Genomic DNA, 57,671 nt, shown 5'->3' with positions numbered 1-57,671 from the left:
AGTCGTCTCAGACAATTTCACTCATCGCCTCTGTCAACTCTTCCACCGTCCATCGCGAGTCTCTGGCGATGGTCTTTCCGTACTGCCACCCGAGAAACTGGCGGACTTCGCCGCCTTTGGCGTAAAACACCTGACCAGTGGCGGGGCACTTCTCGGTGAGCAGATAGGCCACAACTGGCGAGACGTTGCCTGGATGATAGGTGTCGAATGTACTCGGATCGTCAGGTGCTGCAACAAGTTCCTTGATACCGGGAACGTTCTCGGTCATCCGTGTCCTGGCCACAGGCGTAATTGCGTTGACTCGCACACCGTATCGGGCGACCTCCTGTGCGAGGATCGTTGTCAACGCTGCGATCCCGGCCTTCGCGGCGCCGTAGTTGCTCTGACCGACGGCACCGAGCAGCCCGGAGGTGCTCGATACGTTCACGATCGACGCCGCGACGGTTTCGCCCGACTTCGAACGCTCGCGCCAGTAGTTGCCGAATACAGTGCAGGGCGCGAATGTAGCGCGTAGTTGTCCCGAGATCACGTCGTCCCAATCGGCCTCGGGCATGTTCAGAAACATTCGATCACGCAGGATGCCGGCATTGTTGACCAGGCCGTCGACCGAGCCGAATGCCTCGAGGGCCAGGTCCAGGAGTTCGCTCGCGCCGTCGATCGTCGTGACGTCCGCGACACTGGCAACTGCGATTCCTCCGGCCGCGACGATTTCGTCGACGACCGATGCCGCAATACTGATGTCGTTTCCGTGCCCGTCCGGTCCGGCGCCGGTGTCGTCGACAACCACTCTTGCGCCTTCGGCCGCAAGTAGCAGGGCGTGCTCCCGGCCCAAACCACGACCGGCGCCGGTTACTATGATTACTCGATCTTTCAGCTGATTCATTTCAGTTCGTTGTTCCTTTCACGTTTTCAGTTGACAAGACTCGACTGTCCAATTCGGGTGCGGGTGTGAGTCGAGCAAGGACGGCCTCCGCGTCCTGCATGATGCGTTCGACGAGTTCTGCGCTACTGGGGATGTCGTCGATCAGTCCGACGACCTGCCCGGTCGCCATGACTCCGATATCCGTGCGGCCGTCGAGGAGTGCGGATCGGTACAGCATCGGTGCGTTGGCGGCCATCACAACTTGCCGCCAGCCGAGTTCGTGGCTCTTCCGCATTTCCAGGCCTTCACGTATCAACTTCGACCAGGGTGTTCCCGAGAGACGTTGGAAAGCAACAGCATTGCGGGCAGCACGTAACATGCGCGTCGGTCCGTGGCTTGATTCGAGTTGATCGATCGTTCCTGCGCGCAGCACACGCTGAGGAACCCCGTCGATCTCGAGTGTGACCACGGTGTCGTTGACCGACTTCGAGAGATAGACATCTTTGACTGCCTGAGACACCGGTGAATCGCTGGTGAGCATGAAGCGAGTCCCCATCGCGATTCCGTCTGCACCGTAGGCGAGTGCTGAGACGAGACCTCGGCCGTCGAAATATCCGCCTGCCGCGATAACGGGGATGTCGACGGCGTCGACAACCTGTGGCAGAAGCAAACTCGTGGGGACTGCGCCTGTGTGTCCGCCGCCCTCGCCGCCTTGAACGACAACTGCGTCAACTCCCCACGCTGCAACTTTCTCGGCATGTCTGCGAGCTCCGATCGACGGCACGACAACAAGGCCTGCATCTTTGAGTCGGCCGATCAGCGCCTGGTTCGGTGCGAGCGCAAAGGAGGCGATCTTGACCCCCGATCGAATGAGAAGTTTGATTCTGCGATCGATGTCGTCCTGGTTGGCTCGCAAGTTCACGCCGAATGGTTGGTCGGTGCGGTCTTTGACGTAATCGATGGCGCTGACGAGTTCGTCGTAGGTCAGCATCGCCCCGGCGATGATTCCCAAACCGCCGGCTTTGGTTGTGGCCGCCGTAAGTCGGGCGTCCGAGACGTACCCCATGCCGGTCTGCACAATCGGATACTTCACACCGAAGAGTTCGCAGATACGGGTGTGCAGTGGCCCGGTACCTGAGTTCAGCACGGTCATGCCGGTACTTCCATGTCACGTAGGTTCCGTGGATCGATGACGTTGCGAATCAGGTCGAGTTCCTCGCTTGTGGGGGTTCGAGTAGTGGGTACGGCTTTGGGCAGGTGGAGTTCGAACCCGGTTGCGGCTACTACTTCCTCGACGGTTACGCCGGGGTGAGTCGACACCAGACGCAACTGTCCGCTATCCGGCTCGAAGTCCAGAACTGCGAGATTTGTGACAACTCGTCGTAACTCGTGGTATCGGCTGGCCGACGGTCCGGCCTTGCGTGCATTGTCGTTTCCGACACCGGAAACCATGTCGACCTGTGAAGTGAGAACGCGTGCACTGTGTTTCGGCACCCAGTAACTTGTCGGGTGATGCACGGTATTGCTCGGCGCTCCGCGGACTCCCAAGAGTTGCACTGTCGGCCGCGAATGATCACCTATCGCGGAGATGTTGCAGTTCCCATAGGAATCGAGCTGCGTGGGAATCATCATGATGTGCCGTTTGCCATTCCAGACGAGATTGAAGATCTGGTTGAAGGGCAACCACGATTCGACCTCGCCTGCCGGAGTTCGGTCGACGGCCCACGTGCCGCGCACGGCTGACGCTTCTCCGTCGGACAACACGAGATCGGGTTCGAAAGTGTGACGCGCCAATCGCACACCGATTGCAGGTATCACGCCGAATGCGCTCGCGATCACTTCACCGTTGCCTCGGTACGCCTCGGCGCACGCGATCGCGCAGACCTCTGCCCGAGTGGCGTCGCTCATACCGGCACTCCTTCGAATTCCGCAGCGACGAGTCTCTGGTAGTCGGCCTCGGAGCCGGACAGATATCGGTCGACGAAGCGTTGCCAAGCTTCTGGATCTTTTGCTGCAGTGGCATATTCGAGTTGGAAAGCCTCGTCACGATCGTAGTCGGGTACGCAGGATGTGAAATGCGCACCACCTGGAGCGTGAACGACTCCCGATACAAGCAACCGGGGAATTCGAATCGTCGACGGATGTGCATCCGCGGTCAACTCCGCAGTGGGAACCACTTGTTCGCAAGAGACATAGACCGATTCGGCAGCTAGGCAGAACAGGTCGTCGAAGTACAGGTCCGGCCCGAGGTATTGGGCATTGCCATGCATGTCCGCGCGGTTCATATGTACCAGCGCGGCATCGAGGGGGAGCGCCGGCATCGCAACCAATGATTCGCCCGCATAAGGATCGACGATCGTCTGCAGTTCCGGATTCACCCGGAGGACGTCGGAACCGAGTCCCGCGCGAGTCGGCAGGTAGGGCATACGAATCCCGGCCGCGTACAGGCCCCATTGGAGCATGCCCTCGTCGTATTCGCTGACCTCGATACGACCAGCCTGTCGGGCTGCTCTGAAGTGAGGGTCCAGGGGTATCGAGTCCAGCGAGACGAAACCGAACACAACCTTTCGAACCTTTTCGGCTGCGCACAACAACCCCACATCAGCTCCGCCGTACGACACAACGGTCAGATCGGTCAGTTCTGACTTGAGGATCTCTCGGATGAGTGACATCGGCTTCCGGCGCGAACCCCACCCGCCGATTCCGATTGTCATTCCCGATCTCAGTCGACTTACGACATCTGCTTCCGACATTGTCTTGTCCGACACGCGTCCGTCCTCTCCTGGTATTTCACGAGCGCTCAAAGTCTCGTATCAAACGTTTGCTACGCGGTACGGAGCGACTGTAGCAAACGTTTGATTCGCGGTATAGAGTCAAAATTGCAACCTCGTCAGAGGTGACACGTGAAGACTCGTCAGGAGGACTTGAATGGAATGGTCGGATCGTCACGACTTGATACTCGAACAGGCTGCAGAACTGTTCGCCACCAAGGGGATCGCGGGCACCAAAGTTCGCGATATCGCTGATGCGGTGGGAATTCTGTCCGGAAGCCTTTATCACTACTTCCCATCGAAGGATGCAATCGCGAATACGATTGTCACACAATATCTTCAGGCGCTCACGAGTGCATACGGGTCGATCCTGGAATCTGCCGGTGACCCACGTACTCGCCTCGGTTCGCTGGTTCGAGCTTCGTTTCAGGTCAGTCAGGCGCACCCACACGCCTCCGAGATCTATCAGAACAACAGCACCTATCTCCGGAAACTTGACTCCTATCACGACATCCGTGAGGCCGCCCGTAGCACCAAGGACGCCTGGATCGCTGTTATCGAATCCGGAATGAGCGCAGGCGAGTTTCGATCGGACCTGCCGGCGGAGATTCTCTACGGACTGATTCGCGACGCTGTGTGGTTGTCGCTCCGATGGTTCAGCCCCACAGAGGAGTTCGGTCTTTCAGAGCTCGCCGATGCCGTCGTTTCGGTGTTTCTCGACGGCATCGATGCGCCGCTGAAATCAGCATCTGTCGGAAGTGGTCCCGCGCGAGAGGGTGTGAGGTCGTGAACCCGGCACCGCAGGGCGACAACGGTTTGTGTGAGCCCCTGGTGGCGGCGTGGTTCCGTGAGTATCTGCCCGATGCCACGCAAGGATTGCTCGAATTCGAACGGATCGCCGGTGGACGCTCGAACCTGACTTACTCGGTGAGCGACGAGGCAGGTTCTCGATGGGTGCTACGTCGACCCCCGCTCGGAATCAGGCATGCATCCGCCCATGATGTAATTCGCGAAGCTGACATTCTCGAGCGACTGCAGAACGTGCCGGTTCCGTCACCGATCGTTGTAGGCAAGTGCATTGACGAATCTGTGACTGGTGCTCCGTTCTTTGTCATGGACTTCATCGACGGCGCAGTCCTGCGTGATCCGGAGGTAGTACGCGCGAAAATCCCGTACGAAACGCGAGCCGGATTGGCCGCGGAACTGGTTCGCAATCTTGCCGCCCTGCACTCGGTCGACCCTCGTGAGATCGGATGGAATGCTCTGGCCGATCGGACGGACTACATCGATCGTCAGTTGAATCGGTGGTTGCGGAACTGGAAGGGTGATCGTGTGCGAGATAGCCTCGACCTCGAACGCACACATGCCAAGTTGTCTCGAAATATTCCCCCTCAGTGCAGTAGCAGCGTCGTGCACGGTGACTTTCGCCTTGACAACTGCATTGTCGGCGCCGACGGCGTGATCGCCGGAATACTGGATTGGGAACTGGCCACGGTGGGTGACCCCTTGGCAGACCTGGGCCAACTGTTGGTCTATTGGGCCGAACCCGATGACGATGTTTGTGCATTGGAGAATGCTCCGACTCGAATCGAAGGTTTCCCGTCGCGCGATGAGCTGTTGGACGTCTATATCTCTGCGGCCCAACCAAATTCGGACTTCAGTATCGACTTCTACATCGCGTTCAACTGGTGGAAGATCGCTTGCATTGTCGAGGGCGTGTACAGCCGTACACTGCGCGGCGCGATGGGCGAAATCGAGCGGTCGGCGGAATCGTTCGGCGCCCAGGCGGACAGGCTTGCGGCACAAGCGTGGCGAATGGCCCAACGGATTTGACGGATATCTTCCGTTCGGCTTTCTGGACTAGTGGAAGGTGCTTCCGGGGCAACGTTTTTCGGTCTTCTTTGTTCATATTGTGGCGTTAGCGTCCACCGTGATCCTTCTGTGAATGCTCCTGAAGTTTTTCTATCTACACACTATGCCAACATGGCACAATGTGTCACACTGAGGTTGCTCGAACACTCGACAGTGACGGACGGCCTGGCGCCGCGGTGCTGTTGCAGCGGGCGGTAACCAGTAAGCCTGGGTAGCGCTTTTCGGCCCCATGTGCCCCACATGCACCATCGGTTGTGGGAATAACTCCAAGGAACTCGCATGCAAGCTTTCGCTCTGGCAGACGCTACGACCCCGGTGGGGGTCCTGGATCGACTGGCGTCGATCATGGATGCTTTCGAGGTGTCCGGACAGCTCACCCTCCGTCAAGTTTCGCGAATTACCGGCTTGCCTCGTTCGTCGGCGCATCGCATGCTCGAGCAGCTCGTCGCCAAGAAGTGGTTGCGGCGGGATGGTAGCGATTACACGCTTGGAATCAGGTTGATGGAGCTGGGAAGCCTTGCAATACATCAGGATCGATTGCACTCGGTTGCCTTGCCGTTTCTCCGCGAACTGCATCGAGTGACCGGCCTGGTAGTGCAGTTCGGAGTGCTGGACGCATCGGATGTCGTCTACCTCGACAAGATCGGCGGAATGCTGGCCGGCATAGTTCCCACTCGGGTCGGCGAACGTTCTTCGGCTGACAGGTCGGCTCTTGGACGTGCGCTCCTTGCGTTCGGAGGCTTCCCTGTCGGCGCTGAAGCGCCGATGAGTCTAAGGCAGGAGCTCAGTCGAATACGTGATTCCGGCGTAGCGTACGGTGCTGGATCGTTGAGTCCCGGCCTCAATTGCGTTGCTGCGCCGGTTGGGCCGCAAGGACACGCGATTGCCGGCGTTTCTGTTTCCGGCCCGTCGGCGATGCTCAAACTCGACTACCGAAGTACGGTACCTGTCCGCCTTGTGGCTTCATCGATTTGGAGAGTAGTCGGCCAATCTGCGACCCGGTTCGATATTCAACGCAGCATGCGGGAACTCCGTGCGTTGCCGTCGGCAGGTGCGCAGGCGTTTGCATTCGAGAACGTCAATGACCGCAACCTCTGTCCTGCGCTGCCTGCTCGAATCGCGTCAAATGGCGACGGGGGTGAGACGAGGCTGGCCTGACGTCTCGATGTCCGGTCGGTCCCGGAACAGATCGAAGGCGAAGTGGACGGTTTGGGGCTTCCGCAGCCTACGTCGGGGCTCTTCCTGTTCGACTCCGAAGCGCGGTGGCGCACCGTGCCATACTGGCATGATGAATGGTTCAGCGTCTAACTCCCCGTCGCTCACCCAACGGCGGAAGGACCAGACAAAGCTGGAGATATCACGTTGTGCTGCAGAGCTTTTTGTTCTTCGCGGCGAGAATCCGGTGACTGCCGACGACATTGCACGCGAGGCTGGAATCGGACTTCGCACGTTCTATCGATACTTCCGGACGAAGGAAGATGCAGTGAGGCCGATACTCGCCAACGGGATCGACGAATGGCTCAGGTATATCGCGTCCAGTTCGCCGGGTACGCCTGTTGTTCAGGTGCTGGAATCCGCCGCCCGCGTTGCACTGAATTCACCTGCTGCGACACCCGACGCGATTGCGTTGATTCGCCAACTTCAAAGGATAATTCCTGGCGATCCGGCGCTTCAGAACGTGTGGCTGAGCTTGGTCAACGACACCGAGACTGCATTGGTGCTCGTACTGCGTGAATTGATGGGGCCCGGCGCAGACCCTCTGGAAGTGCGTTTGCTTGCAATTGCAGCGAACACGGCCCAGCGGATGGCCGTTGCCGCGTGGGTTGACGGGGAGTCCCCGGCGTATGGCGACGGCTCGCCTGCGGAAGTTGCGGTGAGGTGTATTCGCATTCTCACTGCGGGACTGGGGCACGTGTCGACCTGAACACCACTGGCCTTGTCGCATTCGTATTGATCGGTGCTGTAAGAACGGGCCGTTCTACTTCCGCATTTTTCTAGAACGTGTTCTACTTTATTGAAGGTTGGCGGGCTATCAATGGAGGCGGAAGATCATGGGTCAGGTTCTGGACAACATCTCACAGTTCGCCGACGAGATCCGCGCTGACGGGGTCGAGGGTGACAAGCTGATGCGCTTGACGGACGGCAGCGCGAAGCGCTTGCGCGACTCCGGCGTCATCCGGATGTTCCAGCCGAAGGAGTTCGGTGGCCTCGAGGCGCATCCGCGTGAATTCGCCGAGACGGCAATGGCTATCGGCGCGATGGACGGTGCCACGGGCTGGGTCAGCGGCATCGTCGGTGTGCATCCGTGGGAGCTTGCGTTCTTCGACCGCAAGGCTCAGGAAGAGGTGTGGGGAACCGATCCTGATACGTGGATGGCGTCGCCGTATGCGCCGATGGGTGTGGCGAGGCCGGTCGAGGGTGGGTACATCCTCAACGGTCGTTGGTCGTTCTCCTCGGGTACCGATCATTGTGACTGGATCATGATCGGTGCGATGGTCGGTGACGAGTCCGGTAAGCCGTTGATGCCGCCGAAGATTCTGCACGTGTTGTTGCCGCGTTCGGATTACGACATCGACCAGGACAGCTGGAATGTCGTGGGTCTGCGCGGTACGGGGTCGAAGGATCTGATCGTCAAGGATGCGTTCTTGCCGACGTACCGCACGATCGACGCCGGAAAGGTTTTCGACGGGACGGCGTGGAAGGAAGCGGGTCGTACGGAGACGTTGTACAAGTTCCCGTTCTCGTGCATTTTCCCGTTGGGGATCACTTCGTCGTTGATCGGTATCGCCGAGGGTGCGTTGGCGTGCAACATGGCGGCGCAGCGTGAGCGTGTGACGGTCAGTGGTGTTCCGATCAAGGAAGATCCGTACGTGCTGTTCGCGATCGGTGAGGCGGCGGCCGAGATCGCTGCTTCTCGGGCTGCGATCTTGGAGACGGTGGATCGTTTTTGGGACATGACGGAGAAGGGGCAGGAAGTTTCGTTCGAGCTTCGTGCGATCGGTCGCCGTACGCAGACTGCTGCTGCGTGGCGGGCGGTGCGTGCGGTGGACGAGATCTTTGCTCGTTCCGGTGGTGGGGCTTTGCAGTTGAACACGCCGATGCAGCGGTTCTGGCGTGATGCTCATGCCGGTTTGGCACATGCGATCCACGTACCTGGCTCCATTTTCCATGCGTCGACGCTCTCGCAGCTCGGTGGCGAACCGCAGGGTATCCACCGGGCAATGATCTGAATCTGCTCGGTCGGACCAGCGCGGCCGGGTCATTTCGTGGCACGGCCGCACTGGTCTTGTGTCAGTTGGTGGCTACGACCTCGGATCGATTCGGATTCGATTCAGTCGGCTTGCGCAATCGTTCAATCGACCTTGGAAGCATGAACGCGACAACGACGCCGAGAGTGGTGGCCGCGGCACCTATCATGAATGCCATCTGGAATCCGGTATCAGTATAGAAGACAACGCCTTTCGTTACTTCGGGGGAGAGTGGCGCAATGTACGCGACATTCATGACGCTGAACGCGACGACGGGAAGCACTGCCGGAAATACGCTCTGAAACACTCCCACGATGCTTGCTGTAGTCGCCTGGAGTTCCGCTGGCACAGCTTCTATCAAGAGATTTGGAATAGACGCATAGGCGAGGCCCATTCCGCACCCGAACAGTGCGGCGAAAAGAATGAGCAGAATTCTGTTGTCGTGTACGAGTGACGTCAGGACAAATCCGAGTGTCATTGCCGACAATCCTGCGATGAGAAGTCCTCGAGGGCGTATCCCTCTGCTGACGAGTAGTCCGACGACAATGCCCCCGATTACCACCATGCCGCCGATAGGCGCCTGAAACACAGCGAAACCCTCTGCGGTAACCCCGAATCCGTAGCCCAGCCCCAAGGTCGCGGGTGTCATGGCCAGCATTGGGAGCAGGATCGAGTACAAGCCGGCAGCGGCATAGGTGAAACCGGCGCCGACGGCGGTGAGAAGTACCGGTCGATTGCCGAGAACATGCAGGTCGATCAGCGGATCCTGGACAAGTCGTGCGGAGATGAGCCACGCTCCCAACAGAATGATTCCACCGGCCAAGTAGCCGACGGTTGAGATATGTGTCCATCCGTTCGAGGGGCCGATGCTCACCGCAATCAAGACACCGGCAATTCCGGCGCCGAGAAGGGCGGCGCCGAGCAGGTCGAGCGTGGAACGCAACCGAACCGACGATTCGGAAGTAGTTGCAGCGATCATGCCGAGCAGAAGGACCAGAACGATCACGAAGAACCAGAAGATGCTTCGGAAGCCGTAATGATCGATCAACCATCCGGTGAGAAATGGCGCAGGTATGGCGATCAATCCCATTCCGCTCGTAGCAATACTGACCGCTAGCGCCACTTTCTTCGGTGGGAATACATCTCGTATGAGTGAGTAACTAAGGAAGAGGCAGGGAATGAGCAACCCCGATACAGATCGTCCGACGAGCATCACCGCGTAACTGTCGGCGACGGCGCAGATGAATGCACCCACCGCTGCGATCGTCACGCACGCCAAGAGGAGTCTGCGCTTGCCGTACATGTCGGCGAGCTTTCCGACGAGAGGTGCCGTGATGGCTCCGACGAGGAGGAACGCGGTCAGGAGCCAGGCCCCTTGAGTGGTTCGGTAGTGCGCTGCAATCGAAGGAATCGCCATCGAAATCATCAGGTAGCTGATGGTGAGCGTCTCGAGAAGGAGCACCAGAGCCGCAAGGGAGAGGGCGAGGCGAGGCGTCCACCGTTGAGGGGTCGGAGGGCTGTCAGTGGATGAGTCCGGTGGATCGGTTGGGCACGGCATAGAGGTCATTGGGGCGGTCCTTTCGGAGTGCGCGGACACAGTTCTCGGAGTGCGAGGTCGACTTCGGTCCGGCGAGCAATGAGCTGAGGTGCGGACGACGCGATCCCTGCCGTCCGTGTAAGTCACATCACAGTTCGCCTAGGGTCTTGTTCGCCATGGCGTTTTCCATCTGTTGGGAGAAAGCTTTTGTGTACGTGCCCAATTCGACAGTTACAGGGAGATATCGGATCTCTGTCGAAGCGCAACTTGGGGCTCGAGCGCACCTGGGAGAGACCCTGATCGGAAAGTGCGTACCTCGGATGGTGCGGATCCCTGGGACAGCGCTCCCATCGCAGAATTCGTGGGTCTCGAGAAGCCTGTCGACGAATCTGGTCGATGACCTCGGACTGTCCGCAGAACCCGCATCGGTGTGAGCGCCAACGCGCAATGTGGGTTATAGGACAAACACCGATAGGCTGGCGGTCATGGCTGAGTTCATTTACACGATGAAGAAGGTGCGCAAGGCGCACGGTGACAAGGTCATCCTCGATGACGTCACGATGAGCTTTTACCCCGGCGCGAAGATCGGTGTCGTCGGACCGAACGGCGCTGGTAAATCCAGCATCCTCAAGATCATGGCCGGACTGGACCAGCCGGGCAACGGCGAGGCATTCCTGGCTCCGGGCGCGACCGTCGGCATCCTCATGCAGGAGCCGGAGCTCGACGAGACCAAGACTGTTCGCGAGAACGTCGAGGACGGTCTCGGAGAGACGATGGTCCAGCTCAAGCGGTACAACGAGATCGCCGAGCTGATGGCTACGGATTACTCCGACGAGCTCATGGAAGAGATGGGCGAGCTGCAGGAGAAGCTCGATCACGCAGATGCGTGGGAGATCGACTCGCAGCTCGAGCAGGCTATGGACGCCCTGCGCTGCCCCCCGCCGGAAGAGATGGTCACCCACCTCTCCGGTGGTGAGAAGCGACGCGTTGCGCTCTGCAAGCTGCTGCTGAGCAAGCCCGACCTCCTGCTCCTCGATGAGCCCACCAACCACCTCGACGCCGAATCTGTCCTGTGGCTCGAGCAGCATCTCGCTGCTTACCCCGGCGCAATCCTCGCCGTGACTCACGATCGCTACTTCCTCGATCACGTCGCGCAGTGGATCTGTGAAGTCGACCGCGGACGCCTGTACCCGTACGAGGGCAACTACTCCACCTACCTGGAGCAGAAGGCTGCACGCCTCGAAGTTGCCGGCAAGAAGGATCAGAAGCTGCAGAAGCGCCTCAAGGACGAGCTCGCATGGGTTCGTTCCGGCGCCAAGGCCCGCCAGGCCAAGAACAAGGCTCGTCTCGATCGCTACGAGGAAATGGCGAACGAAGCAGAGAAGACGCGCAAGCTCGACTTCGACGAGATCCAGATCCCGGCACCGCCGCGCCTGGGTGACGTGGTCGTGGAGGTCTCGAACCTCGACAAGGGCTTCGACGGTCGCGTTCTGATCAAGGATCTCTCGTTCACGTTGCCGCGCAACGGAATTGTCGGCGTCATCGGCCCCAACGGCGTCGGTAAGACGACGCTGTTCAAGACCATCGTCGGTCTCGAGGAGCCTGACGCCGGTGAGGTCAAGATCGGTCAGACGGTCAAGCTGAGCTACGTCGACCAGAACCGTTCCGGAATCGACCCCAAGAAGACGGTCTGGGAGACCGTGTCCGACGGGCTCGATTTCATCGTCGTCGGCCAGACCGAGTTCCCCTCGCGCGCGTACATCAGCTCGTTCGGTTTCAAGGGCCACGATCAGCAGAAGCCGGCCGGCGTCCTCTCCGGTGGTGAGCGCAACCGCCTGAACCTGGCGATGACGCTCAAGCAGGGCGGCAACCTGATCCTGCTCGATGAGCCCACCAACGACCTCGACGTCGAAACCCTCGGCTCGCTGGAGAACGCTCTCGAAGAGTTCCCCGGCTGCGCCGTCGTGATCTCGCACGATCGCTGGTTCCTGGACCGGACCTGTACCCACATCCTCGCGTGGGAAGGTGGCTTCGGCGACAACGAGGCAGCTTGGTACTGGTACGAGGGCAACTTCGAGGGCTACGAGGCGAACAAGGTCGAGCGACTCGGCCCCGACGCCGCACGCCCGCACCGCGTGACTCACCGCAAGCTCACCAGGGACTGATCCGGTGTCCGACGTATACACAGCGCAGATCCAGGTCCGGTGGGGCGATTCCGACCGGTTGGGTCACGTCAACAACACGCGTTACGTCGAGTACATGCAGGAAGCGCGCATCCAGTTTCTGGAAGCGAAACTGGCGCCGCTCGGCGGCCGGCCGGGATACCTCGTGGTTCGAAAGATGACCGTCGAGTTCCTCAAGCCGGTCACCGATCGGTCCGGTCCCTTGAACGTAGAGATCTTCACGACTCACGTCGGGACTTCCTCGTTCACGGTTCGGCACGTCATCCGTGACAACGCGGGTGTCGAATGCGCTTTCGGCGACGCGTTGATGGTCGGATTCGACACGGTGTCCGAAAAGTCCAGACCGCTGGCGGACAGCGAACGCGCGGTGCTCGAAGCATCGCTTGTTCAGATGACGACATCGTAGATTTCGTTTCTCAGTTCACCCTAGGTACTGGTTGCCGCGGCTAGTCTCGAGTCAGAGATTGGTCGCGGCGATCAGAACCCACAAGGATGTGAGCCAGGAATGACAGACCGTGTACGGCAGCAGGGCACAGGCCTCGACGAAGCGACGTTGTTGACGCGTCTTCGCGAGGCCTTTTTCACGCATATCGACGAGGGTGACAGCGACGACGTCATCAACGGTCGATCGGATCGAGTCCTGCTCGCGCATCTTGCGCTCGGGAGGCAGCGGACCCCGGGCACGGCCGTATGGCGTGTGTACCGCCCGTCAGGATCCGAGGGTCTCGGCGCTGCCGTCCAGATCGTCACCGACGACATGTCGTTGCTCGTCGAGTCCGTTACCGCGATGCTCAACCGACAAGGTGTGGGAATCAGTCAATTCGCCCATCCGATCCTGACGGTTGAACGCGATGACTCGGGCAATCTGATGTCCTTGGGCGACAGCGGTATCCAAGAATCCTGGATGCACGTCCAGTTGGACTCCGAAGTCGAGGATTCCGCTCTCGACGCGATCGAAGCACACCTCGGCAAGGTGCTCGCGGACGTCCGCCAGGTGGTTGGTGACACACCGGACATGAAGGCATTGCAACTGCGCGTTGCCGACGAGTTGGAGAGTGCCGCAGAAACTGCCTCCGGGAGGATCACCCCCGAAGAATTCTCCGACACCGCCCGGCTGCTGCGGTGGATGGCGGACGGAAACTATGCCGTGCTCGGATACCGGCGATTCGAGGGAACGAAGGACGGTTCACGCACGGTCGCCGGCAGTGGACTCGGCGTGCTGCGCTCCGACGCGGTCACCGAAGGCCCGATGAGTTTGCCTCCCGTCGCAGATCTCCCGGATCGACCGCTTCTGGTCCTGACGCAGGGATCGTTCCCCGCCACGGTGCACCGCGCTGTCTACCCGTACTTCGTGGGTGTCTCGATCCTCGACGACGAGGGAAACATCGTGGGGGAGCACAGATTCCTGGGTGTGTTCACCGTGGTCGCACTCCACGAGAACGTCCTCGCGATTCCTCTGATCGAGCGCCGCGTTCGCGAAGTCATCGCGCGTGCCGGTGTCGACCTGCATTCGTACTCCGGTCAGGCGATGCTCGAGGTCATCCAGTCGTTCCCACGCACCGAGTTGTTCTCGAGCGACGCCGAGACCTTGTTCGAGACCGTCCACGCCGTGCACAGCATCGGGCTGCGTCGACAGGTGCGACTCTTTGTCCGCGAGGACACGTTCGGACGCTTCGTGTCCTGCTTGGTGTACCTACCCCGCGACCGGTACACGACGCGGGTGCGACTGGCGATGCAAAACCTGCTGTGGCGCGAATTCGGACCAGGCACAGTCGATTACACCGCCCGGGTTACCGAGAACGATCTTGCGCTGTTGCACGTGACGATCCGGCGCGATCCGGACAGTGAGCCGGTTCATCTGGATGTCTCCGAGGCCAACCGCGAGCGAGTTCAGGCTCTGTTGACCGAAGTCAGTCGTAGCTGGGACGACCGCATCAACGACCTTGTTCGTGAAAGTCCGGGTGTGGATCCGGAACTGGTGCAGCGGTATTCGCGGGTGCTTCCCGATGGATACAAGGAGGACTTCGAACCGTCACGCGCGTTGGCCGACATCGCCCGACTCGAGGCGTTGGCGCCAGGCGCGATCGACGTACTGCTCTATCGTGCTGTGGACTCCGCGCCCGGTGCCTGGCGCTTCACGCTCTTCGTCGGCGGCGACGGTATCTCGTTGAGCCAGGTGCTACCGGTGCTGCAGTCACTCGGCGTCGAAGTTCTCGACGAGCGGCCGCACGTCGTGCAGCGACTCGACGGCGTTCAGTGCTGGATCTACGATTTCGGATTGTCGGTACCGGCGGATCTTCGGGCGTCGGTCGAGATCGACCTCGATGCGCAGGTGCCGCTCGAGACCAGTACCGCCCCGCTGACCGAGGTCCAGAAGCGATTCACGGCTGCATTCGGTGCAGTCTGGTTCGGCCGGGCCGAAGCTGACCGATTCAACGAGTTGGTGCTGCGGGCCGGAATGTCCTGGCGGCAAGCCGTGGTGCTGCGTGCTTACGCAAAGTATCTGCGCCAGGCCACATTTCCATACAGTCAGTTCCACATCGAAGGAATCGCGCTTACACACCCGCAGACCGCGTTTGCATTGGTGCAGTTGTTCGAGGCGATGTTCGACCCCGAGAAGCAGGACGACATTCGCGTCGCCGAATTGGACGAGCAGTTGCGTGCGTCCATCGACGAGGTACTCAGCTTGGATGCCGATCGCATTCTGCGTGGAATGTTCTCCTTGGTGAAGGCGACCTTGCGTACCAATTTCTACGTCGTCGACGCCGATGGCCGCTCTCGCGACTACCTGTCGGTCAAGCTCGATCCCTCACGGATCAGCGAGTTGCCCAAGCCGCGGCCGGCTTTCGAGATCTACGTGTACTCACCCGAGGTCGAAGGCGTCCACCTGCGATTCGGCGCAGTCGCGCGCGGCGGGCTCCGCTGGTCCGACCGGCGCGAGGATTTCCGCACCGAGGTGCTCGGCTTGGTGAAGGCTCAGGCCGTCAAGAACGCGGTGATCGTGCCGGTCGGCGCCAAGGGCGGCTTCGTCGTGAAGAATCCGCCTCTGCCGACGGGTGATCCGGCCGTTGATCGAATGGCGACGCTGGAAACCGGCAAGGCCTGCTACACCACGTTCATCTCCGGATTGCTCGACATCACCGACAACGTGCACGCGGCTACCGGCGAAGTTGTGACGCCGGATCGAGTGGTGCGCAAGGACGATCAGGATCGCTACCTGGTGGTCGCCGCGGACAAGGGCACGGCGACGTTCTCGGATCTCGCCAATTCGGTTGCCGCCAAGTACGACTTCTGGCTCGGCGACGCGTTTGCCTCCGGTGGCTCCGTGGGATACGACCACAAGGGCATGGGTATCACCGCTCGCGGCGCCTGGGAAAGCGTCAAGCGGCACTTCCGCGAACTCGGGGTCGACACGCAGACGCAGGATTTCACGACGGTAGGCGTCGGCGACATGAGCGGAGACGTGTTCGGCAACGGAATGCTCCTCAGTCGGCACATCCGTCTGGTGGGCGCGTTCGACCATCGACACATCTTCCTCGATCCGAACCCGGATGCAGCGAGCTCGTTCGTCGAACGTCAACGACTTTTCGAGTTGCCACGGTCGTCATGGGCCGACTACGACAAGAGCCTGATCAGTGAAGGTGGCGGCGTCTGGGACCGCACGGTCAAGTCGGTTCCGATCGCCGAAAGCGTCCGGATCGCACTGGGTCTGGCCGAGGGGGTCACGAAGCTCTCGCCGCCGGAATTGATGCAGGCGATTCTGTCGGCACCGGTGGATCTGCTGTGGAACGGCGGAATCGGTACATACGTCAAAGCGTCGACCGAGACCAATGCGCAGGTCGGCGACAAGAGCAACGACGCCGTGCGTGTCGACGGTCAAGATCTGCGGGTCAAGGTGATCGGGGAGGGCGGCAACCTCGGCGTCACTGCTCTGGGAAGAATCGAGTTCAGCGCCAGCGGCGGTCACATCAACACCGACGCCATCGACAACTCGGCCGGCGTCGACTGCTCCGATCACGAAGTGAACATCAAGATTCTTCTCGATTCGCTCGTGCGTTCGCAGTTACTGCCCACGCAGGAACGGAATCCGTTGCTGGCGTCGATGACCGACGACGTGGCGGCGCTGGTGTTGGCGGACAACATTGCTCAGAACGCGCTGCTCGGAATCTCCCGCGTGACCGCTTCTCAGATGCTCGGTGTTCACCGCCGTCAGTTGACGGATCTGACCAAGGCACGTGGCCTTGACCGCAAGCTCGAGGCGTTGCCGACCGACAAGGAGATCGAGCGTCGACTCGAGGCCGGAGTGGGTCTGACGTCGCCGGAATTGGCGACGCTGACGGCGCACGTCAAGCTTTCACTCAAGGACGATCTGCTCGCAACCGAGTTGCCGGACAACGATTTCTTCGCCCAGCAGATCCCGCAGTACTTCCCGACCGCTGTTCGCGATCGGTTCGAAACGGAGATCAAGGCACACCCGTTGCGGCGGCAGATCGTCGCGACGATGCTCGTGAACGAAGTGATCGACAACGGCGGAATCACGTACGCCTACCGCTTGGCCGAGGAGACCGGAGCGAGCAGTACCGACTCGATCCGTGCCTACGCCGCTGTGCGAGAGGTGTTTGCGCTCGACGAGGTGTGGTCGCGAATCCGCTCGGCGGGCGTCAGTGCAGAGATCGAAAACGAGCTGATCGTGGAGTCGTGCCGCTTGCTCGACCGCGCGTCGCGGTGGTTCCTGGCCAATCGGCCCCAGCCGATCGCCGTCGGCGCCGAGGTAGCGCGTTACTCGGCGGCGTATCGGGCGACGGCACCTCTGGTTCCGGGGCTGCTTGCGGGCCATCAACTCGACGATCTGCTGGTGCGGGCTCAATCGGTGATCGATCGCGGGGCTCCGGAAGCGTTGGCGCTGGACGTGTTCCGACTGCTCGACGTCTACTGCCTGCTCGACATCGCGGATATCGCCGACATCGCAGATCACGACATCACCGAAGTCGCGGAGCTGTACTACGCCTTGGACGCGCATCTGGGAATCGACTGGTTGCTGAGCGCGGTCTCGGGACTCGAGCGCGGCGATCGATGGCACTCGCTCGCGAGGCTCGCGTTGCGAGACGACCTCTACAGTTCGCTTCGGCAGCTGACGATGGAGGTTCTGGCCGGCGGCGAGCCGGGGGAGTCGCCGCAGGAGAAGATCGACGAATGGGAGTCGACCAACGCCTCGCGTCTGAGCCGGGCGAGGGCAGCTCTCGTCGAGATCTTCGAGTCTGGGACGCTTGACCTCGCGACGCTCTCGGTGGCGGCGCGTCAGGTTCGTAGCATGGTGCGCAGCATGGGCACCCGATCGGAGGTAGGACGTTGAGCGAAGGATTCCACGCCGAAGTTGTGGTTCGGTGGTCCGACATGGATGCCTTCCAGCACATCAACCACGCACGGATGGTGACGTTGCTCGAAGAGGCGCGGATTCCTTGGTTGTTCGAAGACTCGCGCCCGACGGTCACCCTGCGTGACGGGGCCGTGATTGCCGATCTCCATGTGCGGTACCGCGGCCAACTGCGGCACGACGATTCGCCGCTCGACGTCTTCATGTGGGTGGAAAAGGTGCGCGCGGTGGACTTCACCATCGCGTACGAGGTTCGCCCCCGCGGTGCGGATCTCAGTGTCCCGCCGTCCATCGTGGCGTCGACTCAGATCGCGGCCTTCGATATCGACACTCAACGTTTGCGTCGCCTCAGCGGGCCCGAGCGCGAGTACTTGGAGAGCTGGCAACGTGCATGAACGTGTACTGACCGTGCCCGAGGAGGCCGAGCGAAAGAACTTGGCCGGCTTCATCGGTCATGCCTTGCGTTTGGACGAGTCCACGGTCATCCGGATGCGTCGACGCGGAGATGCTCACCTGAGCGTTTGGGCGTCAACGGGTTTCGACGCTCTCGCTACGCGAACCGTGGCGGGCACCATCAACCCTGACGACACCTCGGCTGCCGGCGATCAGTTGCTCTCGGCGGTGGAGCAGGCGACAAGTGAGCTGATCGATCCGGGGTTCGCCATGGATTCGGCGTGGCGTGGGGCGTTGCCGCCGATGGACGGCTTCGAGCACCTGGACGACGTACCCGCCCGGGTGCTGATCGAACTGGCGCAGCGGGGCAACGCCTTGGCGCTCGAGCATGGAAGTAGTCACGGTCCGCCGGCGTCGTTGCTCGATCAGGACGTGCTCGAGGTCAGTGGTCCATCCGGCACGGTCGGGATCTCGATGCGGGTTATTTTTGCCTTGACCGCAATGGGATTCGTTCCGCACGCCGGGTCCGAGGCGATGACCGCCGACATCGACCTCGAGCAGATCGACGCCTCGGAACTGGTTCGGGTGCGGGCGAGCAAATCCTGGGTGCGGCTCGATGCACGGTTCGGTTCGATCTACCGTCACCGCGGTGGTTCGATACCGCTGATGGTCGCACGATAGGAGTTCAGGTGGCGGGTGCGTGTTCTCTCAGATCAGCCACGCCGCAGCGTTGACGGGTAGTTGACCGTCGACGAGTGGTGCGCTGCTCAACAGCAGCTGCCCGTTCGGCAGTGCGATCGGCACCTCCGTGGTGTTGAGAGCACAGATCAGACCACCGCGTCGACGGAAAGCGAGGCAGCCGGGGGGACTGCCGTACCAATCGATGTCCGCGCCGGAGAACTCCGGCCTGGCGCTACGAAGTTCGAGTGCGGCGCGATACAGCGAGAGCATCGAGTCGACGTCCTCGATCTGCGCCTCCACCGTGAGCGTCGACCACTCGCGTGGCATCGGCAACCAGGTGCTCGCGCCGGTGGTGAATCCGAACGGGGGTTCGCTTCCTTCCCACGGAAGGGGCACTCGGCAGCCGTCGCGTCCTCGCTCGGCATGTCCGGATCGTTCCCAGACCGGGTCCTGTAGTGCCTCGTCGGGCAGGTCGACGTTCGGCAGGCCGAGTTCGGCTCCGTTGTAGATGAAGCTCGCGCCCGGAAGCGCCAGTTCGACGAGGATCATCGCCCGTGCGCGTTGCGTTCCGATCTCACCCCCGCCGTAGCGCGTGACTTCACGTTCGACGTCGTGATTCGACAGCGTCCACGTGGGCACACCCCCGACCTCGGCGACGGCCGCAAGAGAGTTCTCCACGGCCTCCCGGACGGACTCGGCGGAGAATTCGGTTTCTGCAAGTCGGAAGTTGAATCCGAGATGCAGTTCGTCTGGCCGGATGTATTCGCCGAACTTCTGGTTGTCCTTCACCCAGATCTCGCCGACGGTCATCGCCTCCGGGAACTCGTCCATGACCTTGCGGATGCCGCGGTGGATTTCGTGAACTGCCGGGTTGTTGAACCGCGGGTCGTCGTCGGAATTGCGCATGAGCTCGTTGAGCTCCCAGTCGTGGTCCGGCAAACCGTCGGGCTTGGCCATTCCGTGGGCCACGTCGATGCGGAATCCGTCGATTCCGCGCTCGAGCCAGAAGCGCAGAGTCTTGGCGAGGTCGTCGAAGACCTCGGGGTTGTCCCAGTTCAGGTCGGGCTGTTCCTTGGCGAAGATGTGCAGGTACCACTGGCCGGGTGTTCCGTCGGCTTCGGTGACGCGGGTCCATGCCGGGCCGCCGAAGATGCTCGGCCAGTTGTTCGGCGGTTCGTTGCCGTTCTCACCTTTGCCGTCTCGGAAGATGTAGCGGGATCGCTCCGCAGAACCGGGCGCTGACGCCAGGGCTGCCTTGAACCACTCGTGCTGATCACTCGTGTGGTTCGGGACCAGGTCCATCGTGACCTTGATTCCGCGCTCGTGGGCTGACGTGATCAGCGAATCCATCGTCGCCAGATCGCCGAACAGGGGATCGATGTCGCGAGGATCCGAGACGTCGTAGCCGTGGTCTGCCATCGGTGACTTCATCACCGGGCTCAACCAGATTGCATCGATGCCGAGCAGTTCGAGGTAGCCGAGTTTCTCCTCGACTCCGCCGAGGTCGCCGATACCGTCGCTGCCCGAATCGGCAAAAGAACGCGGATAGATCTGATAGAAGACCGCCTCGTTCCACCACGGGGCTTCGGGCCGGCTTACAGAGGACGAATCCGCGGGGGTGCTCACAGCAGTTCATAGTGCCAAACGTCTGGCACTCTCACGACTTGGACACGGCAAAAGCGTGACTCTTTACCTAGCCTTGGTGTACTTTGCATTCACGCCGTGACACCATGTGGCAACTTTGGTGTTACTGCCGGGGGAGAAGTATTCGGGAATTCAACCAAGGGGGCTTGGCCTTGACTTTGTCGGCAATCGAAGCGGTCAGTTTGGATCATGTACTGCTCGAAGATGATCCGATCAACCGCGACTGGATAATCTTCGGCACACCGGTTGCACGGTCGGCGCAATGGTCGGCGAGTAAAGACGGGACCACGACTACACACGTCTGGGATTGCACGAAGGGGCGCTTCCGTTGGTACTTCCACGCGGACGAAATCGTGCACATCATCGAAGGGTCGGTCACCGTTCAGGCCGACGGAATCGCCGAGCGAACCCTGAGTGTCGGCGATGCCGCACTCTTCCGTGCGGGCAGTTGGTCGGAGTGGGAGGTCGAAGAGTACGTGCGCAAGCATGCAATCTTGAGTTCGCCCCTGCATCCCACGGTGTCGTTCGGGGTACGCGCTGCCCGCCGGGTCGCGCGCGTGTTCAGGCCGAAGGCTAAGTAGACGGTCAGATAGCGGAGTTCACCATGGACGCGGCAGCCATCTCCATGTAGTCGATCAACTGCTTGCGGTGCACCGGGCTCAGAGTCTTCTCGTCGATGGACGCGATGGCGACGTGCATGCACCGCAGCCACGCATCACGCTCGATCGGGCCGATCACGAATGGATTGTGGCGCATCCGCAGACGCGGGTGTCCACGCTCCTCCGAGTACGTGTGCGGTCCGCCCCAGTACTGCTCGAGGAACATCCGCATCCGCCGCTCGGCCGGGCCGAGATCGGCCTCGGGGTAGAGCGGGCGCACAACCTCGTCCTTCGCGACTTCTTCGTAAAATCGCGCGGTGAGCTTGTGAAACGTCTCGGCTCCGCCGACGGCGTCGTAGAAGGTCTGCTGCACGTCGTGCTGTACGTCATTCATGGCAAGTTCCATTGTGCCTGACGGCCGTAGTGGTCGGTTTCCGGGTCGACGACGGTTGTATCGAGTCGGAGTGCGTACCCATTCACCGGAAATTCACCGGCCGTCCTGGCAATTTTGTTCGAAATGGGAGTGCGTAACGCGATCATCCGTGGTCAACTTGGGGGCAGTCTCCCGGAGGTCGTATGAAGAACCGACATGCTGCACGCAATCACCGACAACTCCAGCCCACTAGCGCGCGGAACGACCACGCGTTAGGGGCTGTTCTGGAAGTTGTTCCTGACGGGTTCGCGCACACTGCCGACCCACTCTTTTCCGACGAGCATTCTCACCTCGAGATGTTCCCTCCCGATCGCGTAGTCCCCGAGTGGGTGAAACGTCGGGTGCTACTGCTCAACGTCACGTACGAACCGCTGACCGCCCTTCCTGCCAGGCGCGCGGTCGTACTGATGGCCTGCGGCAAGGCCGATACCGTCCACGAGGACGAACAGGGCCCGGTAGTCCATTCCGCGGACTGGTCGGTGCAGGTTCCCTCGGTCATTCGATTGCGCACCTACGTGCGCGTTCCATATCGCGCCCGCATCCCCATGACCCGTGCCGCACTGATGCATCGTGACCACTTCCGATGTGCGTACTGCGGAGCCAAAGCCGAAACCATCGACCACGTCGTTCCTCGCAGCAGAGGTGGCGGGCATTCGTGGGAGAACTGCGTCGCGTGCTGTGCCCCCTGCAATCACCGCAAGGCCGACAAGATGCTCAGCGAACTCGGATGGACCCTCCGTGCGGAACTGGTCCCGCCGTCCGGACCTCACTGGCGTCTGCTCGCGGCGACCAAGGAATTGCATCCGGCGTGGATGCCTTATCTCGGCGTGGGCGCAGCCTGAGCTATGTGTCGGCGTGGGCGCAGCCTGAGCAATGTGTCGGCGTGGGCGCAGCCTGAATTGAGTTCTAGCGTCACCGAAACGAAATTGCCCGAGAATTTGTGGCCCTGACGCTTTCCTTCCTGGCGTTCTGGGCTACGTTATCTGGTGTGAGCATTCTCGAGGTAGTACTGATATACGTTGGGATTCCGGCCTTGATCACCGCGTTCTTCGCGGCTGCGTCCTTCCTCGGGAAGAAGACGCCGGGACCGGTTCCGCCGGCGTTCCATCTCGGTGAGTCGTGGGATCACGCTCCCGTGCTGTGGAGTGCTGTCGACGAGGTCACCGTTCGCGGTGGCCATCACGGCAGTGCACACGCAATCGAAGCCGGTTCGGCTGATCTGATCGGAGGGTCCGCAAGTGGCAAGTGGTGATCATTCGACCGCGCTCGCAGTAGCGCCCGAGGACCTGCCCGTCGGCAGCGTCGTCACGTCCAGTGGACGCGTATCCGGTGTGCATCGCATCGGCGAGCCGTTCACCGACGATCTTCCGTTCGAGACCATGGATCTGGTCGCGCTCGACGTCGCGATGACTGAAGCGACGCGGGCCACCAAGGTGCGGTTCAACGCGTACGTCGGTGATCTCGGTTCTGATCCGGCAGCGGGTGCCGACGCATTGTTCCCGACCACGCCCGAAGCCGAGCGTTCCGTCCTGATCGCCGTTTCGCCCAACCAGCGCACCGTCGAGGTTCGCAGCGGTCGGGCAATCGCCGATCGGGTCACCGATCGTGTTACCCAGCTCGGAGCAACGGCAGCTGTTGCATCCTTCAGTGAAGGCAACCTGATCGACGGACTGATCAGTGCCATCCGCGTTATGGCAGCCGCAATTTCAGCGCCGTAACTGTTTGTCAGACACAGGCCGGTGCCCGCGTCGATTCGTGAGAATCGACGCGGGCACCGGCCTTTCGCATGTCACCTCGCGTCGAACTTTCGTGCTGCGAGTGAACGAACCACGCCGGCCTGGCCTTCGACGACCAGGCGACGCAACGCGGGAGGGATGTCGCCTTCGAGGAACCGGTCTGCTGCCGCTACGGATTCGTCCGAGATCGACCACGACGGGTACAGCCCGATGACGACCGTCTGTGCCACTTCGCTCGAGCGTCGTTCCCACACCGCCGCGATATCGGCGAAGTAGCGGGAGACGAAGGGCTCGAGCAATTCGTCCTGGCCTTCGCGAGCGAACCCGCCGATGATCGATCGCGCGGTGATGTTGGGCACGGAGTCGTCGCCGACGACCTTCGCCCAAACCTCTTCCTTGACAGCGGCCTGCGGACGTCCGGCCGCGGCCGCCGCGGCTTGACGAGCGCCCGCAGCGGTCGGGTCACGCTGAGCTTCGGCGTCGATGAATGGAGTTGCGGTTCCTTCGGCGTCGATCTCACCGGCGGCCGCGAGTGCCCCGACGATGCGCCAGCGCAGGTCCGTGTCGACGATCAGGCCGTCGAGCCCAACGGTGGAGGGATCGGCGTCGAGCAATTCGCGCAGTACCTCGGTGTGCCACGGGGAGAGTGCTGCGCCGGTGAGTGCGTTGACGAATGCCAGCTGGTGGTCGGACCCGGCCTCTGCCTCACGTGCGAGTTCGAGCAACCGATTGGCGAAGCTCGCCGCGCCTTCGGCCTCGGCCCAGGCCGGATCTGCGTAGGAGCCGATGGCGGTTTGGGCTTGGAGCAAGAGACGTTGCACCACACCGACTTCGGTCTCCGAACTGATGCCGCGCTCGACCAGCGCGACGAAGTCGCGTGCCTTCAGTTCGGCTTGACGGGTCATTTCCCACGCCGCCGACCAGACCAGGGTGCGGGGGAGTGAGTCGGTAATGTCGCCGACCCGCTCGATCGCCGTCGCCAACGATTCGGGATCGAGTCGCACGGAGCCGTAGGTGAGATCGTCGTCGTTGACCAACACGAGTGCACCGCGGGCGACGCCGACAAGTTCGGGGACATCCGTGCTTTCCACAGCATCGAGGTCGAGTTCGACGCGATGGCTTCGTACCAACTTGCCGTCGACGTCGTCGTAGATGCCGATGGCGATCCGGTGGATTCGCCGCTCGCCGGCGCCTGGTGCAGCACCGTCCTGCAGGACGGCGAAGCGGGTGAACTTTCCGTCTGCGTCGACATCGAAGTCGGGGCGCAGGATGTTCAAACCGGTGGTCTTGAGCCACTGCCGACCCCAGTCGGAAAGGTCACGGCCCGAGGACTTTTCGAGTGAGCCCAGCAGATCGTCGAAGGTTGCGTTTCCGAATGCGTGCTCACGGAAGTACTCACGCAGTCCGGCGAGGAACGGCTCGAGTCCGACGTATGCCACCAACTGCTTGAGGACGCTGGCGCCCTTCGCGTACGTGATGCCGTCGAAGTTCACCTCGACGGCGGCCAGGTCCGGAATGTCCGCGGCAATCGGGTGCGTCGACGGCAACTGGTCCTGGCGGTACGCCCACGACTTCTCGACGTTGGCGAACGTCGTCCAGGCGTTCGTGTACTCCGTGGCCTCGGTCTGGCACAGGACCGAAGCGAAGGTCGCGAACGACTCGTTGAGCCACAGGTCGTCCCACCACGCCATCGTGACGAGGTCGCCGAACCACATGTGCGCCATTTCGTGCAGGACCGTTTCGGCACGACGCTCGTACGAGTAGCGGGTCACCTTGGAGCGGAAGACGTAGTCCTCGAGGAATGTCACGGCGCCGGCATTCTCCATCGCGCCGGCATTGAATTCGGGGACGAAGAGCTGGTCGTACTTGCCGAAAGCATAGGGAACACCGAAGTTGCGGTGATAGAAGTCGAATCCCTGCTTGGTCTCGGTGAACAGTCGCTCCTCGTCCATGAACTCGGCCAGCGAAGCGCGGCAGAAGATTCCGAGCGGGATGTCGCCGTGCTCGTCGGAGTAGTTGTCGGTCCATTGCGCGTAGGGACCGGCGATGAGCGCCACCAGGTACGTGCTCATCTTCGGGGTGGTCCGGAAGACGTGCTTGCCGGGATCGGCGGCGAGGGTCTCGACGACCGCGGAGTTGGAGATGACCTTCCACGACGTGGGAGCGGTGACGCGGACGTCGAACGTGGCCTTGAGATCAGGCTGATCGAAGCACGCGAACATGCGCTTGGCGTCGGCCGTCTCGAACTGTGAATAGAGGTAGACGGAGTCATCGGTCGGGTCGACGAATCGGTGCAGTCCCTCGCCGGTGTGGGAGTAGATGCAATCGGCCTCGATGACCAACTCGTTGTCGGCAGCGAGATCAGGCAGGCTGATGCCCGTCGACTCGTCGTAGCCGGAGACGTCGAGCGCGGTGCCGTTGAGGACCGCGGAATGGACTCTGGCCGCGACGATGTCGATGAAGCTGCTTGCTCCGGCCGTGGCGGTGAACGTGACGGTGGTCTTCGAGGAGAACGTCTCCTCGCCGGGTGCGTCTTTGCCGTCGGTGAGATCGAGTTCGATCAGGTAGTTCTCGACGGTCAGGATTGCTGACCGTTGCGCTGCGGTTTCGCGTGTCAGGTTCGGTGCGACCACAAAGATCTCCTCGTAGATGGTGCGGATCTATTACGTCCATCCCATCACGAAGAGAACGACTTCACTCAAGCGGACACTTCTGCCAGCGGAATCTCCGGATCGGCCAACCGCTCCGGATCGACGGGACGCGAAGACGCGACCAATTCCTTGATGGCGTCACCGGCATCCCAGATGTTCACGTTCATGCCGGCGAGCACCTTGTTCGCGGAATCGAGCCAGAATGCCAGGAACTCGCGCTTGTCGACGTCGCCGCGAGTGACGACACGGGAGTAGCCGCCGTGCGGTGCGTGACCTACGTATTCCATTCCGAGGTCGTACTGATCGGTGAAGAAATACGGCATGCGGACGTACTCGGCAGGCCGTCCCAACATGGTCTCTGCGGCCGTCTCGGGTTGGTTGAGTGCGTTTGCCCAGTGCTCCACCCGAATTCGTGCATTCAGAATCGGATGCTGTGCGGCCGCGATGTCACCCACTGCGACCACGTCGGGGTCGCTGCTCTGCAGACCGGCGTCGACGAGAACCCCGTTCTCGACGTCGATACCCGCCTCCGATGCCAACTCGGTGTTCGGCAATGCGCCGACAGCGATCAACACGGCGTCGGCCGGAATCACGGTTCCATCACTCAAAGTGACACCCGAGGCGTGACCGCCGTCGACAGAGATTGCGGTGACGTCCGTGCCGGTGCGTAAGTCCACCCCGTTCTGGCGGTGCAGCGCGGCGAAGACCTCACCCATTTCCGGGCCGAGGGTCGATTCGAGCGGAAGGCCGGCATGTTCGAGCACGGTGACCTCGACGTCGAAACCGCGAGCCGACGCGGCAATTTCGAGGCCGATCCAGCCGGCACCGACCACGACGAGCTTCTTGTCGGCGGCCAGGGTGCGCAGCAGCGCGGCGGCCTGATCGACTGTTCGCACGTAGTGAACACCCTCGGCGTCGGACCCCGGGATGTCGAGGCGCCGCGACCGCGAACCGGTGGCCAAGGCGAGCTTGTCGTAGCTGATCGTGGAACCGTCCGGAAGTGACACGGTGTGCGCAGCGGGGTCGATGGCCGTTGCCGTCGTTCCCGGGCGAAGATCGACGCGATGGTCGCGAAACCACTCGCCGTCGTGGACGGTGAATTCGGGGAGTGTCTTCTTGCCGGCGAAGAACTCTTTCGACAGCGGCGGACGCTCGTACGGGAGGTGGTCTTCTTCACTCAATACGGTGATCTCACCGTCGAAATCTCTGTCACGCAGGGCTTCTGCGATCTTTGCGCCCGCGAGCCCGCCGCCGACGATCACGAATCTCCGGTTGGTGCTCATTACTGAACCACTCCTTCGTACTCGTTTCTTTTCGACACTACTGCGATCGGGAGGTGGTTCGGGGGAAAGCGCGGGAAGGATTGCGGGTTCATGATTGTTGGCAGAACGGGAGTATGTCCCCGAACTGATATGACCTGACCGACATGAACTGATAGGGAGTTTCTTCGTGAGCGCAACCTCGAGCAAGACCACGGACACTGCTGACTTCTGGTTCGATCCGCTCTGCCCGTGGTGCTGGATCACCTCACGCTGGATTCTCGAGGCCCAGCAGGTACGCGACATCGAGGCCAAGTTCCACGTGATGAGCCTTGCGGTTCTCAACGAGGGCCGTGACCTTCCCGACGAGTACCGGGAGATGATGACCAAGGCCTGGGGCCCGGTCCGTGTCGCCATCGCTGCAGCGCAGCTGAAGGGTGACGAGATCCTGCTGCCGCTGTACACGGCGATGGGGACGAAGATTCACAACGAGGGCAACAAGGACTTCGCCGACGTCATCAAGTCGTCCCTCGCCGAGGTCGGCCTGCCACCTGAACTGGCCGAGGCCGCCGACACCGACAAGTACGACGAGGCTCTGCGCGAGAGCCACGACAAGGGCATGGACGCCGTCGGACCCGACGTCGGAACCCCGACGATCCATGTCAACGGTGTGGCGTTCTTCGGCCCCGTGCTCTCACGCATCCCGCGCGGCGAGGACGCAGGCAAGGTGTGGGACGGCGCAGTCGCGCTGGCCGGCTACCCCCACTTCTTCGAGCTCAAGCGGACCCGCAACGAGGATCCTCAGTTCGACTGAGCGGCAGTGAGCGCCGGATTTCGGTAGAGCTGACCCGGCCGGAAGAACAGATGCCCTGAGTGCGTGCGGTTGCGAAGCGCAGCCGCACGCCAGGTCAGCACCGGATGCGACGACAAGATGTTGACGAACCACGGGAAGAACCCGGATTCGAGTGTCGCCCGATCGGCCAGTTCGTCGAACCCGACCAGACCCACCAGATACTTTCCCGCGCCGAGGACGCCCATCGCGCCCGGTGCACCCTGAGGGCGCATGTGAAAGCCGAAGTTGTCCGCCGTGTACTCCATGGAACGCGACAGCGAAGACCCGATCACCGGAATGTAGTTCGACGCGAACTGTCCCCACTGGCGCCAGTACGACGCATGCCCGGCAGCGATGTGGCCGACCTCGTGGCCGATGATGAATGCGAGCGCATCGGGCTCGCGTGCCTGCCCACCGACTTCGAACAGGTCGCTGTAGACGACGACGAAACGGCGAAATCCGTGCCCCGACGCAAACGCGTTGATCCGTCCGTTCCCCAGCACGACGTAGGCATCCGGCGGAGTTTTCATGCCGAACCGTGCCGCAGCCTCGGCAACCAGCTGATACCCCTCCGGAAACTGTGAAGGCGTCATCTTGATTCCGTTGACCTGTTGCGATCCGTACAGCTGACCTCGCGCGAGGAACAGCAGGATCGGAGCCGCGAGCACCACGAGGATCCACGTCGACAGATCACCCGCAGCGATCAGAACGATCGCCACCACATAAGTGACGACCGTCGTCAGCACCGCGAGCACGAGTAGCGGGATTTCCCACGGGTGGCGAACGGCGTCACTGCCCGGTGACACACGAACGGCGGGTGCAGCGGCCTGGCCGTTGACGGGGTACATGGGCACCACGATAGGTGTGCTCGCGCGGCGATGCCTGTTCCTGAAAGTGTGACGTCGACCCGGGTGCGCCCGGCTGGTCGGGCCTGAGAGAATTGTCGCCATGCGCGTATACCTGGGTGCCGACCATGCCGGATTCGAACGTAAGAACGAGATCATCGAACACCTGAAAGCGAACGGCCACGAGGCCATCGACTGTGGTGCTCACGAGTACGACGCCGTGGACGACTACCCGGCTTTCTGCATCGAAGCCGCAAAGCGCGTCGTCGCCGACGAGGGCAGCCTGGGAATCGTCCTGGGTGGCAGTGGCAACGGCGAGCAGATCGCCGCGAACAAGGTTCCCGGCGCACGGTGCGCCCTCGCTTGGAGCGTCGAAACGGCGAAGCTGGCACGTGAGCACAACAACGCTCAGCTGATCGGCATCGGCGGACGTATGCATTCCCTCGAGGAATCGCTTGCCATCGTCGACGCTTTCCTCGCCACCGCATGGTCGGGTGAAGAGCGCCACCAGCGTCGTATCGACATCCTGTCCGAGTACGAGAAGACCGGCGTCGCACCGGCTCTGCCGCAAGCCTGATCCGAAAGTTGTTCCGTGCCTGAAGGTCATACCCTGCACCGGCTGGCACGGTTGCATGCCCGCAAGTTCGTCGGTTCACCGGTCCGCGTCCTCAGTCCGCAAGGCAGATTCGCCGAGGACGCGCGCCTGGTGGACGGACACGTACTCACGTCCTCGGATGCCTGGGGAATGCACCTCTGGCACACGTACGACAACGGTCTGACAGTTCACGTACACCTCGGGTTGTACGGAAAGTTCACCGACGCCGCCCTGCCGATGGAAGAACCGGTAGGCCAGGTCCGGATGCGAATGGTCGGTGCCGACTTCGGCACCGACCTTCGTGGTCCCACCGCCTGCGAAGTCCTGCTACCTCCTCAGGTCGCCGCGATCGAGGCCAGACTCGGGCCGGACCCACTGCGCCGCGACGCGGATCCAGAGAAGACCTGGTTGCGAATCTCCAAGTCCAAGACGGCAATCGGCGCCCTGCTGATGGACCAGGCGGTCCTGGCGGGTGTCGGCAACGTCTATCGCGCCGAACTTCTCTTTCGTCACGGAATCAACCCTGAACGACCGGGGAATCTCGTCTCTCACGGCGAGTGGACCGCCATGTGGGCAGACCTAGTCGAATTGATGAAAGTCGGCGTCAGACGGGGGAAGATGCACGTCGTTCGCGCCGAGCACGACAACGGAGATCCGGCGTACGCGAAGGATCGTCCGCGTACCTATGTCTACAGAAGAGCAGGATCGCCGTGCCGCGTGTGCGGCACACCGATCCTGCATTCCGTCATGAAGGCACGAAACCTGTTCTGGTGCCCGGTGTGTCAGTCGGCTTAGAAGTCGAAGCCTCCGAAGTCGCCGCCACCGAAATCGCCGCCTCCGAAGTCCCCGTAGTCGCTGCCTCCACCGTCTGCGGTGAAATCGGTGTTGTCGATACTTCCTTGGTCGGCGCCGGGATCACCGGCGTCCATACCCTGATCTCCCGAGTCACCGGAGCCTGTATCGGCGCCGGAATCGCCGCCCTGTGCGAAAGCCTCTGCGCCGTAAGGAACCCCGGCCATGCCGGAGAACATGGTCGAAAACAGCATCATCGAACCCAGACCCCAGGCGCCGGCGACGAGTGCAGGCTTCCACCAGGGTTCGGAGTACCAGCCGGCCGGGACCGGGCGTCCGGCGACTCGGCCACCGGGGTAGTAGTTGGGTGTGTGCGACGACGGATTGGGTGATGCGGCGACCTTGCGGCCCTCGAATTCGACCTCACGGTCTTCGGTGACCGAACCGGCAGCCTTCTGTCCGTCGATGGAAGGAACTTCCGGTCCCGGATCCATGCCCATCGCCACCCGTGCCGCGCGGATGTAGTAAAGCCCTTCCAGTGCAGTCTGTTTCGCGAGACGTGCTTGGACCGGCGTTGCGGCCTGATCGATCTGCGAGCCTGCGGCGTTGTACCGTTCGGCCGCGTCGGCGAGGGCTTGGCGCGACGCGTCGTCACTGCCGGTCAGGTTGTAGACCTGACCGCCGAGGCGTTCGATCGCCTGCCGGGCATCGGCTTTCGCATCGTCGAGTTGTGTTGCGCTGTGGCCGGAACCGCGTTGCTGGCTTTTCATGACCAGAAATACGACTACGGCCAGAACGACGAGTATGAGAAGAATCGTGGTCACGAGTGGCCTCCCGAGCAGAATCGATCCGGACAACTCCAGGATACGGACCGCAGGGGGGTGGTCTGAGTGGACAAAGTCGGAATACAAAAGATCCGCACCGGCTGGGCCGGTGCGGATCTTTGTGGAGTTTCCCTCTTGATGGAGGGGATGACGGGAATCGAACCCGCGTGATCAGTTTGGAAGACTGAGGCTCTACCATTGAGCTACATCCCCGTGCATACGACAACTCGGGATCGCCGTGTTCGTCGTCTGCGATACGAAACTGTACCCAATGCCCCACCGGATTTCATAATCGGGGGGTCGGAGAAGTTCGAGACCGTCGTTCACCTGGGGAATTGGCGAATTGCTCGGCGAGTCGGGGTGTCTCGGCCGCAGGCGCGGCTTCTGATTCCGGCTCTGAATGGCAGTTGAGGCAAGGCTGTATGTGGCTGCCGTCGGATGACATACTGACGGGGTCGACAGCCGGGCCGTGTACAAATGGCGGTCGGGTTCGTGAGAGAGTAGTGAGCGCGATAGGGTTGTGCGCGGTCACCGATGGTGGCTGCCCTTGGTGGCCCGCTGTCTTAGTGGCCTCGGATGGCCGTATCGTGTGTTTCATGTGATCGGAAACGGGATGTAGCGCAGCTTGGTAGCGCATCCGCTTTGGGAGCGGAGGGTCGCAGGTTCAAATCCTGTCATCCCGACAAGTACGTACATGGCACTTCACCTCCAGTAAGTCCGGGAGTGAAGTGCCGCGCCAGACAGCAGTACCGATTCAACACAAGTTGTGAGCAAGACCAGACGAAGGAGCGAAGTTTCGTGAAGAGCACCGTCGAGCAGCTCAGCCCGACGCGAGTCCGTATCAACGTTGAGGTGCCCTTCGCGGAACTCAAGTCTGATTTCGACAAGGCCTACAAGGCCCTCGCGCAGCAGATTCGTCTCCCCGGCTTCCGTCCCGGCAAGGCTCCGGCCCGCCTCCTCGAAGCGCGTGTCGGTCGCGGCGCTGTGCTCGAGCAGGTCGTCAACGACGCTCTGCCGTCGCGTTACTCCGAGGCTGTCACCAGCGCCGGCGTGAAGGCCATCGGCCAGCCCGAGATCGAGGTCACCAAGATCGAAGACGGCGAGCTCCTCGAGTTCACCGCCGAGGTCGACGTGCGCCCCGAGATCGAGCTCCCTGACTTCAGCTCCATCAACGTCGAGGTCGATCCGATCGAGATCACCGACGAAGCCATCGAAGAGCAGCTGCTTTCGCTGCGTCAGCGTTTCGGCACCCTCACCGGCGTCGACCGCGCAGTCGAGGACGGCGACTTCGTCTCCATCGATCTGTCGGCCACCGTCGACGGCGAGAACGTTGCCGAGGCAACCGCGAGCGGACTGTCGCACGAGGTCGGTTCGGGCCAGCTCATCGAGGGCCTCGACGAAGCCATCATCGGCCTCAAGGCGGGGGAGTCCAAGGACTTCACGTCGACGCTGGTCGCCGGCGAGTACGCAGGCAAGGAAGCTGTTGTCACCGTGACCGTGCAGACGGTCAAGGAGCGCGAGCTTCCGGCTGAGGACGACGAGTTCGCTCAGCTCGCCAGCGAGTTCGACACCCTGGAAGAACTGAAGGCTGACCTCCGTGAGCGCGTCGCACGCGTCCGCAAGGTCGAGCAGGCCGGTCAGATCCGCGACAAGGTTCTCGAGCAGCTGCTCGAGACCGTCGAGGTTCCGTTGCCGGAGGCTGTCGTCAAGGCTGAGGTCGACGCTGCACTGCACGACGCCGTTCACGGTCTCGATCACGACGAAGAGGCACTGAACAAGCTCCTCGAAGAGCAGGGCAGCAGCCGCGAAGAGTTCGACAAGGATGCACAGGAAGCCGCTGAGCGCTCCGTCAAGACGCAGCTCTTGCTCGACTCGATTGCCGATGCGGGCAACGTCACCGTCGGTCAGGACGAGCTCACCGAGCGCATCCTGTTCCAGGCGCAGCGTTACGGCATGGCTCCTGAGCAGTTCATCCAGCAGATCCAGCAGGCCAACCAGCTCGGCGCCGTCTTCGCAGACGTCCGTCGTGGCAAGGCTCTCGCGTCCGTCGTCGAGTCGGCCGGTGTCAAGGACACCTCCGGCGCAGTTGTCGACACCGCAGAGCTGTTCGGCAGCAGTGAGGCCGAAACCGAAGCGGACGAGTCTGATTCCGCCGAGAGCGAAGACAAGTAAAAACGCAGGCGGACGGGTGTTTTCACCACGATCGACTGCACTGAGTTTTCCGCTTTGAGCGAAGTAGGGCGGCACCGGGACTCCGGTGCCGCCCTACTTCGTTACTGTCTGTGTCAGTAGAAGTGTTTCGCATAGACGATCCACCGCACAAGTAGATCCACATAGAAGGCAGGTACCGTGACTTCCAATCACCTGGAGACTTTGCAGAGTCCCGCCATGACTTCAGCGACCGCTGGGTTGAACCTCAGCGACTCGGTGTACGAGCGCTTGCTGCGAGAGCGCATCATTTTCCTCGGTACCCAGGTCGACGACGACATCGCCAACAAGCTGTGCGCACAGATCCTGCTGCTCTCGGCCGAGGACCCGACGCGAGACATCTCGCTCTACATCAACTCGCCCGGTGGATCCGTGACCGCAGGTATGGCGATCTTCGACACGATGCAGTTCGCCGAGTGCGACATCGCCACCTTCGGCATGGGCCTTGCGGCGTCGATGGGTCAGTTCCTGCTCTCGGCAGGCACCAAGGGCAAGCGCTACGCGCTGCCTCACGCCCGCATCATGATGCACCAGCCGTCCGCCGGCATCGGTGGTTCCGCCAGTGACATCGCGATCATGGCCGAGCAGTTCAAGCACACCAAGCGCGAAATGGCCGAGCTGATTGCTCAGCACACCGGCCAGACGGTCGAGCAGATCACCGCGGACTCCGATCGTGACCGTTGGTTCACGGCGAAGGAAGCTCTCGAGTACGGCTTCGTCGACCACGTCGTCTCCCGTGCGAATCAGGCCGGCGGCACCGGCAACTGAGCCGGTTCGCCCATCCTTTCGCTGCCCAATTCATACTTTGGAGAACTGATGACCAATCTTTTCGGAGCTAACTCGCTGGGCGGCCAGGCGCCGTCGGGCCCCCAATCGCGTTACATCCTGCCCCAGTTCACGGAGCAGACCAGCTACGGCGTCAAGACGTCCGACCCGTACAACAAGCTGTTCGAGGAGCGCATCATCTTCCTCGGCTCGCAGGTCGACGACGTGTCCGCCAACGACCTCATGGCGCAGTTGCTGGTTCTCGAATCGCAGGATCCGGACCGCGACATCACGATGTACATCAACTCGCCCGGTGGTTCTTTCACCGCGCTGATGGCGATCTACGACACGATGCAGTACGTCCGTGCCGACATTTCCACCGTCTGCCTCGGTCAGGCTGCTTCGGCAGCTGCCGTGCTTCTGGCCGGCGGTACGCCGGGCAAGCGCTTCGCGCTCCCCAACTCGCGCATTCTGATCCACCAGCCGGCTACGGGCGGCATCCAGGGTCAGGTTTCCGATCTGGAGATCCAGGCTGCGGAGATCGAGCGTATGCGTCGGCTCATGGAGAGCACGCTGTCGCTGCACACGGGTAAGGATCCGGAGACCATCCGCGTCGACACCGATCGCGACAAGATCCTCACGGCCGAGCAGGCCAAGGAGTACGGCATCATCGACGACGTGCTGGCTTACCGGAAGCTCAGCGCACAGAAGTAGTCGATTTCCGCCTCGTGTCGAGGACCTGTATCCCGATTCCCGACACGAGGCGGACACGTCGAGAAGTGCCTGGTGGAGCGCTTGCCAGGCTGAAATCTCGACTCTTTTCTTTTTTATCCGCAGGCGAAACGCCGAGAACAGGTCGACCCCGTTCGGGATCTGCGGGTACCGTCACTTCACGGGCTGGTTCTCGACCGGCGTTCTGCGATTGTTCGACCAGATTTGTTCGATCAGTTTGTCTGATCTGACAACTACCGAAGTACTGCGGAGCGTCTCGACCGATCGAGTGGCGGCGAGTGCACGTACATGATGGAAAGTAGGGACCTCACGAGATGGCACGCATCGGCGACGGCGGGGATCTGCTCAAGTGCTCTTTCTGCGGTAAGAGTCAGAAGCAGGTCAAAAAGCTCATTGCAGGACCCGGGGTGTACATCTGCGACGAGTGCATCGACCTCTGCAACGAGATCATCGAAGAGGAATTGGCCGAATCGAGCGAGGTCAAGCTCGACGAGCTTCCCAAGCCTGCGGAGATCCGAGAATTCCTCGAGAACTACGTCATCGGTCAGGACTCCGCCAAGCGGACGTTGGCCGTGGCCGTCTACAACCACTACAAGCGCATTCAGGCCGGCGACAAGGGCCGTGATGCGCGGGGTGAGACGGTTGAGCTCGCGAAATCCAACATCTTGATGCTCGGCCCCACTGGCTGCGGCAAGACGTATCTCGCTCAGACTCTCGCGAAGATGCTCAACGTCCCGTTCGCCATCGCTGACGCGACGGCGTTGACCGAGGCCGGTTACGTCGGTGAGGACGTCGAGAACATTCTGCTCAAACTGATTCAGGCTGCCGACTACGACGTCAAGCGCGCCGAGACCGGAATCATCTACATCGACGAGGTCGACAAGATCGCCCGTAAGAGCGAGAACCCGTCGATCACGCGTGACGTCTCCGGCGAAGGCGTTCAGCAGGCGTTGCTGAAGATCCTCGAAGGTACGCAGGCGAGCGTCCCGCCGCAGGGTGGCCGTAAGCATCCGCACCAGGAATTCATTCAGATCGACACCACGAACGTGCTGTTCATCGTCGCGGGCGCTTTCGCAGGTCTCGAGCGGATCGTCTCCGATCGTGTCGGCAAGCGCGGTATCGGTTTCGGCGCCGAGGTTCGGTCGAAGGCCGAACTGGATACGGTCGATCGTTTCGCCGAGGTCATGCCGGAGGATTTGATCAAGTTCGGTCTGATTCCCGAGTTCATCGGCCGTTTGCCGATGATCGCGTCGGTGACCAACCTCGACAAGGAATCGCTCGTTCAGATCTTGTCGGAGCCCAAGAACGCTCTCGTCAAGCAGTACCGTCGCCTGTTCGACATGGACGGCGTCGAACTCGAGTTCACCGAAGAAGCGCTCGACGCTATCGCCGATCAGGCGATCTTGCGTGGAACCGGCGCTCGTGGCCTGCGCGCCATCATGGAAGAGGTTCTTCTTCCCGTGATGTACGACATTCCCAGCCGTGACGACGTCGAAAAGGTGGTCGTCACCGCGGAGACCGTCAACGACAACGTACTTCCGACCATCGTTCCGCGTAAGCCGGAACGTGGCGAGCGTCGCGACAAGACGGCGTAGAACTTCAAAACGACTGTGGCCCGGTATCTCTCGCGAGATGCCGGGCCACAGTGGTTCGTGTAACACAGTGGTTCGTGCAGGGTGTCTGTGGGGTGGTCGGCTAGATCGGGTTGCCGAGCTCCTTGAGGGGGGTGCGGAACGTCTCCTTGGCGGTGAACGCCGAGATCGCGCAGATGACGCAGGCCACCGAAGTCAGAATGGCAACGGGCATCCAGTGTGTCTTGTCGCCGCCCATGAGGGCGTTGCCGATGGCGGGGGCAAAGCCTGCGAGGGCGAAGCCGACCTGGGTGCCGATCGCAATGCCCGAGTAGCGGACCTTGGTGTTGAACATCTCGGAGTAGAACGACGGCCAGATGGCATTCGGGGCAGCGTAGAAGACGGACATCAATCCGATTGCGGCGAGGAAGATCAGGGGAACGTTGCCGCTGGCGATTGCGCCGAAGTACACGTAGATGAACACCGCGCTACCGAGGGCGCCACCGATGAACAACGGCCTGCGACCGATCCGGTCGGAGAGCATCGCCCAGGCGGGCTGACTGAGCAGGGCTACGGCGTTGGCTGCGATGGCAACCCAGAGCATGGTCGACTTCGGAATCCCCACTTCTTCGGTGGTGGCGAAAGCGAGACCGAAGACGGAGAAGATGGTCGAGACGACGGCGATGAAAGCGCAGCAGATCACGCGAATCAGATTTGCGCTGTGGGTGCGAAGAAGATCGGCAACAGGCAATTTGGCGACGGTCTTGGATTCCTGCTGCTCGGTGAACTCTTCGGGCTCTTCGAGCTTGAGACGCATGATGTATGCCGCGACCAGAACGATCAGGCTGCCCCAGAACGGGATTCGCCAACCCCACGTGTAAAGGATGTCGTCGGGGAGCGCGGCGATGGGCAGGAATACGAGGCTGGCGAGGATGAAGCCGGCCTGGGTGCCGTTGAGGGTCCAACTGCAGAAGAACGCGCGTCGGCCTTCGGGGGCGTGTTCGAGCGTCAGTGAGCTGGCACCGCTCTGTTCACCCGCGGCGGAGATGCCCTGGGCGATTCTCATCAGGACAAGAAGGATCGGTGCAAGAACTCCGATCGAATCTGCGCTGGGAATACATCCGATGAGGAAGGTGGCTGCGCCCATCAGAATGAGCGTGAGCAGCATGATCTTCTTGCGGCCGACGCGGTCACCGAAATGGCCGAGGACTACAGCGCCGAGGGGACGCGCGACGTACGCGACACCGAAGGTGGCCAGCGAAAGTAGAGCCGCATGCCCGCTGTCCGGGAAGAACACCGTGGGGAAGATGAGCGCAGCGGCGGAGGCGTAGATGTAGAAGTCGTAGTACTCGAGCATGCTGCCGAGAAACGACGACGTTGCGGCGCGCTTGACCTTGGTCGTATCCGGCCTTGCCAAGGATCCCGCCTCGGGCCCGGACGGTGTAACCGTGCTAGCTGACATGCTCATCTCCTGGGTGGAAGCGTCGTGGAGGCTCTACATCCGCCGATTGTGTTCGTATCAATAACGTCTGTGCGGAGAGCGATACAAGGAATGTAACCGACGCCACAGCAACTACACAAGATTATTAACCAAATAGTTCATAAAAATCTACTGGCGGTCACGCTGCTCGTCGAAACCGCAGTTCAGAGAGTTAGGAGGCCGGCTGTGCTGCGGCCGCCACCAACTGCTCCACCTGTTCCTCGGTGATCCCGAGGCCGAAGGTGGCGAGTTTTCCGAGCGGCATCGAGCCTGCGAGTGCCATCATCTCGGGGCTGACCGCCTGTGCACCGTCGCCCGCTGCGGCAGCCATGGCGGCGCCGAGAACTGCGCTGCCGACCGGATGGGCGAGCCATTCGCCGATGGTCGACATGGCGTCGAGCGTGCCGACGCCGACGTTCCCGGCCAGGGTGATCGTGTCGGTGGTTGCGATGTCCCGAGACGAGAAGCCGACGCGGATCTCGTAGTCGCCGGCCTCGATCGCCCAGTCCTTTTCCGTGACAGACCAATAGGCAAATGCCCTGCTGTCGAGCGTGATGGTCACAGTCGCGGATTCGTCGGGGTCGAGGTGGACCTTGGCAAAGCCTTTCAATTCCTGCGCGGGTCGATCGATGCTTGCCGAGGCGTCGTGGACGTAGACCTGAACGACGCTGCTGCCCGATCGGTCGCCGCTGTTGCGCACGGTGACGGTCACTTCGGCGGAGTTCTCACCGGCCTCGACGGAGGTATCGGTGATGTCGAAGGTGGTGTAGCTCAGCCCGAACCCGAACGGGTACGCCACTTCGCGCAGCGCGGAGTCGTAGTAGCGGTATCCCACGTACAGGCCTTCGCCGTAGCGGACGTGCTGCTGTGATCCCGGGAAATGCAGATACGACGGATTGTCTTGGAGGCGAAGCGGAATGGTCTCCGTCAGGCGGCCGGACGGACTCGTGATGCCGAACAGAAGATCGGCAATCGCCGAGCCGCCCGCCTGGCCGAGTAGCCAGCCCTCGAGGATTGCGGCGGCATGATCCTTCCAAGGCTCGATCGAAACCACACCGCCGTTGGCGAGCACGACGACCGTGTTCGGGTTCGCGCCGTGGACCGCTTCCAGCAGGGCGATCTGGTCAGCCGGCAGTTCGATGTCGGTTCGGTCGAATCCTTCGGATTCCGTGGCGGACGGTAGTCCGAGGAACAGCACCGCGACGTCGGCGCGGCGTGCGGCGTCGACAGCCTCGGTGACCATGTCGTCGTCCGGAGTGCCGTCGAAGGTGAAGCCCGGTGCGAAAGTGACGCGGTCGGCGCCTTCGAGGTCGAGGATCGCGTCCAAGGCATTGTCGAGCTTGGTCGGGACCACCTGTGAACTGCCGGCTCCCTGGTACCGCGGGCTGCACGCGAATTCGCCGATCACCGCGACGGTTTGCCCGCCGGGGGTCAGCGGCAGTAGTTCTCCGTCGTTGGCCAGCAAGACAGCGGACTCCGCTGCAGCGGTCCGTGCCAGTTCGTGGTGACGCTCGACGTCGTACGTGTGGCCTTCGGTGCGCGCGGCGGCGGTGCGTGCCACCAGCGTCGCCAGGCGCTCGGCGGCAGTGGTGAGCACTGATTCGTCCAGGTCGCCGCCGCGCACGGCGTCGACGATCTGGGTATCGGTTCCGGTCGGCGGCATTTCCAGGTCGAGGCCCGCGGCGAGTGCCGCCACGCGGTCGTTGACCGCTCCCCAGTCCGAAACGACGAGGCCGTCGAAGCCCCACTGTTCGCGGAGTACCTCGGTGAGCAGCCAATGGTTCTGGCTCGAGTACACACCGTTGATCTTGTTGTACGAGCACATGACCGTCGTCGGGGCCGCGGTCTTGACGGCGTATTCGAAGCCGGCCAGATAGATCTCGCGCAGTGTCCGTTCGTCGACGTCGGCACTGACTCTCATCCGGTCGTGTTCTTGGTTGTTGGCAGCGAAGTGCTTGAGCGAGGTTCCGACGCCGCGAGACTGGATGCCGGTGATCAGGGCTGCCGCGACGCGGCCGGAGAGGAATGGGTCCTCGGAGACGTATTCGAAATTCCTGCCACACAAGGGTGATCGTTTGATGTTGATGCCTGGGCCGAGGAGGACCGAGACCTGTTCAGCTTTGGCCTCGTCGCCCAGAGCCTCACCGACCTGGCGGATGAGGTCGAGGTTCCACGACGAGCCCAACCCGACCGCCGGTGGGAAACATGTCGCTGGAACGCTGTGGCCGAGTCCGAGTGCATCGCCGCCCTCGGGTTGTTTCCGGACTCCGTGCGGACCGTCGGTCAGGAGTATCGATTCGATTCCGGGAACGGACTGGCTGTGCCAGAAATCCGAGCCCGACGTCAACGACGCCTTCTCCTCGAGTGAAAGCCCGTCTACGTAATTCTCGGTCACGTCATTCCTCCCGGTGGCAGCTGTGAGTTCCACTCACCACCGTAGGGGGATTTTTCGGACTTCGGGGTGGGTCAGGACGGCGCCTTCGAGGTCAAGAACGCAACAACCATGTCGCCGAGCATTGTTCGAAGATGCTCACGATGCGTCGAGTCGGTCAGATCGCGGTCGAAGAGCGCTTTGAAGGTGTAACGATTGGCGATACGAAAGACGCAGTAACTGCTGATCAACATGTGAATATCGAGAGCATCTACGTCGGAGCGGAATGCTCCCGACTGCTGTCCGTCGTGGAGGATCTGCGAGACCAGGTCGGCGGCGGGGGCGCCGAGACCGCTGAGTAGCTCGGATTTCTCGATGTGCTCACCGCGGAGCATGTTCTCGTTGGCTACCAGCCGAATGAAGTTCGGGTGTTGTTCGTGGTGGTCGAAGGTGAGTTCGGCCAAGGCGCGGACCGCTGCGGTGGGGTTCAACCCCTCGAGGTCGAGTTCGCGTTCCTGTGCGCGAATGACGCTGTACGCATGCTCGAGGACGGACTTGTACAGCCCTTCCTTGTCGGTGAAGTAGTAGTAGATCATGCGCTTGGTGGTGTGAGTCTTGGTTGCGATCTCGTCCACTCGGGCGCCGGCAAAGCCTTTGTCGGCAAACTCCTCGGTGGCGACGGCGATGATGTTCACCCTGGTCAGATCGCTGTTTCGGCGTCGTTTCTCCGGCTTCGACACCACGGAGTTCACTGACTGCTCGGAAACCATGTGCTCACTCTATCTGTCAGCAGTTTGTCGACTTTGCTTGTCGAGTCCGCGTCGGGGGAGTAACGTCCAGTGAACTAACTCACTAGTTCGTACATTAGTTTCGAGCGTCAACCCCGAGGTGCCCCTGATGACTTCATCTCTACCGGTTCTGGTCCTCAACGGGCCCAACTTGAATTTGTTGGGCCAGCGCCAACCGGAGTTCTACGGGAGAGACACGCTGGACGACGTGGTTTCCCGCTGTGTAGCGGCGGCCGAGAAGTTCGGGGCGATGGTCGAGGCAAAGCAGTCGAACCACGAGGGCCAACTGATCGATTGGATCCACGAGGCCAGGGGAAACGTTGCGGGCATCGTCATCAATCCCGGTGGGTACTCGCACACCTCCATTGCGTTGAGTGACGCTCTGGTCACACTCGATGCCCCTGTCGTGGAGGTGCACATCAGCAACATCCATGGCCGCGAAGAATTCCGTCACCACTCCTACGTGTCCGGGATCGCCGACGCTGTCATCTGCGGATTGGGAATCGACGGTTACAGCGCCGCAGTCGAATTCGTCTGCGTCCGAGAAGGGAAGAACTGATGAGTGATTCGATCCTCTGCGGTCTGATCGGCACCGGCATCGGAGCCTCCTTGACTCCGATCATGCACGAGGAGGAAGGGCGCAGACAGGGCCTGCCGTACGTTTACCGCATCCTCGATCTCGATGCGATGGGGATGGCGCCGTCGGACATCGGTGAACTTCTCACCTATGCACGACGTTTCGGGTTCCGCGGCCTCAACATCACTCACCCTTGCAAGCAGTTGGTGATCGAGCACCTCGACGAGCTCTCGCCGGATGCGAGCCGGCTCGGAGCGGTGAACACGGTCCTCTTCGACTCCGGCAAGGCGATCGGACACAACACCGATTGGTCGGGCTTCGGCCGAAATTTCGACGACGGACTTCCCGGAGCACAGCTCGATCGTGTCGTGCAGCTCGGTGCCGGCGGAGCTGGTGCGGCGGTTGCCTATGCCGCGCTCAACCGTGGCGTCGGGACACTGACGTTGGTCGATTCGAGCCTGCCTCGCGCGCAGGAACTTGCACAAACCTTCGCGCAGCAGTTTCCGGCGCAGGTTGTCGAGGCGCGGCACACGAGCGACCTCGCCGAAGTGCTCGGCAAGGCAAACGGATTGATCCACGCGACGCCGATGGGAATGGCGGCTCATCCCGGAATGGCATTCTCGCCAGATCTGCTTCGCCCTGATCTGTGGGTGGCCGAAATCGTCTACCGTCCACTCGAAACCGAACTGTTGCGTCAGGCAAGGTTGATCGGAGCCCCGACGCTCAGCGGAGGCGGAATGACTGTCTTCCAGGCCGTCGACGCGTTCCGGATCTTCACGGGCATCGAGCCCGACAGTAAGCGCATGCTCGCGCACATGACGGAACTCGTACGCGGCGAACAGACTGCGGCAGCGCTGTGAGTGCCCCGGTCCGGACGTCGATCGCGACGGTATCGCTCAGTGGCACTCTCGAGGAGAAGCTCGACGCCATCGCTGCTGCCGGCTTCGACGGCTTCGAGGTGTTCGAGCCGGATTTTGTTGCTTCGCCGTGGTCCCCGAAGGAATTACGAACGAGGGCTGCGGATCTGGGCTTGACCCTCGATCTGTATCAGCCGTTCCGTGACTTCGACACGGTGGACGAGGCCCAATTTGCTCGGAATCTTGTTCGAGTGCAACGCAAATTCGAGCTCATGGATCAACTGGGGTGCGAGACGCTCCTGGTGTGCTCCTCGCCCCTGCCGACCGCAAGTCACGATGACGGTCAGTTGACAGAGCAATTCGGAGCTCTCGCCGAACTGGCGTCCGAGCACGGCAAGAAGGTTGCCTATGAGGCGCTCGCGTGGGGTGCCCACGTCAACACGTACGGCCATGCGTGGCAGATCGTCGAGGGCGTCGACCATCCTTCGCTCGGTACCTGTCTGGACAGCTTTCACATCCTCTCGCGCGGTGACGATCCCGCCGGAATTCGCGAGATTCCCGGCGAGAAGATCTTCTTCCTCCAGTTGGCGGACGCTCCGTTCTTGGCGATGGACATCCTCCAGTGGAGCCGGCATCACCGAAACTTCCCGGGGCAGGGCAGCTTCGATCTCAATGCGTTCGCTCAGCATGTCTACGCCACTGGTTACGACGGACCGTGGTCGCTCGAGATTTTCAACGACGTATTCCGCCGCGCCGACACCCAGCGGACGGCAATCGACGCTCATCGGTCGCTCCTGCATCTGGAAGAACAGGTCGCCGCCACGAACCCTGCCGCCGGTGGACCCACGCTGTTCACCGCCCCGGAGCGCACGCCGCTCGAAGGAATCGTGTCTCTGCGAATCGCGGCGGGTCCGGCGAAACAGGACCAGGTGCACTCGATGCTCTCCCGCGTCGGTTTTCATCTTGTCGGACGGCACCACGATCACGATTTGCAGTTGTGGCGGCACGGACCGCTCACCGTTGCCGTGGATGCGACTGCGGGCACGGTGTGGACGGCGCCCGGGCTGCCTGCGGATCTACCGGTTCTCACTCAGATCGGCATCCGGGCAACCGAACCCGAGGTGTGGGGAGAGCGCGCTCTGGCTCTCGAAGTGCCGGCGACGCGCGTGCAGTTGCCGGGGTCGAGCGACGAGAACTCCGAGGTACCGGACGTCGTACGCCTGAAGGTCACCGATGCGACATCGATCGACCTTCGTGGCCCCGGCAGCGCTGCAGCGTGGGAATCGGCATTCGAGATCTACCCGCTGCCCGCCGAGCGCAATCGTGAACAGGGCGCAGTGTTCACCGGGATCGACCACGTGGCACTGGCGGTTCCGGCCGAGAGCTGGGACGGCATCATGCTGCTCCTGCGGTCCGTGTTCGAGATGCAACCACACGAGGGGCAGGACGTCACCGATTCTGTCGGCCTCATGCGAAGCCAGGCGCTCACGCTCGTTCAAGGCGGTGACGGACATACCCTGCGCATCTCGCTGAACATGGTGGAGGGAAGTCGAAGTGGGCTGCCGACGGTCCGTCGCGGCGGCGTCAGCCACGTCGCCTTCGCGTGTGAGAACATCTTCGGTGCCGCTGCGTCCATGCAGGACTGGGGATTTGCTCCGCTACCCATTTCCCCGAACTACTACGACGATCTGGACGCGCGTTTCGGACTGAATCCGGAACTGCTCGACCGGATGCGCAGCACCGGAATTCTTTACGACGCGGACGCTCACGGCGAGTTCTTCCACCTGTTCACCCCGACCGTCGGGGGAGACCTGTTCTTCGAGGTCGTGCAGCGGGTGGGTGGATACGAGGGCTACGGGGAAGTCAACTCCGCTGTGCGACTGTCGGCTCAGTTGCGTGCGAGTTCGACGTGACCTCGACTCGGTGCGGGTGCGAGTAGACGTTCATCGAATCGCCGCGGATGAAACCGGCGAGAGTCAGCCCGGACTCCTGCGCTAGTTCCACGGCCAGCGACGACGGCGCGGAGACAGCACCGAGGATCGGAATGCCGGCCATGACGGCCTTCTGGACGAGTTCGAACGACGCCCGCCCGCTGACGATCAAGATCGTGTCGTAGAGGGGCACTCGGCCGTCGGTGATGGCCCAACCGATCACCTTGTCGACGGCGTTGTGACGGCCGACATCCTCGCGCAGTGCCAGGAGTTCGCCGGTGGCGGTGAACAATCCGGCCGCGTGCAGGCCACCGGTGCGCTCGAAGATCCGTTGGCTCTCCCGCAGTGTGACCGGCATGGCCGACAGGATGGTCGAGGTGACGGAAGTCGTGTCACCGACCAGCGGATGTCGCGTCGTGGTTCGGACGGCGTCGAGCGAGGTCTTGCCGCACACGCCACACGCGGAACTGACGACGGTGTTCCGATCGGTGGTGTGGTCGGGCAACGGCACTCCGGGAGCGAGAGCGATGTCGAGGACGTTGTACGTGTTCGCACCGGATTCGTCGACGCCGTCGCAGTAGCGGACGACGCTCACGTCGTCGCGGGTGGCGACGACACCTTCGCTGAGAAGGAATCCGTGCACGAGGTCGACGTCGTTGCCGGGGGTCCGCATCGTCACTGCCAGCACCTGACCGCCCACTCTCATTTCGAGTGGTTCCTCGACGGCCAGCGTGTCGGGGCGCGTGACGACCCGATCACCCGAGATTCGAACGACCGGTGTTCGTGCGGTGACTCGTCCCATCTCAGGCGCCCGATGCTTCGAGTCGAACGGTGACGGCCTTCGACACCGGCGTGTTCGACTTGGCCGCAACGTGTTCGAGGGGAACGAGCGGATTTGTCTCCGGGTAGTACGCCGCAGCATTGCCGCGCGGGGTGTCGTAGGAGACGATGCGGAATTCCGTGACCCGACGCTCTTCGAGTGTGCCGTCGGGTGTTGTCCACTCGGACACGATGTCGACGAGATCGCCGTCACGGAATCCGAGCGCGGTGATGTCTTCGGCGTTGACGAGGATGACTTTGCGTCCGCCCTTGATGCCGCGGTATCTGTCGTCGAGGCCGTAGATCGTGGTGTTGTACTGGTCGTGGCTGCGCATCGTCTGCAGAATCAGGCGCCCACTCGGAGTGGGTATCCAGTGCAGGTCGTTCACGCCGAAGTTGGCTTTGCCGGTGTGCGTGCGGAACTCACGCGAGTCACGCGGCGGGTGGGGGAGTTGGAATCCGTCTGGCTCTCGAACGCGGGAGTTGTAGTTTTCGCAGCCTGGCACTACCCGTGAGATGGAATCGCGGATCAGGTCGTAGTTGCCCTCGAAGGCCGACCAGCGGACGGAGTGATCGTTGCCGAGTAGTTCGCGGGCGAGTTGGCAGATGATGGCGACTTCGCTACGCAGGTAGGGGCTGACCGGTGTGAGGCGTCCGCGCGACAGGTGCACCATGGACATCGAATCCTCCACGGAGACAAGCTGCTTTCCGCCGGCTTGGACGTCGAGGTCGGTGCGTCCGAGGGTGGGGAGGATGATCGCGGTCTGCCCGTGGACCACGTGACTGCGGTTCAGCTTGGTGGACACCTGCACGGTGAGTTCGCATTGACGCAACGCTGTTTCGGTCGCTGCGGTGTCCGGGCTTGCCTGGATGAAGTTGCCGCCCATCGCCATGAAGAAGCTTGCCTTGCCTGCGTTCATGGCGCGGATCGCGTCGACGGTGTCCCATCCGTGCTTGCGGGGACTCGAGATCGAGAACTCGGTGTCGAGCGCGGCCAGGAACTCTTCCGGCATCTTTTCCCAGATGCCCATCGTGCGGTCACCCTGGACATTGGAGTGTCCTCGCACCGGACAAACGCCGGCACCGGGTTTGCCCATCATTCCACGCATGAGCAGCAGGTTGACTGCTTCTTCGATGGTGGCGACTCCGTGTGTGTGCTGAGTGATCCCCATGGCCCAGCAGGTGACGGTTCGCTCGGATCGGGCAAGTGCGGCCGCCGTTTCCTCGAGCTGTGCCATCGACAGACCCGTTGCCTCGAGTACCGTCTCGAGATCGACCGCGCGGATGTGCTTCTCGTATTCGTCCCAACCGGCGCAGTACCGGTCGACGAAGGCACGGTCGACGACCGTCCCGGGAGCGCGATCTTCCTGCGCGAGCAGCAGCTTCCCCAGGCCTTGGAACAGCGCCATGTCGCCGCCCAGTCTGATCTGCAGGAACTCGTCCGCGATGTCGACTCCGTGCCCGATCACGCCGGACACCTTCTGTGGATCCTTGAACCTGCGCAATCCCGCCTCGGGCAGAGGATTGATGGCAATGATCTTGGCGCCGTTGCTCTTTGCCTTCTCGAGTGTGGAGAGCATTCGAGGGTGGTTGGTGCCGGGGTTCTGTCCGGCGATGAGGATGAGATCGGCGTTCTCGAGGTCGGGAACCGTCACCGAGCCTTTGCCGATGCCGATGGATTCGGTCAGTGCGCTTCCGGACGACTCGTGACACATGTTGGAACAGTCGGGCATGTTGTTGGTGCCGTAGCTGCGAATCATCAACTGGTAGAGAAACGCGGCTTCGTTGGACGTGCGACCGGAGGTGTAGAACACCGCTTCGTCCGGCGATGCGAGGCCGTTCAGATGTTCGGCGATCAGTGCGTACGCGCCGTCCCAGTCGATCGGCCGGTAATGGGTTGCTCCCGGCGTCAGGACCATCGGGTGCGTCAGTCGCCCCTGCTGTCCGAGCCAGTAGTCGGTCTTGCCATCGAGATCGGCGATCGAGTGCTCCGCGAAGAATTCGGGTGTGACGGTGCGAAGCGTTGCTTCCTCGGCAACAGCCTTCGCTCCGTTCTCGCAGAATTCGGCGGGCTTGCGATGTCCGGGAGTCTCCGGCCACGCACACCCCGGGCAGTCGAAGCCGTGGCGTTGGTTGAGTCTGGTGAGCGTTCGGGCGGTCCGCAAGGCTCCCATCTGCTCGATTCCTCGTTGCAGCGACACCAGAACGGCCGGAACTCCGGCGGCGTAGTCCTTGGGGTGCGTGACTTCGAGATCCGATTCGTCGATGTCCTTCGAGGGGCCCTGGCGCGTCATGTCTCCATAGTGGCCCGAACGGCGCGGTACTGCCATCGAATGGGCCGGTCGAACTAGCCGGAATGAAGCTTTCATCGGCTAGCCTTACCTACCGAACCAGCAGACTTTAAGGGGTAGGAACATGGATCGAACGGACGCAGGTCGGCTGACCCGGCGCGGATTTCTGATCGGCACGTCGGGAGCGTTGCTGGCATTCGCCGCAGCCTGCTCCAGTTCGAACGACGAGGACACACCTCCCAGCGGTGACTCTGCGGAATCGATCACCCACAAGTTCGGGGCTACGGAGTTGCCCAAGGATCCGCAGCGGATCGTCAGTGTCGGATACAACGATCAAGATGCGATCCTGGCGCTCGGTGGGACCTTGGTCGGAACCTTCGACTGGTACGGCGATTACCCCTACGGCGTGTGGCCCTGGGCGCAGCCGCTGCTGAACGGGGCGACTCCCGAGATCATCGGAACCGCGGGCACCACCATTCAGATGGAGAAGGTCGCTGCCACGACACCCGACCTGATTGTCGGCACCTACTCCGGGCTCACTCAGGCGCAATACGACAAACTCAGTGCCATTGCACCGACGGTGGCGCAGCCCAAGGAGTTCGCGGATTACGGAATCCCCTGGCAGAACCAGACGACCATCATCGGCGAAGCGTTGGGGCAGCAGGGTAAGGCCACCGAGCTGATCGCCGGCGTCGACCAGAAGTTTGCCGACGTGAAGACGGCCAATCCGGCGTTTGCCGGCAAGACCGTTCTGGTCGGCGCGTTGAAGGGGCCGGGGCAGTTCGGGGTCTACGGACCGGAAGACCCGAAGGTGCGGTTCTTCACCGAACTCGGATTCGTGAATCCGCCTGTCACCGATCAGATCACGGGTAACTTCGCCGAGATCAGCACCGAGCAACTCTCGCTCGCGGACGTCGACGTACTCGTCTGGTACGCCGGTGGCGGCTACGGCGACAAGCTTCGCGCGGAGCTGGACAAGACCCCGATCTACCAGGAACTCGACGTCGTGAAGGACGGCCGCGCGATCATTCTGGAAGACGCTGCTGCCGAAGCCATGACGTGGAGCACCGTACTGAGCTTGCCGTACGCGCTCGAACAGATTCCGCCGCGGATTGCGGGCTTGCTCGTCTGATCGGTTCAAGGACAGCGCTGTTCAAAGTCCAGTGATTCGGACAGTCGGCGGTACTCTCGCCTCATGGGTGTACACGTACGGCCGGCTGTCCGATCCGATATTCCGGCACTGTCGGCAGTGTTGGCCGAGGCGTTCGAAGATGATCCCTTGATGGCGTGGATGTTGCCGGACGAGGCCACCAGGGCTGATCGCCTGACGAAACTGTTTGCCGCAGAAGCTCGTTACCACCACCTCGCCGGGGGCGGCGTCGAGGTGGCCACCGACGACAACGGCCTGATCGGCGGGGCAACGCTGTGGGATCCGCCGGGGCGGTGGAAGCAGTCGTGGATTTCCGGGCTCGTGAGCCTGCCCGCAATGGTGCGTGTCTTCGGCAGGGGGCTACGACACGCGGCCGAGGTCAGCTCCGTTCTCGAAGGAGCACACCCGAATTCGCCGCACTGGTATCTCGCGACCGTCGGGACCGGCAGCGCGGCGCGCGGTGGGGGATACGGCAAAGCGCTACTGAACTCTCGGTTGGAGCGTTGTGACCGTGAACATGTCGACGCTTACCTCGAGAGCAGCAAGGAATCGAACATCCCGTACTACAACCGCTTCGGTTTCGAAGTGACCCGTGACATCGTCATGCCAGGCGGCGGGCCGACGATCTACGCAATGATGCGTCAACCGCGGGGCGCGTGATACGAACTAGTGGTGACCCAGATTCCCGAGCTCCACGCAGGCACACCGTTCGACGAACTCGACGACTACATCGCTCTGGCCAGGTTGTCCGGCCTGGTGTTGTCACCTGACGGCTCGCTGCTGATCTGCGCGCGCGCCGTTCTCGACGACAAGAGCGCCGAATACGTGTCCTCGTTGTGGGAGATCGACCCGGAAGGCCGGCGTCCTGCGCGTCGGTTGACCTGGGGTTCGACCAGCGAGTCCGGTGCTGCCTTCGCGTTCGACGGCGACGTGCTCTTCACTGCCACGCGAGCCGTGCCGGGCGAGAGTGATCCGCAACCAGCACTCTGGCGCCTACCAGCGGCGGGCGGAGAAGCTCAGCTGCTGATCTCGCGTCCCGGTGGTATCTCGTCGGTATCAGCGGCGAAGGCGGCGCCGACGTTCGTGGCCCAGACGTCGGTCATGGCTTCGGCGATCAGCCTCGACCAGGACGATCAGGTGCGATCGGCGCGCAAGGACAAGAAAGTCACGGCGATGCTGCACACCGGTTATCCGGTGCGCCACTGGGACCACGACCTGGGCCCCGATCATCCGCATCTGGTTGTGGCCGAGACGGATTCGAAGGAATCCGTCGAGTTGCGGGACATCACACCGACGGCAGGCGCAGCGCTGCGGGAGACGTCGACCACGATTTCCGACGACGGTCTCTTCGTCGTGACCACGTGGACTGTCGGCGATGCGAGTGCCGCCCGCCGATCGACGTTGGTTCGGATCGACACGGTGACCGGTGACCGAGTCACGCTTGTCGACGAGGCCGACGCGGACGTCTACAACCCGGTGCTCTCGCCGGACGGAACCAAGCTCGCGTTCATCCGGGAGACACTCACCACACCGGAGTCCGCACCACGAATGACTCTGCAGCTCTACGACTTCGGATCCGGTGCCGTGACCGGCGTCGCCGACGGCTGGGATCGCTGGCCTACCTCACTTGCCTGGCTACCCGACGGATCCGGGCTGGTCGTCACCGCTGACGACGGCGGCCGCGGTCCGATCTTCACCATCGACCTGTGGGGCCAACCAGTGCGCCTGACAGCCGACGACGCGGCGTACACCGACCTTCGAGTGGCGCCGGACGGTGAGTCGATCTACGCGTTGCGAGCCTCGTACGAAGCGCCCCCGCACGTGGTGCGGGTCGATCTGCGATCAGGTGAGATCACCGCACTTCGTGGGCCCGACACTTTGCCGGAGCTGCCGGGAACACTGACCGAGATCACCGCGCGTGCCGAGGACGGTTCGACGGTGCGTAGCTGGTTGGCGCTGCCGACGGGCGCCGCGCCGCATGCACCGGTGCCATTGCTTCTCTGGGTCCACGGCGGCCCACTCGGTTCGTGGAACACCTGGTCCTGGCGGTGGAATCCGTGGCTGCTCGTCGCCAAGGGCTATGCAGTACTGCTACCAGATCCCGCGCTCTCGACCGGATACGGCCAGGACTTCGTCCAGCGGGGGTGGGGTCAGTGGGGCAAGGCGCCCTTCACCGATCTGATGGCGATCACCGATGCTGCTGTCGCCCAGCCCGAGATCGACCCCAAGCGAACCGGCGCGATGGGTGGTTCGTTCGGTGGTTACATGGCCAACTGGATTGCCGGACATACCAACCGTTTCGACGCCATCGTCACCCACGCGAGTCTGTGGGCACTCGATCAATTCGGCCCGACGACGGACGCTGCCTGGTACTGGCAGCGCGAGATGTCGCCTGAGATGGCCGTCGAGAATTCGCCGCATCTGTACGTCGCGGACATCACGACTCCGATGCTGGTCATCCATGGCGACAAGGACTACCGGGTTCCGATCGGTGAGGGCTTGCGACTCTGGTACGAACTGCTTGCCGAGTCAGGTCTGCCCGCCGACGACGACGGGAAAACGGACCATCGCTTCCTCTACTTCCCCGACGAGAATCATTGGGTGCTCAAGCCGCAGCACACCAAGATCTGGTACGAGGTGGTCACCGCGTTCCTCTCCGAGCACGTTCTCGGCGAAGATGTCGCGCTACCGGAGATTCTGGGCTGAACCCGCGCGTGCCTCGTTCGGATGAAACACCGAACGAGGCACGAGCGTCTTCGCGTGGATCCGGACCGGAATCAGGCGCCGGGGCAACGAACGGTGTACGACCACTCGGTGTGGTCAGGGCCCGTGACGCGAACCAGAACGGACGACGCCCCACCGGCGGGCACGTTGACGACAGCTGAACCAGTTCCCTCGTTGATGTTGTCGCCGATGTATCCGGTGCTGTGGATCAACCGACCTTCGTAGTACACCTCGATCAGGTCCGGGACGTTTTCGGTCTCGTAGCCGAGCACGAACGAGGTCGGGCCACCGCGGCCGAGTTCGTGCTTGGTGCTGGTGATTCCTGCGCCGCCCGAGACGGTCGAGGCGTCGCAGCGCTGCGTGGGCGCAAACGATCCGCCGCCGCCGCTGCCGCTGGCCAGGCCACTGAGAATGTCCCTGACGTTGCCACTGGCCAGGCCGTTGACGATGTCCGTCGCGCTGGTCGAGCCGGCGTTCAGGCCGCCGAGGACGTCGTTGAGGTTCCCGGTGGCGATCCCGCCGACGATGTCACCCACGCTGCCGCTGGCGATGCCGTTTGCGATGTCGTTCCCGATATCGCCGACGCTTCCGTTGATCGTGGCGCTGCCACTGTCGATGCTTCCTTGCACACTTTCTTCGATGCCGGGGGCAGCGGACGCAGTCGCCGGAAGCACGAGGGCAACCGCCGCTCCGATCGTCGCGGCCGCCGCCAAGGTTCGAACGCCGGGACGGCGAGAACTCCAGTTGTTCAACATATTTGCTCCACGGGTAGTTGGTCGGTCGTCCTTCAGAGCGATCCTGTCAGCCGAGCGGATCGGTGAATATCGTTTGTTCGGCTGACCCCGGACCGCGGGGCAGTCGTTCGTGTGCGCCGCGGCGGCCGACGGGCGAATTCGTTCACGACGGGGGAGTCATTAGGATCAAGTGGTGACCAGTGCAGCTCCAGAGAACCCCCAGACCCCCGCCGACGCCCTACCCAAGAGCTGGGACCCCAGCGCGGTAGAGGCCGATCTGTATCAAGGCTGGGTAGACGCCGGGTACTTCCAGGCCGACGCGACCAGCGACAAGCCCGGCTACTCCATCGTGCTGCCGCCCCCGAACGTCACCGGCAGCCTGCACATGGGCCATGCCCTGGATCACACCCTCATGGACGTGCTCAGCCGTCGCAAGCGGATGCAGGGCTACGAGGTGCTGTGGCTGCCAGGCATGGACCACGCCGGTATCGCCACGCAGTCCGTCGTCGAGAAGCAACTCGCTGCCGACGGAAAGACCAAGGAAGATTTCGGCCGCGAGCTGTTCATCGACAAGGTCTGGGACTGGAAGCGCGAATCCGGTGGAACCATCGGTGGCCAGATGCGGCGCATCGGTGACGGCGTCGACTGGAGTCGTGATCGTTTCACGATGGACGAGGGCCTCTCCCGCGCCGTCCAGACCGTCTTCAAGCGCATGTTCGACGAGGGCCTGATCTACCGCGCCGAGCGTCTCGTGAACTGGTCGCCGGTGCTGCAGACCGCGATCTCCGACATCGAGGTGAAGTTCGAGGACGTCGAGGGTGAGCTGGTTTCCCTGCGCTACGGCTCGCTCGACGACAACGAGCCGCACGTCATCGTCGCGACCACTCGCGTCGAGACAATGCTCGGTGACACCGCAGTAGCGGTCCATCCCGAGGACGAGCGCTACAAGCACCTCATCGGCACCACTCTCGATCATCCGTTCACCGGGCGTCAGATCCCGATCATCGCCGACGACTACGTCGACCCCGAGTTCGGAACCGGCGCTGTGAAGATCACGCCGGCTCACGATCCCAACGACTTCGAGATGGGCCTGCGGCACAACCTGCCGATGCCCACAGTCATGGACAAGACCGGCAAGATTGCCGACACCGGAACCGAATTCGACGGAATGGACCGCTTCGAGGCTCGCGTCAAGGTTCGCGAAGCTCTCGCCGAGCAGGGACGCGTCGTCGCCGAGAAGCGCCCGTACCTGCACAGCGTCGGGCACTCCGAGCGCAGTGGCGAGGCCATCGAGCCTCGTCTCTCGTTGCAGTGGTGGGTCAAGGTCGAGACGCTCGCCAAGGCTGCGGGTGACGCGGTTCGCAACGGGGACACCGTCATTCACCCGGCGAGCCAGGAGCCACGCTGGTTCGACTGGGTCGACAACATGCATGACTGGTGCATTTCCCGTCAACTCTGGTGGGGTCACCGCATTCCGGTCTGGTACGGCCCCGAGGGTGAAGTTGCGTGCTTCGGTCCTGACGAAACGGCGCCGGAAGGCTGGGTCCAGGATCCCGACGTCCTCGATACCTGGTTCTCCTCCGGACTGTGGCCCTTCTCGACGATGGGCTGGCCGGACAACACACCCGAACTCGAAAAGTTCTATCCCACCAGTGTTCTCGTCACCGGCTACGACATCCTGTTCTTCTGGGTCGCCCGCATGATGATGTTCGGCACTTACGTGTCCGAGGACGAGTCGATCACCGCCGGTCCGGGTAAGTCCGGCGCGCAGATGCCGTTCAAGGACGTGTTCCTGCACGGACTGGTCCGCGATCAGTACGGCAAGAAGATGTCGAAGTCTCGCGGCAACGGTATCGACCCACTCGACTGGGTCGATCGTTTCGGCGCCGACGCCCTGCGATTCACACTTGCACGCGGCGCCAACCCGGGCAGCGACCTGTCCGTCGGTGAGGATTCGGCGCAGTCCTCGCGCAACTTCGCGACCAAGTTGTTCAACGCGACCAAGTTCGCTCTGATGAACGGCGCTGCTCCCGCGCCGCTGCCCGCTCGAAGCGAACTGACCGACGCCGATCGTTGGATCCTCGACCGTCTCGACACGGTCCAGGCCGAGGCGGACGCCGCATTCGATCGCTACGAGTTCAGCAAGGCGTGCGAAGGCCTGTTCCACTTCGCGTGGGACGAGGTCTGTGACTGGTACCTCGAACTCGCCAAGGTGCAGTTCGCCGCCGACGAGGCCGTCGCCGCGAACACCCGCGCCGTGCTCGGCAACGTTCTCGATGCACTGCTCCGCCTCCTGCACCCGGTCATTCCGTTCGTGACCGAAACCCTGTGGAAGGTGCTCACCGGCGGCGAGTCCGTGGTCGTCGCCGAATGGCCCGTGTTGTCCGGTGAGGCAGTCGACGCCCAGGCCGCAACCAGGATCGAAGACACGCAGAAGCTGATCACCGAGGTGCGACGATTCCGAAACGATCAGGGACTCAAGCCTTCCCAGAAGGTCCCGGCTCGTGCGTCCGGGCTCTCGGAGGCCGGCATGGACGGCCAGTTCGCCTACGTGGCGGCGCTGGCCAAGCTGACCGAACCCGAAGAGGGATTCACCGCGTCGATCTCCGTCGAGGTGCGCCTGAGCCAGGGCACCGTCACTGTCGACATCGACACCTCGGGCACCATCGACCTCGGCGCGGAGAAGAAGCGGCTCGAAAAGGACCTCGCGGCAGCGCAGAAGGAGCTCGTCACCGCTGACAACAAGCTGGCGAACGAGGCCTTCCTGGCGAAGGCGCCCGACGCCGTCGTCGACAAGATCAAGACACGTCGCCAGATCGCCGTCGAAGAGATCGAGCGCATCACGGGACGTCTGAAGGAGTTGGCCGACAAGTGAGTTCGTACGAACCGTCCCAATTCGACGCTCAGAGTTCGGTTCCGACTCCGGTCGACATCGCCGAACTGGCGCTGGTGGAAGCAGAACTCGACAAGCGTTGGCCCGAGACCAAGATCGAGCCGTCACTGACTCGTATCGAGGCGCTCATGGATGTCCTGGGCTCGCCTCAGCACAACTATCCGTCGGTGCACGTCACGGGAACCAACGGTAAGACGTCGGTAACGCGCATGATCGATTCGTTGATGACGGCTCTGCATCGTCGCACCGGGCGAACCACCAGCCCTCATCTGCAGATCGCGACCGAGCGGATCAGCATCGACGGTCATCCGATCTCGCCGCGGCTCTACGTGGACACGTTCCGCGAGATCGAGCCGTACGTGCAGATGATCGACGCACAGTCGGAGGAAGCCGGGGGACCGGCGATGAGCAAGTTCGAAGTGCTCACCGCCATGGCCTATGCGGCCTTCGCGGAGGCGCCGGTCGACGTCGCCGTGGTCGAGGTCGGCCTCGGCGGACGCTGGGACGCCACCAACGTGATCGACGGGCAGGTTGCGGTGATCACCCCGATCAGCCTCGATCACGCCGAGTACCTGGGCACCGACCTGGCCGGGATCGCGGAGGAGAAGGCCGGGATCATCAAGAAGGGCCGCGAGGACCTGGTTCCGGTGGACACCGTCGCGATCATCGCCGAGCAGACTCCCGAAGTCATGGAGGTATTGCTGCGGCGTGCTGTCGAGGTGGAGGCCGCGGTCGCTCGTGAAGGCTCGGAGTTCAAGGTGCTTGCTCGCCAGATCGCGGTGGGCGGACAGCAGCTCGAACTTCAAGGCTTGAGCGGTGTGTACACCGACATCTTCCTCCCCCTTCACGGTGAGCATCAGGCGCGCAACGCCGCGCTCGCGCTCGCTGCCGTAGAAGCGTTCTTCGGTGCCGGTCCGGATCGACAACTGGATCAGGATGCAATCCGCAACGGGTTCGCCTCGGTCGTCAATCCCGGTCGCCTCGAACGTGTTCGGAGTGCGCCGACGGTCTTTCTCGACGCCGCCCACAATCCAGACGGTGCTCGCGCTCTCGCGGCCGCACTGTCCGCCGAGTTCGACTTCCGCAAGCTCGTGGGAGTGGTCAGCGTCATGGCGGACAAGGACGTCGACGCCATCTTGACTGCATTCGAATCCGTCTTCGACGAGATCGTCGTCACCCACAACGGGTCACCCCGGGCGATGGACGTCGAAGAACTGGCGAACATCGCCGTCGCGAAGTTCGGCGACGAGCGCGTCGTCGTTGCGCCGGTGCTTGCCGACGCCTTGGAAGTCGCGATCGAAATCGCCGAGCAGGTCGCCGAACCCGGTGAGGCCGTATCAGGGGCGGGTGTGGTGGTGACGGGATCCGTCGTGACCGCAGGCGCCGCCCGCACGCTGTTCGGAAAGGACCCCGCGTGAGTACCCCGTCAGATGCCAATCCCGAGTCCGGAGACCACGAGCCCGGAGACACTGCCGGCGAGTTCGGGCCGCCGACCAAGGACCCGTGGAAAAGCTTCCGCGGAGTGATGGCCGGAACCCTGATCCTCGAGGCGATCGTCGTGCTGCTGGCTTTGCCGGTTGTCGCGGTCGTCGGCGGAGGCCTCACCGCGGCCTCCGCGGGATTCATCATCGGGTTGGCGGTACTGATGATTCTGGGTGCGGGCATCCAGGGCAAGCCGTGGGCGATGGGGTTCAACGTCGCGCTGCAGGTGATTCTTCTGTTCGGTTTCTTCGTCCACCCGTCGATCGCCGGTGTGGCGATCACCTTCGGGATCGTCTGGGGATACCTCGTCTACCTGCAGAGAGACATCAAGCGCCGGATGGACAAGGGCCTGCTTCCCGGTCAGCGGGACTGACCATTTAGGCTGTCCGCTGTGACTGAGCGCACCCTCGTACTTATCAAGCCCGACGCCGTTGCCCGTGGATACGTAGGAGAAATCCTCAGCCGTATCGAGCGCAAAGGCCTGACAATTGCAGCACTCGACCTCCGCGTAGCTTCCGAAGAGGTGGCTGGTAGCCACTACGCAGAACACGCCGAGCGTCCGTTCTACCCGAGCTTGTTGGAGTTCATCACCTCCGGTCCGCTGGTGGCCGCAGTGCTCGAAGGCCCCCGAGCCATCGCTGCTTTCCGTCAGTTGGCCGGCGGAACCGACCCGGTCGACAAGGCTCTTCCGGGTACGATCCGCGGCGACTTCGGACTCGAAGCGCAGCAGAACCTCGTTCACGGCAGCGACTCCGTGGAGTCGGCAGAGCGTGAAATCGCTCTGTGGTTCCCCGCGCTGTCGTCCATCTGAATCTCCGATCGGGCCTCTGGCCCACATGAACGGGCCTTCGGCCCACATCTCCACAGCGAATTCTCGGCACGTATCCCACATCGGTGCGCCCTTTGCAGTTGCAGGCGCGTTGGTGTGGGATACTGCTTTCAGTTGAACCGCAATTTGTTTTACGCACGTTCAACCGGATGACACCTAGGTTCGATGCCCTTTCATCGCTGCTCCAGGTCAACAGGAAATCCCTGGACCTCTGCACGCTGGATGATCAGGCGCTCGCGCACAGGACAACGGCCATCCAGCCAGGCACTTCATGTGCTCGCAGTGAATAACGGGCATTGCGGACCATGCGGAGCGAGACCTTACAATCTCGTACTCAC

49 protein-coding genes and 2 tRNA genes (1 of these 51 running past the window's edge) are annotated in these 57,671 nt (G+C 62.2%); 32 read left to right on the top strand and 19 right to left on the bottom strand.

The window, feature by feature from the left end:
• The 5 genes in view from RA302_RS18470 to RA302_RS18450 are tightly spaced (at most 1 nt apart) and all read right to left on the bottom strand, a layout consistent with a single transcriptional unit that may run on beyond the window.
• Positions 1–21: the 5' portion of an SDR family oxidoreductase gene (locus RA302_RS18470; RefSeq protein ID WP_065456258.1), read on the bottom strand. The gene continues 771 nt to the left of window position 1, outside the view; the window shows 21 of its 792 coding nt (coding positions 1–21); the start codon lies at positions 19–21; its stop codon lies beyond the left edge, outside the window.
• On the bottom strand, positions 8–883 hold the full coding sequence (locus tag RA302_RS18465) for an SDR family NAD(P)-dependent oxidoreductase (RefSeq protein ID WP_065456259.1): 876 nt from the start codon (positions 881–883) through the stop codon (positions 8–10). The genes RA302_RS18470 and RA302_RS18465 overlap by 14 nt, the downstream gene beginning before the upstream one ends.
• Position 884: 1 nt before the next feature.
• Entirely contained in the window at positions 885–2,015 is a 1,131-nt protein-coding gene (locus RA302_RS18460) for a nitronate monooxygenase (protein ID WP_042446094.1), read from the bottom strand.
• Positions 2,012–2,770, bottom strand: coding sequence for a CoA-transferase (locus RA302_RS18455; RefSeq protein WP_065456260.1), 759 nt, complete (start codon positions 2,768–2,770; stop codon positions 2,012–2,014). Before RA302_RS18455 ends, RA302_RS18460 begins: the two co-directional genes overlap by 4 nt.
• Positions 2,767–3,615 (bottom strand): CoA-transferase, encoded by an 849-nt coding sequence (locus tag RA302_RS18450; protein ID WP_218102562.1) that lies wholly within the window; start codon positions 3,613–3,615, stop codon positions 2,767–2,769. Before RA302_RS18450 ends, RA302_RS18455 begins: the two co-directional genes overlap by 4 nt.
• Before the next feature lie 175 nt (positions 3,616–3,790).
• On the opposite strand from RA302_RS18450, the gene RA302_RS18445 reads away from it, so the two are divergent.
• The 5 genes from RA302_RS18445 (at position 3,791) to RA302_RS18425 (ending at position 8,735) form a co-directional block, all read left to right on the top strand.
• Positions 3,791–4,423: a TetR/AcrR family transcriptional regulator gene (locus RA302_RS18445; protein ID WP_007733365.1), complete on the top strand. Its 633-nt coding sequence runs from the start codon at positions 3,791–3,793 to the stop codon at positions 4,421–4,423.
• Positions 4,420–5,466: a phosphotransferase family protein gene (locus tag RA302_RS18440; RefSeq protein WP_070160232.1), complete on the top strand. Its 1,047-nt coding sequence runs from the start codon at positions 4,420–4,422 to the stop codon at positions 5,464–5,466. Before RA302_RS18445 ends, RA302_RS18440 begins: the two co-directional genes overlap by 4 nt.
• Before the next feature lie 318 nt (positions 5,467–5,784).
• Positions 5,785–6,663: an IclR family transcriptional regulator gene (locus RA302_RS18435; protein ID WP_070159571.1), complete on the top strand. Its 879-nt coding sequence runs from the start codon at positions 5,785–5,787 to the stop codon at positions 6,661–6,663.
• 127 nt (positions 6,664–6,790) lie between these two features.
• Positions 6,791–7,429 carry a TetR family transcriptional regulator gene (locus tag RA302_RS18430; RefSeq protein WP_070159568.1) on the top strand — a complete coding sequence of 213 codons (639 nt, stop codon included), beginning with the start codon at positions 6,791–6,793 and terminating at the stop codon, positions 7,427–7,429.
• Between the two features lie 127 nt (positions 7,430–7,556).
• Entirely contained in the window at positions 7,557–8,735 is a 1,179-nt protein-coding gene (locus RA302_RS18425) for an acyl-CoA dehydrogenase family protein (RefSeq protein ID WP_338477435.1), read from the top strand.
• Positions 8,736–8,796: 61 nt separating this feature from the next.
• Here RA302_RS18425 and RA302_RS18420 read toward each other — a convergent pair whose 3' ends face one another.
• On the bottom strand, positions 8,797–10,311 hold the full coding sequence (locus RA302_RS18420; protein ID WP_265155189.1) for an MFS transporter: 1,515 nt from the start codon (positions 10,309–10,311) through the stop codon (positions 8,797–8,799).
• A gap of 464 nt (positions 10,312–10,775) precedes the next feature.
• Between RA302_RS18420 and ettA the strand changes: the two genes are divergently transcribed.
• The 5 genes from ettA to RA302_RS18395 all read left to right on the top strand — a co-directional run bounded on the left by ettA (position 10,776) and on the right by RA302_RS18395 (position 18,921).
• Positions 10,776–12,455, top strand: a complete 1,680-nt coding sequence (gene ettA / locus RA302_RS18415; protein ID WP_007730925.1) for an energy-dependent translational throttle protein EttA — start codon at positions 10,776–10,778, stop codon at positions 12,453–12,455.
• Positions 12,456–12,459: 4 nt separating this feature from the next.
• Entirely contained in the window at positions 12,460–12,879 is a 420-nt protein-coding gene (locus RA302_RS18410) for an acyl-CoA thioesterase (RefSeq protein ID WP_003944475.1), read from the top strand.
• A 99-nt stretch (positions 12,880–12,978) separates the two neighbouring features.
• Positions 12,979–17,826 (top strand): NAD-glutamate dehydrogenase, encoded by a 4,848-nt coding sequence (locus RA302_RS18405; RefSeq protein ID WP_007730933.1) that lies wholly within the window; start codon positions 12,979–12,981, stop codon positions 17,824–17,826.
• Positions 17,823–18,242, top strand: a complete 420-nt coding sequence (locus tag RA302_RS18400; RefSeq protein ID WP_003944573.1) for a thioesterase family protein — start codon at positions 17,823–17,825, stop codon at positions 18,240–18,242. The genes RA302_RS18405 and RA302_RS18400 overlap by 4 nt, the downstream gene beginning before the upstream one ends.
• The gene (locus tag RA302_RS18395; RefSeq protein ID WP_007730934.1) at positions 18,235–18,921 is read left to right on the top strand and encodes a hypothetical protein; all 687 of its coding nucleotides are present in this window, start codon (positions 18,235–18,237) and stop codon (positions 18,919–18,921) included. Before RA302_RS18400 ends, RA302_RS18395 begins: the two co-directional genes overlap by 8 nt.
• Before the next feature lie 27 nt (positions 18,922–18,948).
• Here RA302_RS18395 and RA302_RS18390 read toward each other — a convergent pair whose 3' ends face one another.
• Positions 18,949–20,547, bottom strand: a complete 1,599-nt coding sequence (locus tag RA302_RS18390) for a glycoside hydrolase family 13 protein (RefSeq protein WP_007730939.1) — start codon at positions 20,545–20,547, stop codon at positions 18,949–18,951.
• 164 nt (positions 20,548–20,711) lie between these two features.
• Here RA302_RS18390 and RA302_RS18385 point away from each other — a divergent pair, with 164 nt between their 5' ends.
• The gene (locus RA302_RS18385) at positions 20,712–21,146 is read left to right on the top strand and encodes a cupin domain-containing protein (protein WP_007730941.1); all 435 of its coding nucleotides are present in this window, start codon (positions 20,712–20,714) and stop codon (positions 21,144–21,146) included.
• 4 nt (positions 21,147–21,150) lie between these two features.
• Here RA302_RS18385 and RA302_RS18380 read toward each other — a convergent pair whose 3' ends face one another.
• On the bottom strand, positions 21,151–21,558 hold the full coding sequence (locus RA302_RS18380; protein ID WP_003944464.1) for a globin: 408 nt from the start codon (positions 21,556–21,558) through the stop codon (positions 21,151–21,153).
• Positions 21,559–21,740: 182 nt separating this feature from the next.
• On the opposite strand from RA302_RS18380, the gene RA302_RS18375 reads away from it, so the two are divergent.
• The 3 genes from RA302_RS18375 (at position 21,741) to RA302_RS18365 (ending at position 23,315) form a co-directional block, all read left to right on the top strand.
• Complete coding sequence (locus tag RA302_RS18375) at positions 21,741–22,439, top strand: HNH endonuclease (RefSeq protein WP_003944465.1); 699 nt, start codon at positions 21,741–21,743, stop codon at positions 22,437–22,439.
• Positions 22,440–22,585: 146 nt separating this feature from the next.
• Positions 22,586–22,849: a hypothetical protein gene (locus tag RA302_RS18370; protein WP_007730943.1), complete on the top strand. Its 264-nt coding sequence runs from the start codon at positions 22,586–22,588 to the stop codon at positions 22,847–22,849.
• Positions 22,836–23,315: a DUF5130 domain-containing protein gene (locus RA302_RS18365; protein ID WP_003944512.1), complete on the top strand. Its 480-nt coding sequence runs from the start codon at positions 22,836–22,838 to the stop codon at positions 23,313–23,315. Before RA302_RS18370 ends, RA302_RS18365 begins: the two co-directional genes overlap by 14 nt.
• 71 nt (positions 23,316–23,386) lie before the next feature.
• Here RA302_RS18365 and pepN read toward each other — a convergent pair whose 3' ends face one another.
• Together pepN and RA302_RS18355 are read right to left on the bottom strand one after the other, a co-directional pair.
• On the bottom strand, positions 23,387–25,966 hold the full coding sequence (gene pepN / locus RA302_RS18360) for an aminopeptidase N (protein WP_070161371.1): 2,580 nt from the start codon (positions 25,964–25,966) through the stop codon (positions 23,387–23,389).
• A gap of 65 nt (positions 25,967–26,031) precedes the next feature.
• Positions 26,032–27,267, bottom strand: a complete 1,236-nt coding sequence (locus RA302_RS18355) for an FAD-dependent oxidoreductase (protein WP_054187689.1) — start codon at positions 27,265–27,267, stop codon at positions 26,032–26,034.
• A gap of 166 nt (positions 27,268–27,433) precedes the next feature.
• Here RA302_RS18355 and RA302_RS18350 point away from each other — a divergent pair, with 166 nt between their 5' ends.
• Positions 27,434–28,057 (top strand): DsbA family protein, encoded by a 624-nt coding sequence (locus tag RA302_RS18350; protein WP_338477428.1) that lies wholly within the window; start codon positions 27,434–27,436, stop codon positions 28,055–28,057.
• Here the strand turns inward: RA302_RS18350 and RA302_RS18345 are convergent.
• Positions 28,045–28,923 carry a M48 family metallopeptidase gene (locus RA302_RS18345; RefSeq protein ID WP_042923839.1) on the bottom strand — a complete coding sequence of 293 codons (879 nt, stop codon included), beginning with the start codon at positions 28,921–28,923 and terminating at the stop codon, positions 28,045–28,047. The genes RA302_RS18350 and RA302_RS18345 overlap by 13 nt on opposite strands.
• A 100-nt stretch (positions 28,924–29,023) precedes the next feature.
• Here RA302_RS18345 and RA302_RS18340 point away from each other — a divergent pair, with 100 nt between their 5' ends.
• Together RA302_RS18340 and RA302_RS18335 are read left to right on the top strand one after the other, a co-directional pair.
• Entirely contained in the window at positions 29,024–29,497 is a 474-nt protein-coding gene (locus RA302_RS18340) for a ribose-5-phosphate isomerase (RefSeq protein WP_003944571.1), read from the top strand.
• Between the two features lie 15 nt (positions 29,498–29,512).
• On the top strand, positions 29,513–30,310 hold the full coding sequence (locus RA302_RS18335) for a DNA-formamidopyrimidine glycosylase family protein (RefSeq protein ID WP_338477425.1): 798 nt from the start codon (positions 29,513–29,515) through the stop codon (positions 30,308–30,310).
• Here RA302_RS18335 and RA302_RS18330 read toward each other — a convergent pair.
• Both RA302_RS18330 and RA302_RS18325 read right to left on the bottom strand, forming a co-directional pair.
• Positions 30,307–31,077, bottom strand: coding sequence for a hypothetical protein (locus tag RA302_RS18330; protein ID WP_064444263.1), 771 nt, complete (start codon positions 31,075–31,077; stop codon positions 30,307–30,309). The genes RA302_RS18335 and RA302_RS18330 overlap by 4 nt on opposite strands.
• 193 nt (positions 31,078–31,270) lie before the next feature.
• Positions 31,271–31,344, bottom strand: a tRNA-Gly gene (locus RA302_RS18325).
• 396 nt (positions 31,345–31,740) lie between these two features.
• On the opposite strand from RA302_RS18325, the gene RA302_RS18320 reads away from it, so the two are divergent.
• The 5 genes from RA302_RS18320 to clpX all read left to right on the top strand — a co-directional run bounded on the left by RA302_RS18320 (position 31,741) and on the right by clpX (position 36,431).
• A tRNA-Pro gene (locus RA302_RS18320) sits at positions 31,741–31,814 on the top strand.
• Positions 31,815–31,929: 115 nt separating this feature from the next.
• Positions 31,930–33,303 carry a trigger factor gene (gene tig / locus RA302_RS18315; protein ID WP_007730958.1) on the top strand — a complete coding sequence of 458 codons (1,374 nt, stop codon included), beginning with the start codon at positions 31,930–31,932 and terminating at the stop codon, positions 33,301–33,303.
• 216 nt (positions 33,304–33,519) lie between these two features.
• A complete protein-coding gene (locus tag RA302_RS18310) occupies positions 33,520–34,107 on the top strand; it encodes an ATP-dependent Clp protease proteolytic subunit (RefSeq protein WP_007730960.1) in 588 nt (195 codons plus the stop codon).
• A 48-nt stretch (positions 34,108–34,155) separates the two neighbouring features.
• On the top strand, positions 34,156–34,818 hold the full coding sequence (locus tag RA302_RS18305; RefSeq protein WP_003944539.1) for an ATP-dependent Clp protease proteolytic subunit: 663 nt from the start codon (positions 34,156–34,158) through the stop codon (positions 34,816–34,818).
• A 332-nt stretch (positions 34,819–35,150) separates the two neighbouring features.
• Positions 35,151–36,431, top strand: a complete 1,281-nt coding sequence (gene clpX, locus RA302_RS18300) for an ATP-dependent Clp protease ATP-binding subunit ClpX (protein ID WP_003944582.1) — start codon at positions 35,151–35,153, stop codon at positions 36,429–36,431.
• 100 nt (positions 36,432–36,531) lie between these two features.
• Here the strand turns inward: clpX and RA302_RS18295 are convergent, their stop codons facing one another.
• The 3 genes from RA302_RS18295 to RA302_RS18285 all read right to left on the bottom strand — a co-directional run bounded on the left by RA302_RS18295 (position 36,532) and on the right by RA302_RS18285 (position 41,028).
• On the bottom strand, positions 36,532–37,869 hold the full coding sequence (locus RA302_RS18295; protein ID WP_003944496.1) for an MFS transporter: 1,338 nt from the start codon (positions 37,867–37,869) through the stop codon (positions 36,532–36,534).
• A gap of 190 nt (positions 37,870–38,059) precedes the next feature.
• A complete protein-coding gene (locus tag RA302_RS18290; RefSeq protein WP_030536645.1) occupies positions 38,060–40,282 on the bottom strand; it encodes a glycoside hydrolase family 3 C-terminal domain-containing protein in 2,223 nt (740 codons plus the stop codon).
• 71 nt (positions 40,283–40,353) lie between these two features.
• Entirely contained in the window at positions 40,354–41,028 is a 675-nt protein-coding gene (locus RA302_RS18285; RefSeq protein WP_019749082.1) for a TetR family transcriptional regulator, read from the bottom strand.
• Between the two features lie 127 nt (positions 41,029–41,155).
• Here RA302_RS18285 and aroQ point away from each other — a divergent pair, with 127 nt between their 5' ends.
• The 3 genes from aroQ to RA302_RS18270 are packed head-to-tail and all read left to right on the top strand — an operon-like array spanning position 41,156 to position 44,393.
• Positions 41,156–41,605 (top strand): type II 3-dehydroquinate dehydratase, encoded by a 450-nt coding sequence (aroQ, locus tag RA302_RS18280; RefSeq protein ID WP_030536644.1) that lies wholly within the window; start codon positions 41,156–41,158, stop codon positions 41,603–41,605.
• Positions 41,605–42,483, top strand: coding sequence for a shikimate dehydrogenase (locus tag RA302_RS18275; protein WP_030536643.1), 879 nt, complete (start codon positions 41,605–41,607; stop codon positions 42,481–42,483). Before aroQ ends, RA302_RS18275 begins: the two co-directional genes overlap by 1 nt.
• Positions 42,480–44,393 (top strand): TIM barrel protein, encoded by a 1,914-nt coding sequence (locus tag RA302_RS18270; protein WP_338477416.1) that lies wholly within the window; start codon positions 42,480–42,482, stop codon positions 44,391–44,393. The genes RA302_RS18275 and RA302_RS18270 overlap by 4 nt, the downstream gene beginning before the upstream one ends.
• Here the strand turns inward: RA302_RS18270 and fdhD are convergent.
• The gene (gene fdhD, locus RA302_RS18265; RefSeq protein ID WP_030536641.1) at positions 44,344–45,213 is read right to left on the bottom strand and encodes a formate dehydrogenase accessory sulfurtransferase FdhD; all 870 of its coding nucleotides are present in this window, start codon (positions 45,211–45,213) and stop codon (positions 44,344–44,346) included. The genes RA302_RS18270 and fdhD overlap by 50 nt on opposite strands.
• 1 nt (position 45,214) lies before the next feature.
• Positions 45,215–47,524: an FdhF/YdeP family oxidoreductase gene (locus RA302_RS18260; protein WP_338477413.1), complete on the bottom strand. Its 2,310-nt coding sequence runs from the start codon at positions 47,522–47,524 to the stop codon at positions 45,215–45,217.
• Between the two features lie 121 nt (positions 47,525–47,645).
• Here RA302_RS18260 and RA302_RS18255 point away from each other — a divergent pair, with 121 nt between their 5' ends.
• The 3 genes from RA302_RS18255 (at position 47,646) to RA302_RS18245 (ending at position 51,377) form a co-directional block, all read left to right on the top strand.
• A complete protein-coding gene (locus RA302_RS18255; RefSeq protein ID WP_030536639.1) occupies positions 47,646–48,653 on the top strand; it encodes an iron-siderophore ABC transporter substrate-binding protein in 1,008 nt (335 codons plus the stop codon).
• Between the two features lie 63 nt (positions 48,654–48,716).
• The gene (locus tag RA302_RS18250) at positions 48,717–49,331 is read left to right on the top strand and encodes a GNAT family N-acetyltransferase (RefSeq protein WP_030536638.1); all 615 of its coding nucleotides are present in this window, start codon (positions 48,717–48,719) and stop codon (positions 49,329–49,331) included.
• A 12-nt stretch (positions 49,332–49,343) separates the two neighbouring features.
• The gene (locus RA302_RS18245; protein WP_070161379.1) at positions 49,344–51,377 is read left to right on the top strand and encodes a S9 family peptidase; all 2,034 of its coding nucleotides are present in this window, start codon (positions 49,344–49,346) and stop codon (positions 51,375–51,377) included.
• Between the two features lie 71 nt (positions 51,378–51,448).
• Here RA302_RS18245 and RA302_RS18240 read toward each other — a convergent pair whose 3' ends face one another.
• Positions 51,449–52,150 (bottom strand): hypothetical protein, encoded by a 702-nt coding sequence (locus tag RA302_RS18240; RefSeq protein WP_019749074.1) that lies wholly within the window; start codon positions 52,148–52,150, stop codon positions 51,449–51,451.
• A gap of 172 nt (positions 52,151–52,322) precedes the next feature.
• Here RA302_RS18240 and RA302_RS18235 point away from each other — a divergent pair, with 172 nt between their 5' ends.
• From RA302_RS18235 to ndk, 4 genes are read left to right on the top strand one after another with little or no spacing between them, the layout of a single operon-like run.
• The gene (locus tag RA302_RS18235) at positions 52,323–55,004 is read left to right on the top strand and encodes a valine--tRNA ligase (protein WP_070161377.1); all 2,682 of its coding nucleotides are present in this window, start codon (positions 52,323–52,325) and stop codon (positions 55,002–55,004) included.
• Positions 55,001–56,440 carry a folylpolyglutamate synthase/dihydrofolate synthase family protein gene (locus RA302_RS18230; RefSeq protein WP_030536635.1) on the top strand — a complete coding sequence of 480 codons (1,440 nt, stop codon included), beginning with the start codon at positions 55,001–55,003 and terminating at the stop codon, positions 56,438–56,440. Before RA302_RS18235 ends, RA302_RS18230 begins: the two co-directional genes overlap by 4 nt.
• A complete protein-coding gene (locus RA302_RS18225) occupies positions 56,437–56,877 on the top strand; it encodes a DUF4233 domain-containing protein (RefSeq protein ID WP_003944448.1) in 441 nt (146 codons plus the stop codon). The genes RA302_RS18230 and RA302_RS18225 overlap by 4 nt, the downstream gene beginning before the upstream one ends.
• 18 nt (positions 56,878–56,895) lie before the next feature.
• A complete protein-coding gene (gene ndk, locus RA302_RS18220; protein WP_003944527.1) occupies positions 56,896–57,315 on the top strand; it encodes a nucleoside-diphosphate kinase in 420 nt (139 codons plus the stop codon).
• Positions 57,316–57,671: the final 356 nt, after the last annotated feature.

Source organism: Rhodococcus sp. DN22 (genome assembly GCF_036669995.1).
GTDB classification, from domain to species: Bacteria; Actinomycetota; Actinomycetes; order Mycobacteriales; family Mycobacteriaceae; genus Rhodococcus_F; species Rhodococcus_F erythropolis.
This window is presented reverse-complemented; position numbering and strand designations above follow the sequence as displayed.

Coding starts and splice junctions, on each gene's coding strand:
- RA302_RS18295 (WP_003944496.1), bottom strand. CDS start 37,869: ATGTCAGCTAGCACGGTTACACCGTCCGGGCCCGAGGCGGGATCCTTG.
- RA302_RS18340 (WP_003944571.1), top strand. CDS start 29,024: ATGCGCGTATACCTGGGTGCCGACCATGCCGGATTCGAACGTAAGAAC.
- RA302_RS18465 (WP_065456259.1), bottom strand. CDS start 883: ATGAATCAGCTGAAAGATCGAGTAATCATAGTAACCGGCGCCGGTCGT.
- RA302_RS18405 (WP_007730933.1), top strand. CDS start 12,979: ATGACAGACCGTGTACGGCAGCAGGGCACAGGCCTCGACGAAGCGACG.
- RA302_RS18425 (WP_338477435.1), top strand. CDS start 7,557: ATGGGTCAGGTTCTGGACAACATCTCACAGTTCGCCGACGAGATCCGC.
- RA302_RS18435 (WP_070159571.1), top strand. CDS start 5,785: ATGCAAGCTTTCGCTCTGGCAGACGCTACGACCCCGGTGGGGGTCCTG.
- RA302_RS18420 (WP_265155189.1), bottom strand. CDS start 10,311: ATGCCGTGCCCAACCGATCCACCGGACTCATCCACTGACAGCCCTCCG.
- RA302_RS18255 (WP_030536639.1), top strand. CDS start 47,646: ATGGATCGAACGGACGCAGGTCGGCTGACCCGGCGCGGATTTCTGATC.
- RA302_RS18330 (WP_064444263.1), bottom strand. CDS start 31,077: ATGAAAAGCCAGCAACGCGGTTCCGGCCACAGCGCAACACAACTCGAC.
- RA302_RS18310 (WP_007730960.1), top strand. CDS start 33,520: ATGACTTCAGCGACCGCTGGGTTGAACCTCAGCGACTCGGTGTACGAG.
- RA302_RS18275 (WP_030536643.1), top strand. CDS start 41,605: ATGAGTGATTCGATCCTCTGCGGTCTGATCGGCACCGGCATCGGAGCC.
- RA302_RS18355 (WP_054187689.1), bottom strand. CDS start 27,267: ATGAGCACCAACCGGAGATTCGTGATCGTCGGCGGCGGGCTCGCGGGC.
- RA302_RS18450 (WP_218102562.1), bottom strand. CDS start 3,615: ATGTCGGAAGCAGATGTCGTAAGTCGACTGAGATCGGGAATGACAATC.
- clpX (WP_003944582.1), top strand. CDS start 35,151: ATGGCACGCATCGGCGACGGCGGGGATCTGCTCAAGTGCTCTTTCTGC.
- ettA (WP_007730925.1), top strand. CDS start 10,776: ATGGCTGAGTTCATTTACACGATGAAGAAGGTGCGCAAGGCGCACGGT.
- RA302_RS18305 (WP_003944539.1), top strand. CDS start 34,156: ATGACCAATCTTTTCGGAGCTAACTCGCTGGGCGGCCAGGCGCCGTCG.
- RA302_RS18285 (WP_019749082.1), bottom strand. CDS start 41,028: ATGGTTTCCGAGCAGTCAGTGAACTCCGTGGTGTCGAAGCCGGAGAAA.
- RA302_RS18375 (WP_003944465.1), top strand. CDS start 21,741: ATGAAGAACCGACATGCTGCACGCAATCACCGACAACTCCAGCCCACT.
- RA302_RS18260 (WP_338477413.1), bottom strand. CDS start 47,524: ATGACGCGCCAGGGCCCCTCGAAGGACATCGACGAATCGGATCTCGAA.
- RA302_RS18430 (WP_070159568.1), top strand. CDS start 6,791: ATGATGAATGGTTCAGCGTCTAACTCCCCGTCGCTCACCCAACGGCGG.
- RA302_RS18380 (WP_003944464.1), bottom strand. CDS start 21,558: ATGAATGACGTACAGCACGACGTGCAGCAGACCTTCTACGACGCCGTC.
- aroQ (WP_030536644.1), top strand. CDS start 41,156: ATGACTTCATCTCTACCGGTTCTGGTCCTCAACGGGCCCAACTTGAAT.
- RA302_RS18455 (WP_065456260.1), bottom strand. CDS start 2,770: ATGAGCGACGCCACTCGGGCAGAGGTCTGCGCGATCGCGTGCGCCGAG.
- fdhD (WP_030536641.1), bottom strand. CDS start 45,213: ATGGGACGAGTCACCGCACGAACACCGGTCGTTCGAATCTCGGGTGAT.
- RA302_RS18240 (WP_019749074.1), bottom strand. CDS start 52,150: ATGTTGAACAACTGGAGTTCTCGCCGTCCCGGCGTTCGAACCTTGGCG.
- RA302_RS18445 (WP_007733365.1), top strand. CDS start 3,791: ATGGAATGGTCGGATCGTCACGACTTGATACTCGAACAGGCTGCAGAA.
- RA302_RS18345 (WP_042923839.1), bottom strand. CDS start 28,923: ATGTACCCCGTCAACGGCCAGGCCGCTGCACCCGCCGTTCGTGTGTCA.
- RA302_RS18250 (WP_030536638.1), top strand. CDS start 48,717: ATGGGTGTACACGTACGGCCGGCTGTCCGATCCGATATTCCGGCACTG.
- RA302_RS18460 (WP_042446094.1), bottom strand. CDS start 2,015: ATGACCGTGCTGAACTCAGGTACCGGGCCACTGCACACCCGTATCTGC.